Source organism: Actinopolymorpha alba DSM 45243 (assembly GCF_000373925.1).
In the GTDB taxonomy this organism is placed as follows: Bacteria; Actinomycetota; Actinomycetes; order Propionibacteriales; family Actinopolymorphaceae; genus Actinopolymorpha; species Actinopolymorpha alba.
Genome location: NZ_KB892771.1, coordinates 1 through 55,895, shown reverse-complemented (window position 1 = coordinate 55,895; position 55,895 = coordinate 1). Strand labels below are relative to the sequence as shown.

Annotated in this window: 56 protein-coding genes (1 of these 56 running past the window's edge); 34 read left to right on the top strand and 22 right to left on the bottom strand. The window is 69.0% G+C overall.

The genetic code is table 11. The features are described from left to right. From B141_RS0124625 to B141_RS0124610, 4 genes are all read left to right on the top strand, one after another. On the top strand, positions 1-778 hold the 3' portion of the coding sequence (locus B141_RS0124625) for a 3-hydroxyacyl-CoA dehydrogenase NAD-binding domain-containing protein (protein WP_020577856.1). It extends 1,346 nt beyond the left edge of the window; the window shows 778 of its 2,124 coding nt (coding positions 1,347-2,124); its start codon lies off the left edge, out of view; it ends in the stop codon at positions 776-778. A 69-nt stretch (positions 779-847) separates the two neighbouring features. Further along, positions 848-1,465 carry a SatD family protein gene (locus B141_RS0124620; RefSeq protein WP_020577855.1) on the top strand — a complete coding sequence of 206 codons (618 nt, stop codon included), beginning with the start codon at positions 848-850 and terminating at the stop codon, positions 1,463-1,465. 115 nt (positions 1,466-1,580) lie between these two features. Next, positions 1,581-2,198 (top strand): hypothetical protein, encoded by a 618-nt coding sequence (locus B141_RS46850; RefSeq protein ID WP_020577854.1) that lies wholly within the window; start codon positions 1,581-1,583, stop codon positions 2,196-2,198. A 104-nt stretch (positions 2,199-2,302) separates the two neighbouring features. After that, a complete protein-coding gene (locus B141_RS0124610; RefSeq protein ID WP_020577853.1) occupies positions 2,303-3,451 on the top strand; it encodes an acyl-CoA dehydrogenase family protein in 1,149 nt (382 codons plus the stop codon). A gap of 24 nt (positions 3,452-3,475) precedes the next feature. Here B141_RS0124610 and B141_RS0124605 read toward each other — a convergent pair whose 3' ends face one another. Then, positions 3,476-4,642, bottom strand: coding sequence for a hypothetical protein (locus tag B141_RS0124605; RefSeq protein ID WP_157181248.1), 1,167 nt, complete (start codon positions 4,640-4,642; stop codon positions 3,476-3,478). A gap of 136 nt (positions 4,643-4,778) precedes the next feature. Between B141_RS0124605 and B141_RS0124600 the strand changes: the two genes are divergently transcribed. The 4 genes from B141_RS0124600 to B141_RS0124585 all read left to right on the top strand — a co-directional run bounded on the left by B141_RS0124600 (position 4,779) and on the right by B141_RS0124585 (position 10,143). Further along, positions 4,779-5,981 carry a CaiB/BaiF CoA transferase family protein gene (locus B141_RS0124600; protein WP_020577851.1) on the top strand — a complete coding sequence of 401 codons (1,203 nt, stop codon included), beginning with the start codon at positions 4,779-4,781 and terminating at the stop codon, positions 5,979-5,981. Between the two features lie 519 nt (positions 5,982-6,500). Continuing rightward, positions 6,501-7,730: a pyruvate dehydrogenase (acetyl-transferring) E1 component subunit alpha gene (gene pdhA / locus B141_RS0124595; RefSeq protein ID WP_020577850.1), complete on the top strand. Its 1,230-nt coding sequence runs from the start codon at positions 6,501-6,503 to the stop codon at positions 7,728-7,730. Further along, a complete protein-coding gene (locus B141_RS0124590; protein ID WP_020577849.1) occupies positions 7,727-8,707 on the top strand; it encodes an alpha-ketoacid dehydrogenase subunit beta in 981 nt (326 codons plus the stop codon). Before pdhA ends, B141_RS0124590 begins: the two co-directional genes overlap by 4 nt. Positions 8,708-8,718: 11 nt before the next feature. Beyond that, positions 8,719-10,143, top strand: coding sequence for a dihydrolipoamide acetyltransferase family protein (locus B141_RS0124585; protein ID WP_020577848.1), 1,425 nt, complete (start codon positions 8,719-8,721; stop codon positions 10,141-10,143). A gap of 81 nt (positions 10,144-10,224) precedes the next feature. Here B141_RS0124585 and B141_RS0124580 read toward each other — a convergent pair whose 3' ends face one another. After that, the gene (locus B141_RS0124580; RefSeq protein ID WP_020577847.1) at positions 10,225-11,826 is read right to left on the bottom strand and encodes an alkaline phosphatase D family protein; all 1,602 of its coding nucleotides are present in this window, start codon (positions 11,824-11,826) and stop codon (positions 10,225-10,227) included. A 262-nt stretch (positions 11,827-12,088) separates the two neighbouring features. Here B141_RS0124580 and B141_RS0124575 point away from each other — a divergent pair, with 262 nt between their 5' ends. Further along, entirely contained in the window at positions 12,089-12,685 is a 597-nt protein-coding gene (locus tag B141_RS0124575) for a hypothetical protein (protein ID WP_157181247.1), read from the top strand. 58 nt (positions 12,686-12,743) lie between these two features. On the opposite strand, the gene B141_RS0124570 is transcribed toward B141_RS0124575, so the two are convergent. From B141_RS0124570 to B141_RS0124560, 3 genes are all read right to left on the bottom strand, one after another. Then, entirely contained in the window at positions 12,744-13,286 is a 543-nt protein-coding gene (locus tag B141_RS0124570) for a hypothetical protein (protein WP_157181246.1), read from the bottom strand. Positions 13,287-13,301: 15 nt separating this feature from the next. Then, positions 13,302-13,952, bottom strand: a complete 651-nt coding sequence (locus B141_RS0124565) for an RNA polymerase sigma factor (RefSeq protein WP_020577844.1) — start codon at positions 13,950-13,952, stop codon at positions 13,302-13,304. A gap of 302 nt (positions 13,953-14,254) precedes the next feature. Further along, the gene (locus B141_RS0124560) at positions 14,255-15,808 is read right to left on the bottom strand and encodes a 3-hydroxyacyl-CoA dehydrogenase (protein WP_040422182.1); all 1,554 of its coding nucleotides are present in this window, start codon (positions 15,806-15,808) and stop codon (positions 14,255-14,257) included. A 171-nt stretch (positions 15,809-15,979) separates the two neighbouring features. Here B141_RS0124560 and B141_RS46040 point away from each other — a divergent pair, with 171 nt between their 5' ends. The 6 genes from B141_RS46040 (at position 15,980) to B141_RS0124530 (ending at position 18,921) form a co-directional block, all read left to right on the top strand. Beyond that, complete coding sequence (locus tag B141_RS46040; RefSeq protein WP_020577842.1) at positions 15,980-16,378, top strand: hypothetical protein; 399 nt, start codon at positions 15,980-15,982, stop codon at positions 16,376-16,378. 151 nt (positions 16,379-16,529) lie between these two features. Further along, a complete protein-coding gene (locus B141_RS0124550; RefSeq protein WP_020577841.1) occupies positions 16,530-16,958 on the top strand; it encodes a YbaB/EbfC family nucleoid-associated protein in 429 nt (142 codons plus the stop codon). Between the two features lie 6 nt (positions 16,959-16,964). Next, positions 16,965-17,279 (top strand): hypothetical protein, encoded by a 315-nt coding sequence (locus B141_RS0124545; RefSeq protein ID WP_020577840.1) that lies wholly within the window; start codon positions 16,965-16,967, stop codon positions 17,277-17,279. Positions 17,280-17,283: 4 nt separating this feature from the next. Further along, on the top strand, positions 17,284-17,781 hold the full coding sequence (locus B141_RS0124540; RefSeq protein WP_020577839.1) for a WXG100-like domain-containing protein: 498 nt from the start codon (positions 17,284-17,286) through the stop codon (positions 17,779-17,781). A gap of 73 nt (positions 17,782-17,854) precedes the next feature. Then, a complete protein-coding gene (locus tag B141_RS0124535; protein WP_040422169.1) occupies positions 17,855-18,199 on the top strand; it encodes a hypothetical protein in 345 nt (114 codons plus the stop codon). Further along, positions 18,196-18,921 carry a DUF7674 family protein gene (locus B141_RS0124530; protein WP_237742795.1) on the top strand — a complete coding sequence of 242 codons (726 nt, stop codon included), beginning with the start codon at positions 18,196-18,198 and terminating at the stop codon, positions 18,919-18,921. The genes B141_RS0124535 and B141_RS0124530 overlap by 4 nt, the downstream gene beginning before the upstream one ends. 60 nt (positions 18,922-18,981) lie before the next feature. On the opposite strand, the gene B141_RS0124525 is transcribed toward B141_RS0124530, so the two are convergent. Next, the gene (locus B141_RS0124525; RefSeq protein WP_020577836.1) at positions 18,982-21,000 is read right to left on the bottom strand and encodes a heavy metal translocating P-type ATPase; all 2,019 of its coding nucleotides are present in this window, start codon (positions 20,998-21,000) and stop codon (positions 18,982-18,984) included. 81 nt (positions 21,001-21,081) lie between these two features. Here B141_RS0124525 and B141_RS0124520 point away from each other — a divergent pair, with 81 nt between their 5' ends. Together B141_RS0124520 and paaN are read left to right on the top strand one after the other, a co-directional pair. Further along, the gene (locus B141_RS0124520; protein WP_020577835.1) at positions 21,082-21,456 is read left to right on the top strand and encodes an ArsR/SmtB family transcription factor; all 375 of its coding nucleotides are present in this window, start codon (positions 21,082-21,084) and stop codon (positions 21,454-21,456) included. A gap of 60 nt (positions 21,457-21,516) precedes the next feature. Next, positions 21,517-23,166, top strand: a complete 1,650-nt coding sequence (gene paaN, locus B141_RS0124515; protein WP_020577834.1) for a phenylacetic acid degradation protein PaaN — start codon at positions 21,517-21,519, stop codon at positions 23,164-23,166. Between the two features lie 67 nt (positions 23,167-23,233). On the opposite strand, the gene B141_RS0124510 is transcribed toward paaN, so the two are convergent. Continuing rightward, positions 23,234-24,298, bottom strand: coding sequence for an amidohydrolase family protein (locus B141_RS0124510; RefSeq protein WP_020577833.1), 1,065 nt, complete (start codon positions 24,296-24,298; stop codon positions 23,234-23,236). 217 nt (positions 24,299-24,515) lie between these two features. Here B141_RS0124510 and B141_RS0124505 point away from each other — a divergent pair, with 217 nt between their 5' ends. Beyond that, positions 24,516-25,385, top strand: coding sequence for an aldo/keto reductase (locus B141_RS0124505; RefSeq protein ID WP_026257548.1), 870 nt, complete (start codon positions 24,516-24,518; stop codon positions 25,383-25,385). Positions 25,386-25,445: 60 nt separating this feature from the next. On the opposite strand, the gene B141_RS0124500 is transcribed toward B141_RS0124505, so the two are convergent. Then, on the bottom strand, positions 25,446-26,123 hold the full coding sequence (locus B141_RS0124500; protein WP_020577831.1) for a hypothetical protein: 678 nt from the start codon (positions 26,121-26,123) through the stop codon (positions 25,446-25,448). A 269-nt stretch (positions 26,124-26,392) separates the two neighbouring features. Between B141_RS0124500 and B141_RS0124495 the strand changes: the two genes are divergently transcribed. The 3 genes from B141_RS0124495 to B141_RS0124485 are packed head-to-tail and all read left to right on the top strand — an operon-like array spanning position 26,393 to position 29,336. Next, complete coding sequence (locus B141_RS0124495; RefSeq protein ID WP_157181245.1) at positions 26,393-27,073, top strand: DNA/RNA non-specific endonuclease; 681 nt, start codon at positions 26,393-26,395, stop codon at positions 27,071-27,073. 9 nt (positions 27,074-27,082) lie between these two features. Next, positions 27,083-27,493 (top strand): immunity protein YezG family protein, encoded by a 411-nt coding sequence (locus B141_RS46035; RefSeq protein WP_020577829.1) that lies wholly within the window; start codon positions 27,083-27,085, stop codon positions 27,491-27,493. A 46-nt stretch (positions 27,494-27,539) separates the two neighbouring features. Further along, positions 27,540-29,336 (top strand): NHL domain-containing thioredoxin family protein, encoded by a 1,797-nt coding sequence (locus B141_RS0124485; protein WP_020577828.1) that lies wholly within the window; start codon positions 27,540-27,542, stop codon positions 29,334-29,336. Positions 29,337-29,424: 88 nt separating this feature from the next. Here the strand turns inward: B141_RS0124485 and B141_RS0124480 are convergent, their stop codons facing one another. Continuing rightward, entirely contained in the window at positions 29,425-29,652 is a 228-nt protein-coding gene (locus B141_RS0124480) for a TetR-like C-terminal domain-containing protein (RefSeq protein ID WP_020577827.1), read from the bottom strand. 17 nt (positions 29,653-29,669) lie between these two features. On the opposite strand from B141_RS0124480, the gene B141_RS42490 reads away from it, so the two are divergent. The 4 genes from B141_RS42490 (at position 29,670) to B141_RS0124460 (ending at position 33,837) form a co-directional block, all read left to right on the top strand. Continuing rightward, positions 29,670-30,851, top strand: coding sequence for an MMPL family transporter (locus tag B141_RS42490; protein ID WP_020577826.1), 1,182 nt, complete (start codon positions 29,670-29,672; stop codon positions 30,849-30,851). Between the two features lie 114 nt (positions 30,852-30,965). Next, positions 30,966-31,619, top strand: a complete 654-nt coding sequence (locus B141_RS42485) for a TetR/AcrR family transcriptional regulator (protein WP_020577825.1) — start codon at positions 30,966-30,968, stop codon at positions 31,617-31,619. Continuing rightward, positions 31,616-32,323, top strand: coding sequence for an ABC transporter ATP-binding protein (locus B141_RS42480; RefSeq protein ID WP_020577824.1), 708 nt, complete (start codon positions 31,616-31,618; stop codon positions 32,321-32,323). The genes B141_RS42485 and B141_RS42480 overlap by 4 nt, the downstream gene beginning before the upstream one ends. After that, entirely contained in the window at positions 32,320-33,837 is a 1,518-nt protein-coding gene (locus B141_RS0124460; protein ID WP_020577823.1) for a DUF6297 family protein, read from the top strand. Before B141_RS42480 ends, B141_RS0124460 begins: the two co-directional genes overlap by 4 nt. A gap of 551 nt (positions 33,838-34,388) precedes the next feature. Here B141_RS0124460 and B141_RS49570 read toward each other — a convergent pair. The 4 genes from B141_RS49570 to B141_RS51630 form a co-directional block, all read right to left on the bottom strand. After that, positions 34,389-34,613 (bottom strand): hypothetical protein, encoded by a 225-nt coding sequence (locus B141_RS49570; protein ID WP_157181244.1) that lies wholly within the window; start codon positions 34,611-34,613, stop codon positions 34,389-34,391. 228 nt (positions 34,614-34,841) lie between these two features. Continuing rightward, positions 34,842-35,297 (bottom strand): methylglyoxal synthase, encoded by a 456-nt coding sequence (locus B141_RS42475; RefSeq protein WP_237742794.1) that lies wholly within the window; start codon positions 35,295-35,297, stop codon positions 34,842-34,844. 106 nt (positions 35,298-35,403) lie between these two features. Next, positions 35,404-36,780 carry an NADP-dependent succinic semialdehyde dehydrogenase gene (locus B141_RS0124450; protein ID WP_020577821.1) on the bottom strand — a complete coding sequence of 459 codons (1,377 nt, stop codon included), beginning with the start codon at positions 36,778-36,780 and terminating at the stop codon, positions 35,404-35,406. 436 nt (positions 36,781-37,216) lie between these two features. Continuing rightward, positions 37,217-37,690: a GNAT family protein gene (locus B141_RS51630; protein WP_157181243.1), complete on the bottom strand. Its 474-nt coding sequence runs from the start codon at positions 37,688-37,690 to the stop codon at positions 37,217-37,219. Positions 37,691-38,100: 410 nt separating this feature from the next. On the opposite strand from B141_RS51630, the gene B141_RS0124435 reads away from it, so the two are divergent. After that, entirely contained in the window at positions 38,101-40,443 is a 2,343-nt protein-coding gene (locus B141_RS0124435; RefSeq protein ID WP_020577817.1) for a glycoside hydrolase family 43 protein, read from the top strand. A gap of 226 nt (positions 40,444-40,669) precedes the next feature. After that, positions 40,670-41,629 carry an LLM class F420-dependent oxidoreductase gene (locus B141_RS0124430; RefSeq protein ID WP_020577816.1) on the top strand — a complete coding sequence of 320 codons (960 nt, stop codon included), beginning with the start codon at positions 40,670-40,672 and terminating at the stop codon, positions 41,627-41,629. A 41-nt stretch (positions 41,630-41,670) separates the two neighbouring features. Here the strand turns inward: B141_RS0124430 and B141_RS0124425 are convergent, their stop codons facing one another. Further along, a complete protein-coding gene (locus B141_RS0124425) occupies positions 41,671-43,551 on the bottom strand; it encodes an acyl-CoA dehydrogenase (RefSeq protein ID WP_020577815.1) in 1,881 nt (626 codons plus the stop codon). A 163-nt stretch (positions 43,552-43,714) separates the two neighbouring features. Beyond that, positions 43,715-44,338 carry a TetR/AcrR family transcriptional regulator gene (locus B141_RS0124420; RefSeq protein ID WP_020577814.1) on the bottom strand — a complete coding sequence of 208 codons (624 nt, stop codon included), beginning with the start codon at positions 44,336-44,338 and terminating at the stop codon, positions 43,715-43,717. Between the two features lie 229 nt (positions 44,339-44,567). Between B141_RS0124420 and B141_RS0124415 the strand changes: the two genes are divergently transcribed. Then, positions 44,568-45,509 (top strand): ABC transporter permease family protein, encoded by a 942-nt coding sequence (locus B141_RS0124415; protein ID WP_020577813.1) that lies wholly within the window; start codon positions 44,568-44,570, stop codon positions 45,507-45,509. Between the two features lie 318 nt (positions 45,510-45,827). On the opposite strand, the gene B141_RS0124410 is transcribed toward B141_RS0124415, so the two are convergent. Next, complete coding sequence (locus tag B141_RS0124410) at positions 45,828-46,235, bottom strand: RidA family protein (RefSeq protein ID WP_020577812.1); 408 nt, start codon at positions 46,233-46,235, stop codon at positions 45,828-45,830. A gap of 3 nt (positions 46,236-46,238) precedes the next feature. Next, positions 46,239-46,844: a TetR/AcrR family transcriptional regulator gene (locus B141_RS0124405; RefSeq protein ID WP_020577811.1), complete on the bottom strand. Its 606-nt coding sequence runs from the start codon at positions 46,842-46,844 to the stop codon at positions 46,239-46,241. Between the two features lie 128 nt (positions 46,845-46,972). On the opposite strand from B141_RS0124405, the gene B141_RS0124400 reads away from it, so the two are divergent. From B141_RS0124400 to B141_RS0124385, 4 genes are all read left to right on the top strand, one after another. Beyond that, positions 46,973-47,536 (top strand): GNAT family N-acetyltransferase, encoded by a 564-nt coding sequence (locus B141_RS0124400; RefSeq protein WP_020577810.1) that lies wholly within the window; start codon positions 46,973-46,975, stop codon positions 47,534-47,536. Positions 47,537-47,593: 57 nt separating this feature from the next. Beyond that, complete coding sequence (locus tag B141_RS46030) at positions 47,594-48,184, top strand: pyridoxamine 5'-phosphate oxidase family protein (RefSeq protein WP_084678491.1); 591 nt, start codon at positions 47,594-47,596, stop codon at positions 48,182-48,184. An 88-nt stretch (positions 48,185-48,272) separates the two neighbouring features. Further along, positions 48,273-49,229 (top strand): ribose-phosphate diphosphokinase, encoded by a 957-nt coding sequence (locus B141_RS0124390; protein ID WP_026257546.1) that lies wholly within the window; start codon positions 48,273-48,275, stop codon positions 49,227-49,229. A 5-nt stretch (positions 49,230-49,234) separates the two neighbouring features. Further along, complete coding sequence (locus B141_RS0124385; protein WP_020577807.1) at positions 49,235-49,918, top strand: Type 1 glutamine amidotransferase-like domain-containing protein; 684 nt, start codon at positions 49,235-49,237, stop codon at positions 49,916-49,918. 53 nt (positions 49,919-49,971) lie between these two features. Here the strand turns inward: B141_RS0124385 and B141_RS0124380 are convergent, their stop codons facing one another. The 3 genes from B141_RS0124380 to B141_RS0124370 form a co-directional block, all read right to left on the bottom strand. Continuing rightward, positions 49,972-50,514, bottom strand: coding sequence for a DUF2231 domain-containing protein (locus B141_RS0124380; protein ID WP_020577806.1), 543 nt, complete (start codon positions 50,512-50,514; stop codon positions 49,972-49,974). Between the two features lie 132 nt (positions 50,515-50,646). After that, positions 50,647-51,945 carry a sensor histidine kinase gene (locus B141_RS42465; RefSeq protein WP_020577805.1) on the bottom strand — a complete coding sequence of 433 codons (1,299 nt, stop codon included), beginning with the start codon at positions 51,943-51,945 and terminating at the stop codon, positions 50,647-50,649. A gap of 39 nt (positions 51,946-51,984) precedes the next feature. Continuing rightward, positions 51,985-52,836, bottom strand: a complete 852-nt coding sequence (locus B141_RS0124370; RefSeq protein ID WP_237742793.1) for a response regulator transcription factor — start codon at positions 52,834-52,836, stop codon at positions 51,985-51,987. 277 nt (positions 52,837-53,113) lie between these two features. On the opposite strand from B141_RS0124370, the gene B141_RS0124360 reads away from it, so the two are divergent. Continuing rightward, the gene (locus B141_RS0124360) at positions 53,114-53,611 is read left to right on the top strand and encodes a GNAT family N-acetyltransferase (protein WP_020577802.1); all 498 of its coding nucleotides are present in this window, start codon (positions 53,114-53,116) and stop codon (positions 53,609-53,611) included. On the opposite strand, the gene B141_RS49560 is transcribed toward B141_RS0124360, so the two are convergent. Then, positions 53,541-54,113, bottom strand: coding sequence for a GNAT family N-acetyltransferase (locus B141_RS49560; RefSeq protein ID WP_157181242.1), 573 nt, complete (start codon positions 54,111-54,113; stop codon positions 53,541-53,543). The genes B141_RS0124360 and B141_RS49560 overlap by 71 nt on opposite strands. Before the next feature lie 39 nt (positions 54,114-54,152). Here B141_RS49560 and B141_RS49555 point away from each other — a divergent pair, with 39 nt between their 5' ends. Continuing rightward, positions 54,153-54,971, top strand: coding sequence for a carbon-nitrogen hydrolase family protein (locus B141_RS49555; protein ID WP_157181241.1), 819 nt, complete (start codon positions 54,153-54,155; stop codon positions 54,969-54,971). A 58-nt stretch (positions 54,972-55,029) separates the two neighbouring features. Here B141_RS49555 and B141_RS0124350 read toward each other — a convergent pair whose 3' ends face one another. Continuing rightward, complete coding sequence (locus tag B141_RS0124350) at positions 55,030-55,725, bottom strand: formylglycine-generating enzyme family protein (RefSeq protein WP_020577800.1); 696 nt, start codon at positions 55,723-55,725, stop codon at positions 55,030-55,032. Positions 55,726-55,895 lie beyond the last annotated feature (170 nt).

Below are 55,895 nucleotides of genomic sequence, written 5' to 3'. Positions count from 1 at the left end.
CGTCGGCCTGCACTTCTTCTCGCCGGTGCACAAGATGCCGCTCGTCGAGATCATCCGGGGGCGCCTCACCTCTGACGTGACGCTGGCGCGGGCGTTCGACTACGTACGCCAGATCGGCAAGGTGCCCATCGTCGTCAACGACAGTCGCGGCTTCTTCACCTCGCGCGTCTTCGGGACGTACCTCACCGAGGGCATCGCCATGGTGGTGGAGGGCGTCCCGCCGGCCCTGGTGGAGAACGTCGCCCGCAAGGCGGGCCTGCCGGTGGGGCCGCTCGCGGTCGCCGACGAGGTGAGCCTGACCCTGGTGGCGCGGATCCGGGCGCAGGAGGTCGCCGACCTCGCCGCCGAGGGGCGGGCGCCGCTCGACCATCCCGCGTACGCGGTGATCGACCGGATGGCGACCGAGCTTGGACGCCCGGGCAGGTCCGCCGGCGCCGGCTTCTACGACTATCCGCCGGGCGGCGGAGCCAAGCGACTGTGGCCCGAACTCGCCGAGCACTTCGCGGTCGGGTCCGGCGACGTGCCCGAGGAGGACGTCCGGGACCGCCTGCTCTTCATCCAGTCGATCGAGACCCTGCGCTGCCTGAACGAGGGGGTGGTCCGGTCGGCGCGCGATGCGAACGTCGGCAGCATCCTCGGTATCGGCTTCCCGGCCTGGACGGGTGGGGCGGTGCAGTTCGTGGAGGCGTACGGCGGGCCGGCGGCGTTCGCGGCCCGGGCCAAGGAGCTGGCCGCGCGGTACGGCGAGCGGTTCCAGCCGCCTCCGATCAAGTCATAATCCTTGATTTGACCCGTTCAATGCTGTTGCCTTGACTCCCATGGCTAACCGGGTGGGGAGGAGGCGCGCATGCTGGTCCTGACGATCGACCAGCAGGCGAGCCGGAACGCCGAGGACCGGATCGAGGAGCTGCTCGACCAGCTTCGCGCCGAACCGTGGGCTGACCGCCTGGTCCGTGGGTTCGAGCGCACCGCCGGCGATGAGGTGCAAGGTCTGCTTGACCAGCCTTCGGATGCGGTGGACGCCAGCCTCGCACTGGTCCGCGACGGCCGGTGGTACGTCGGAGTGGGTGTCGGACCGGTCCGCGAACCCCTCCCCGACAGTGTGCGGGCGGCGGCGGGTCCGGCGTTCGTGCACGCGCGGGAGGCGGTCGACCGGGCCAAGGCGAGCCCGGCCAGGTTGGCCGTGGTCGGACCCGACCCCGAGTCGGCACGTGACGCCGAAGCATTACTGGCACTCTTGGCCGCGGTGGTGCAACGCCGGAGCCGGCAGGGCTGGGAGGTGGTCGATCTGATGGCGCGGGGGCTCGCCCAGAAGGACGTCGCAGAGCGCCTTGGCATCAGTCCGCAGGCGGTGAGCCAGCGGCTGCGTTCGGCCCTCTGGAACGAAGAACGCCGGGTCCGCCCGCTCGCGGTTCGGCTGCTCGCGCAGGCCGACGCGCCCGGAGCGAAGCGAGGACGCGCATGAGCGAGCGCAGCGAGCGAATCATTCAGTACAGCGCCATGAGCGAGCGCGGCGAGCGAATCATTCAGTACAGAGCCATTAGTGCCTCATGCGCGCCCGGAGCGAAGCGAGGACGCGCATGAGGGCGGCGACGCTCGTCGTCCTGGCCGTCCTCCTGCTGGGAACCCTCGCCTGCTGGGATCCGCGGGTGAAGGCCCGGCTGGACGCCGTTCCCTGGTGGATGGTGGCGCTCGGTCCCTCCGCGGCGCTTGCCGTGGCGGGGCTGTTCGCCTCCGGCGCGCCGGCCGGTCAGACAGGGTGGACGGCGAACGCCGCGGCGGTGCTGGCGGTGGCGGTCGCGGTCACCGGCGGCGGCCCCGTTACCGCAGCGCTCCTCCGCGGAGCCGAGCCGGCCGTCCCCGAGATCACCCACCCCACCGAACCCGCTGAGCCGGCCGAGTCACGGCACGCTTCCGTCGGCGTTGCTGACCCCATCGAGTCGCGGCCGACCTCTCACGAACCCGTTCGGCCGGTGCTGCGCGGCGGCGCATGGATCGGCGCCCTGGAACGCGCGGCGATCGCGGCCAGCCTGCTCGCGGGGCTCGGCGAGGGGGTCGCGGTGGTCCTCGCGATCAAGGGCCTGGGCCGGTATCCCGAGCTGCGGGCGTCGGGTGCGGCGGAACGCTTCATCATCGGTACGTTCGCCAGCCTGCTCTGGGCAGGCGGCGCGGTCGGAGTCGCCCTCCTCCTCCGCTAGCGGGACCGAGGCCTCGCGGGTCGTGCCCAGAGACCGAAGGCCCATCGCAGACCTGGTGATGCTGGCAGCAGCCGACTCGGCCCGGATGCTGGCAGGATCGGACCATGCGGGTTGGCTACTTCGACACCGATCATGATGCTTTCCGCCAGTCGTTCCGGGCGTTCTGCGAACGCGAGATCGTCCCGCGCCAGCCTGCCTGGCAGCAGGCCGGTCAGGTCGACCACGAGATCTGGCGCACCGCCGGGAAGCAGGGCTTTCTGATCCCGGCGGCGGACGCGGCGTACGGCGGGCTCGGCATCACCGACCTGCGGTACGAGCAGGTGATGATGGAGGAGCTCGCCGCGGTCCACGAGTCCGGCTTCGGCCTGCCGCTGCACAACGCGATCGTGGCGCCGTACCTCATCCACGCGGGCACCCGGCACCAGAAGCGCCGCTTCCTCACCAGGGCGGTGACTGGCGAGGCCATCCTCGCGATCGCGATCACCGAGCCCGACGCCGGATCCGATGCGGCCGCGATGCGCACCCACGCGGTCGAGGCGGACGATCACTGGGTCCTCGACGGCGCCAAGACTTTCATCTCCAACGGCATCAGCGCCGACGTGGTGATCGTCGCCGCACGGACCCAACCCGACCGGCGGCACGGCATCGGGTTGTTCCTCGTGGAGAGTGGTACGCCGGGATTCAGCCGTGGCCGCAAGCTCGACAAGCTCGGTCTGCGTACCCAGGACACCGCGGAGCTGTTCTTCGACAACGTGCGGGTTCCCAAGGATCACGTGCTCGGCAACCCCACCGAAGGGTTCGCGCAGATCACCCGGCTGTTCGCGCAGGAACGCCTGGTGGTCGCGATGAGTGCGGTGGCGACCGCGGCGGTGGCGCTCCGGGACACGATCGCCTACGTACATCAGCGGCACGCGTTCGGCCGGCCGATCGCGGCCTTCCAGGACACGAGGTTCCGGCTCGCGGCGCTGCGGACCGAGGTCGACGTCGCGCAGGCGTTCGTCGACCGGTGCGTGCTCGCCGCGAACGCCGGGAACCTGGATGCGCCCTCCGCCGCCGAGGCGAAGCTGTTCGCCACCGAGATGCTCGGGCGGGTGGTGGACGACTGCGTCCAGATGCACGGCGGGTACGGCTACATGTGGGAGTACCCCATCTGCCAGGCGTACGCCGACGCCCGCGTCCAGCGGATCTACGCGGGCACCTCAGAGATCATGAAGGACATCATCGCCCGGTCGATGCTGGACTCGTCCAGCTGATCGCCGGGCGACAGACGGGCAGCGTCACGCGGAAAGGCTGCGGGCGATGGCCGTGGCCGCGTCCCGCACGGCCTGTTCGAGTTCGGTGTCCAGAGCCGGCGTGGTGCCCTTGTCGGTGAGGTCGACGCCGGTGTAGCTGACCACGACTCGGGCGTCGTCGAGAGCGAATCCGATCCGTGCCGTGCGCGCCTTCTTCGGGTACGGCTCGAGGACCAGGCTCGCGTGCTCGCCGGTGCCCGCGGAGAAGGGCTTCGCGGCGTACCCCATCGCCCACTGGCGGGCTCCCACCCGGGCGCGGGCAGCTCCGTCGTGGCCCGCCTGAGGTGCGTACACCCTGATCGTGACCGCCAGATCACGGATGACCGCCTTGCGGTCCGGTCGAGGCGCGGGAATCCCCGCCAGCTCGCGCATCTTCCACTCGCACCTGGATTCGGAGTAACTGCGGGGGCGGGATTCGTTCGTCGGCCCGTCCTGGCTGTCGATGGTCCCGGTGAGCCGGCGCGCCACCGCTGACGGCAGCTGTCCGCAGGCGTCGGGGATGGTGACCGGGCGTTCCGCACGGGGCCCCCGCTCAGACGCGCGGGCGGCCGGTGCCGCCATCAGGCGGCGCGAGACCTCCCGGCCCATCGTGACGACGGTGCGTTGGGCCTCCGCCTTGCCGAGTGGTTGGGGCTTCGGACTGTCGGGACGGCTCTCCCAGGCATGCAAGCCGACGGTGATCCGGGCGCGATCCTGGCAGAAGTTCACGGAGGTGGTGGTCGGGTCGAACGGGTCTGACTGGAAGACGACGGCCTCTCGTCCCAGGTCGTCGAGGCGTACCCCGCGACCGTCCCTGGTGAAAAGGCGCATGGACTCGCACGCCCGGTCGGGATCCTCATAGAGCGAGACTTCGACCGCGGCCCGCCGCTTGGAGGTGGTGCGACTGGAGAACGTGAGGGCGTCGTCCGTGGCGAACTCCCAGGTGCACGAGGCCATCGGAAGGACCTTGGAGGTCGCGCTGTCCAGGAGGCCGGGTGCGCCGAGGCTGGGGCCGACCACCCGCTCAACCGTCTGGGACGTCAGCAGGGCGCAGGGATCGGGGAGGGTCGTGCGCTTTCCCTTCTCCGGCGCTGGTCCGGACCCACATCCGGCCGCGCCCAGGGCCGCGATGGCCAGGAGTGCCAACGCTCTCCGCGCATGCCGTCGTCTCATCGCGGCGTTCTCCTCTTCCCCGTTCGAGTTCCCCGTCGAGTTCCGCCGTGCCTTATCCGTCCGCCGGCAGCGACTGGCTCCGCCGCGCCTGCCACGACCGCCGGGCCGGCGACTTTATCGGAGGACCCGGACAGACATGATCGTGACCTTTGACCTTTCGCCCGCGGGCTCGGCGCGGGTCGGTCCGGTCCCCGATGATGGGACGGTGAGCGGTCCTCTGAGTGGCATCCGGGTGGTCGAGATCGCGAGCCTGGCGCCGGGCCCGTTCGCGGCGACCATGTTGTCCGACCTTGGGGCGGAGGTTCTGCGGCTGGACCGGACCGATGCGCCGTCCGGGGCGCCGCCACCCGATCCCCTCGGGCGCGGCCGGCGGTCGGTGGCGATCGACCTCAAGCATCCCGAGGGCGTCAAGGCCGCCTTGCGGTTGATCGATGCGGCAGACGTCCTCGTCGAGGGCTTCCGGCCCGGCGTCTGCGAACGTCTCGGTATCGGGCCGCAGACCTGCCACGCCCGCAACCCGCGCCTGGTCTACGCCCGGATCACAGGATGGGGGCAGGACGGTCCGCTGGCCCACACCGCCGGCCACGACATCGACTACCTTGCGGTGTCGGGTGCCCTGGAGCCGATCGGCCCGGCGGACGGCCCGCCCGTACACCCCCTCAACTACGTGGCCGACTTCGCTGGTGGCGGGTTGCTCGCCGTGGTCGGGATACTCGCGGCCCTCCACGAACGCACGAGATCCGGACGCGGCCAGGTCGTCGACACGGCGATGGCCGAGGGTGCGGCGCTGCTCTTGGCGCATCTGCACGGCCTGCGCGCCGCCGGGATGTGGTCGGCGCCCCGTGGGCGCAACCTGCTCGACGGCGGTGCGCCGTTCTATCGCACCTACCCGTGCGCCGACGGGAGGTACGTCGCGGTCGGTGCTCTGGAGCCCAAGTTCTACGCCGCGCTACTTGCCGGGCTCGGCCTCGCCGGCGAGGAACTCCCCGAGCAGTACGACCAGGCCGGGTGGCCGAGGCTGCACGAGCGGTTCGCGGCGGCGTTCCGCGCCCGGACCCGGGACGAGTGGGCCGCGACCTTCGCGGACACCGACGCCTGCGTCGCACCCGTCCTCGATCCGGACGAGGCGCCGCTCCATCCGCAGTTGGCCGCCCGGGGGACCTTCGTCGACGTCGCGGGGATGCGACAGCCCGGCCCGGCACCCCGCCTGTCGAGAACGCCGGGTCGGGTCGCCGGACCCGCGCCGGCCACCGGTCAGCACACCCGCGAGGCCCTGTCCGACTGGGGATTCGAGGCGGCCGAGATCGAGCACCTGCTCCGGGTGGGTGCCGCTCGCTGAATGATCACGTATACGTGGTCATTACCAGCTTCACGTGGTGCCGACACCATGTGAGGCATGCAATGACCACGTATACGTGATCATTCAGGCCCCACCCGAGGTCTCGCTCGGCCTCGCGTTGCTGGGCCAGAAGTGTGGTCGCGCAACCCGCACGATTCCAGACATAGCCCCCGCTGGCCGAGCCAACGAGCGTACGCCCATTCCGGTAGCTCAGAGGCGTCGAGCGGACACGCGGCGCCGCAAGATCCAGATAGTCGGGTGTCCGACCAGAAGATCGGGCGTTCGACTAACTGTGGAAGCCGTACGACAAACCTGTCCGGCGAACCGTGGGTTCCGACATGGTGTGGCTCCGCGGGCGGGGCTGATCCTGGATTTGGTTCCACACAAGTTCGTGGAACGACCGGGCGCACGCGGCTGGATCGGGTGCGCTGACGGGGCGCTGTAGGTACGTTGGTGGCACGACTGTGGGCTCGATACCCACGGTCGTGCGCGTCGTACCCCTCGCGCCCACCGGTGGCGATGAGTCCCGACGCGCCGAGCTCCGGCCCGGTGGCGGCGATCCCGCCCACCGATGGACTGAAGGAGTGCACGGTGACGACGGAAGGCACGTTCGGGCCCGCCCAGGGTTCGGCGCAGGAGGGTGGTCCCGAGCTCGTCCAGCTGCTGACCCCCGAGGGGGAACGCCGCGAGCATCCGGACTACACGTTCGACCTCGACGACGAGGCGATCAGAGGTTTCTACCGCGACATGGTGCTGACCAGGCGGATCGACTCCGAGGCCACCGCGTTGCAACGCCAGGGTGAGCTGGGAATCTGGGCGTCACTGCTTGGCCAGGAGGCCGCGCAGATCGGCTCCGCCCGCGCGACCCGGGCGCAGGACTTCATCTTTCCTTCCTATCGCGAGCATGGCGTCGCGTGGTGTCGCGACATTGACCCACTCGCGTTGACCAGCATGTTCCGCGGCGTCGACCACGGTGCGTGGGATCCCGGGGCGGTCAATTTCCATCTGTACACGATCGTCATCGGCGCCCAGACCCTGCACGCGACGGGGTATGCGATGGGCATCCAGAAGGATGGCTGCGTCGGCACCGGTGATCCCGATCGGGACACCGCGGTCATGGTCTATTTCGGTGACGGTGCCAGCGCGCAGGGCGACGTGAACGAAGCGTTCATCTGGTCCTCGGTCTTCAACGCGCCCGTCGTGTTCTTCCTGCAGAACAACCAGTGGGCCATCTCCGCGCCGAGTGAGAAGCAGTCCCGGATCCCGCTCTACCGCCGGTCCAGCGGGTTCGGATTTCCCGGTGTACGCGTGGACGGCAACGACGTCCTCGCCTGCTATGCCGTGACGAAGGCCGCGCTCCAGCAGGCGCGGGAAGGCGGCGGCCCCAGCCTGGTCGAGGCGTTCACGTACCGCATGGGTGCCCACACCACCACCGACGACCCGACCCGTTATCGCCTGCAGGCCGAACTCGAACACTGGAAGCACAAGGACCCGCTCGCCCGGGTCAAGGCGTACCTCACCCGTAACGGCCTGGTGGACGCCGACTTCTTCGCCGAACTCGAGCGCGAGGCGGACGAACTCGCCGAGCGGGTCCGCTCCGGCACCCGCGCGATGCCCGAGCCCAACCTGGCTGAGCTTTTCGACCTGGTGTACGCCGAAGGCACACCGGAGCTTCAGGAACAGCAGCGGTGGTACACCGAATACCACGCGTCGTTCCACGATGCCGCATCCGCGGAGGTGGCCCGATGACCCAGCTCACCCTCGCCAAGGCTCTGAACGCCGGCATGCGTCGCGCCATGGAAGGCAATCCAAAAGTCATCGTCATGGGCGAGGACGTCGGCAAACTCGGCGGCGTTTTCCGGGTCACTGACGGATTGCAGAAGGACTTCGGCGAAGCACGCGTCATTGACACGCCGCTCGCGGAGTCCGGAATTATTGGTACGGCCGTCGGCCTTGCCATGCGCGGATATCGGCCGGTCTGCGAGATACAGTTCGACGGCTTCGTCTATCCGGCGTACGACCAGATCGTCAGCCAGGTAGCCAAAATGCGCGTCCGGTCGCGGGGCAAGGTCACCTTGCCGGTGGTGATCCGGATCCCGTACGGCGGCGGGATCGGTGCGGTCGAACACCACTCCGAATCCCCGGAAGCCTATTTCGCGCATACCGCGGGGCTGAAGGTCGTGACGTGCGGCAATCCCAGTGACGCGTACTGGATGATCCAGCAGGCCATCGCCAGCGACGACCCGGTGATCTTCTTCGAACCCAAGCGTCGTTATCATGACAAGGCCGAGGTCAATACCGAGCTTTCGGCCCCACCCGTTCCCTTGCACGCTTCACAAATCGTCCGGGACGGGACCGACGCGACGCTGCTGTGTTATGGCCCGATGGTCAAGACCTGCCTTGCTGCCGCGGAGGCCGCCGAGCAGGACGGCCAGCACCTGGCCGTCGTGGATCTGCGCACCCTTTCGCCGTTCGACCTTGGTCCGGTGTATGAGTTGGTACGCCGCACCGGCCGCGTCATCGTGGTGCACGAGGCGCCGATCACCGGTGGGCTCGGCGCCGAACTCGCGGCCAGGATCACGCAGGAATGTTTCTTCTCGCTGGAGGCGCCGGTGCTCCGGGTGGGCGGATTCGACCTGCCATATCCACCGGCCCGGGCCGAGGAGGAATACCTCCCGGACCTTGACCGGGTCCTCGATGCCGTCGACCGCGTGCTCGCGTACTAAAGGAGAAAGCCATGGCGGAACTCCGCGAGTTCAAGCTGCCGGACGTCGGTGAGGGACTTGTCGAGGCCGAGATCGTGTCGTGGCGGGTGAAGCCCGGCGACGCGGTGAAGGTCAACGACATCGTGGTCGAGATCGAGACCGTCAAGTCGCTGGTCGAGCTGCCCTGCCCGTACGACGGGACGGTTGCCGAACTCCTGGTCCCCGAAGGTCAGGTAGTCCCGGTCGGTACGCCGATCATCCGGATCGGTGTGGGTAAGGCCGCGGGCGTCGCCCCGACCCCGGCCGGTGCGGGCGCACCGGCGGCGGCCTCGGCCACCGACAACGGCGCGGCCGGTGGCCCCGCCGGGGACGGCGCGACCAGCACCCTGGTTGGTTATGGCCCGAAGCCGACGGCGGCCGGCCGGCGCCCCCGAAGCCGGCCAGGCTCGCCCCCGCCCGCTGTCCCTGCATCCGCTGCGGCCCCGGCGCCCACAACCGCCCCGCCCGCTGCCCCAGCACCGTCGGTCGTCCCGACCCCGACCCCGACCCCGGCACCCGCGCCCGAACCCACCCCGGTGCGGGCGAAGCCGCCGGTCCGCAAGCTGGCCAAGGACCTCGGCGTCGACCTGCACACCGTCCTGCCGACCGGCCCCGACGGCACTGTCAGCCGGGCCGATGTGGAGGCGTTCGCGGCGGCCACCGCGGTCGCACCAGCCGAGGTAGGACCCGGCGTTCCGGAGCGCGCCGCACCGGGCATGCGCGAGACGAGGGTGCCCGTCCGTGGCGTACGCCGGGCCACCGCGCAGGCGGTGACGCAGAGCGCCTTCACCGCGCCGCACGTCACCGAGTGGGTCAGCGTCGACGCGACGGCGACGATGGACCTGCTGGCGAAGCTCAAGGAGCGCCGCGACCTCGCCGACGTCAAGCTCACCCCACTCGTCGTGGTCGCCAAGGCGTGCCTGCTGGCCCTCCGGCGTACGCCCGAACTCAACGCCACCTGGGATGACGCGGCCGGCGAGATCATCCTCAAGCACTACGTCAACCTCGGTATCGCCGCAGCCACGCCGCGCGGACTCGTCGTGCCGAACATCAAGGACGCCGACCAACTGTCGCTGCCCGACCTCGCGCGGGCGTTGAACCACCTCGCAAAGACCGCAAGGGAAGGCCGGACGCCGCCGGCGGACATGCAGCACACGTCGTTCACGATCACCAACGTCGGGGTCTTCGGCATCGACGGGGGCACTCCGATCCTGAATCCCGGAGAGTCCGGCATCCTCGCCGTCGGCGCGATCCGCAAGCAGCCGTGGGTCGTCGACGACGAGGTGGTTCCGCGCTGGGTGGTCACCTTGTCGGTGTCGTTCGACCACCGGATCGTCGACGGCGAGCAGGGTTCGCGGTTCCTCGCCGATGTGGCGAGTGTCCTCGAGGATCCCGCGAACGCCCTGCTGCTCGCCTGACCCGACAGTTCCGCCCGACTCAACCTGTTCCGCTCGACCGGCCGGGACCTCACCGCGAGGTCCGGGCCGGTCGAGGCGTGGTCAGCGGGCCGCCGGAGCGAGCGACTTGGTGAAGAGCACCTTCGCGTCCTGGTCCCGCAGGCGTACCGTCAGCTCGGCCGTCTCACCGGAGATCTCGACCTCACCGAAGTGCTGGAACCCCTCCAAGGGCGAGGTGTTGTCCCGCGGCGGCGCGCTGACGAAGACCTCCTCCGGCCCGAACGTCGGGTCGAGCGGCGTGGTCCTGAACGCCCCCGCGTGGATCGGCCCACCGACGAACTCCCAGAACGGCTCGAAGTCCTGGAAGCTCGCCCGGTCCGGTGAGTAGTGGTGCGCCGCCGCGTGGTGGACGTCGGCGGTCAACCAGACGACGTTGCGGATGTCTTTCTGGCGCAGCGTCGACAGCAGCGAGGCGATCTCGATCTCCCGGCCCTTCGGCGCACCGGGATCGCCCTGCCCGATCGCCTCCACCGCGGTCGCGCCATCGGGCACGACCAGGCTGAGCGGAAGGTCGTTCGCGATGATCTTCCAGGTCGCGCGGGACTTCAGTAGCCCGTCGGTCAGCCACCGCAGCTGGCGCCACCCCAACACGCCGCCGTCGGGGACGGTCTCGAGCCCGTCAGTGTTGGGGTCCTTGTAGGTGCGCATGTCGAGAACGAAGACGTCGAGCAGCGGGCCGTATGAGATCTTCCGGTAGATCCGGCCGTCGGGATCGCTTCGCTGCGTGCGGATCGGCATCCACTCGAAGAACGCCTGCCGTCCCCGAGCGGCCAGCACGTCGATCCGCTTCTCGGTGTAGCGGGTGTCGTCGATGATCTGACCGGGGTACCAGTTGTTGCGGACCTCGTGGTCGTCCCATTGGTTGATCTGCGGAACGTCGGCGGCGAACGCGCGGACGTGCTCGTCGAGCAGGTTGTACGCGTACTGGCCGCGGTACTCGTCGAGCGTCTCGGCCACCTTGCTCTTGGCCTCGGTCGTGACGTTGCGCCAGACCCGGCCGTCCGGAAGCGTGACGGTCGCGGGGATCACACCATCGGCGTACACCGAGTCGCCGGAGTTGAGGTAGAAGTCCGGCTGGAGGGCACGCATCCGCTCGAAGATCCGGATGCCACCGAGGTCGGGGTTGATGCCCCAGCCCTGGCCGGCCATATCGGCGGACCAGAGGAACCTCACATCCGAACGCCGGGCCGGCGCGGTGACCAGGCGACCGGACAGGGGTTCGCCGCGAACCCCATGCCGGTCAGGGTCTTCCAGGACGACCCGGTAGAAGAGTTCGCTGCCGGCGGGCAGACCCCGCAGGTCGACCTTGCCGGTGAGGTCGGTCTGTGCGGTGAGGACGGGCCCGCGCACGGTCGTGAACCTGCTGAAGTCCGGCGTCCGGCTCACCTCGACGAGCAGGCGCGCGGTCCGGTCGGCGCGGGCCCAGATGACGGAGCTGCCGGCGGTGGGATCGCCGCTGGCGATGCCATTGGTGAGCCGCGGCCGACCGGAGCGCAGGACAGCTGGGGCGTTCGACCTGTTGGCGGCGTAGGCCGGCGTACCCGAGACGGCGGCCAGGCCCGCGGCGGCGAGCCCGGCGTGGAGGAGGGTACGGCGGGGGAGCGCTAGGGGTGCTGGACGTGTTGGGAAACGGCGTTCAGGCATGCGTTTCTGTCTACGGGCACGCGGTGAGCGCGGGTACAACGTGGATCAGCCACGGGGTGACCAACGACCGACCGCATGATCAGCAAATCTGCTCAGACGTATCCGGTCGGGATGGTGAATAACGCACGACTGGGCACTCGCACTGACCGAAACCGGGCGTGTACATACGGTGATTTCGGGCAAACGTTACGACAGTGATTTCGGGCCCATGTCATCATCATTGGCAGACGTGCGTAGTCCGACCGTCCAGGAGGTGGTATCCGTGCGTCGACGTCGAAGTATGTGGTTGGCCGTGCTGACCGCGATCGTGGTCGCGGGATGGCAGGCTCAGATCGCTCAGGCCGCTCCGCTCGTCGGGACCGCCCGGCACTGCGTCGCCGGCTTGGCCGCGGTCCCCGTTGATGGTGTGGCGGGTACGTCGAAGGTCACTGACTTCACTTGTTACGACACCTTCGCCGAGTCGATCAGGCACGCGACAGGTGGCCGCGTCACGGTCGCATCCGGCGCCGAAAGCGTGACCACCAAGCAGCTACTCACCGCCGGCGCGATCTCCACCGGCACGGCCGCGGCCGCCCAGCCGCTGCTCGGTATTGAGTACCAAAACGGCAGCTTCGGGGGCGAATCCCTGGTGTTGTACGGCTCGAGCGGCACGGGCTGCTACGCCGGCACCTGGTACGGCTTCCCGCGGATGTCAGACCTGGGATTCGACAACCGGATCTCATCAGCGAGGGCGTACTCCAACTGCATCGGCAAGCACCACGACGGCACCAGCTACACCGGTGACTACGTCTACTGCGAGTCCAGCTGTTCCTCGCTCGGCGCCATGAACGACCGCACCTCGTCCATCAAGTTCTTCTGAGAGGCCCCCTGGCCGCGCTGCCGCCCGGGGGCAGCGCGGCCATCCCTGCTCGGGCTGGTCAGCTCGTGGTCTGCGGGAGACCGAGGCGTTGACAGGTGGAGGGGTTACCTGGGAACACCCCGGCTACACCCTCCTCGAGGGTGCACGCCACGAGCTTGGGGACCTGGTGTCGGCCGCCTCGCGCCGGCTTCGCCTGGCTGGCGTCTCCGGAGGTGAGCAGGCCGTCTTGCCAGGCTTGTGTGCACGTCGCGACCGGATCGTCGATCGCGGTGGTTCCGCTCTCGGATGCCGGACTCCCGGCTGGCATGTTGCGCGCCACCGCGACCCTGGCGCCCTGGACGTGGTCAGAGCCCAGGTCGGGCGCGGAGTAACAGAGGACGCTCGCCTTGTCCTCGGCGGGCTTGAAGGCGACGTAGGCGGTCGCGGCGCCGCCGGCGAACACCAGCGCCAGGGCGCCGCCACCCACCGCCACGCCTTGCCACGAACGACGCCACCACGGTCGGCGGCTCCTCCGGACCTCCTCCATGAGGGCATCCCGAAGGGCGCCTCGTCGCTCGCGCGCCATTGCGCGATGCGGCGGTATCTCGTCGATCTCGGTCATCTCACTAGTCCCCGTTCACCACATTGGCTTGACCGATGCGTTGACATTGCCGCCCGCCGGGCTTGGGGTGGGCGCGGGACCCCCCGTCCGTCCCGCGCCCACCTCAAGTCCGGCGAGCCTGCGCAGGTGTTCGCGCGCGCGGGAGAGCCGGGAGCGCACCGTGCCGACGGGTATGCCAAGGGCGACCGCCGCGTCGGTGTAGCTGAGTCCGGCCCAGACGCACAGAGCGAGCACGTCCTGCTCGTCAGGCAAGAGACGGGTGAACACCTGGAGCACCCGTCGCATCGCACGCTCGTCGTCCACCCGCGACACCGCCTCGTCGGCCGGGTCGGGAGTGACCACGGCAGGAGGGAGTTTCGCGAGGAGGCGACGATGTCGCCGCAGGCTACGGTCGCGGTTACGAACAACGTTGTTGGCCACCGCGAGCAGCCAGGGCAGGATCGACTCTCCGCTGAGCGACACGTCACGGCGACGGCGCCACGCTTCCAGGAACACCACCGAGGCAAGGTCCTCGGCCGCCTCCCAGGAGCCCGTACGACGGAAGCAGTGGTTGTAAACCGCCTCGATGTGCCGCTCGAAGAGCGCTCCGAACGCCGAAGGATCGCCGTTGGCGGCCTTACGCCAGAGCTCACCGTCGGTGACGTCAGCGCTCCCGAGTTGATCCACACCCGGTCTATGTCCGGCTCGTGGTAGGGGTTCCGAACTTTCTTGTCCCGATTTTCTGGACACGTCGTGAGCCCCCCTCCGGCCGGCTGTGGTGATCAGCCCCAGGACAGACGTGGTCGCCTCGTCCTGTGGCGTTGACTGAGACGACGTCCCTGCGGCCGCGAAAGGTTGCCCCGGTCGCTCGCCGGGGTTGGGGCATACCCGCTGCCTCTGGGAGCCCGGACGAAGAGGGCGTCGGGTGGTTCTGGGTCGGGGGCACCCTTGGCCAATAGAGCCGTACGCGGGTGCCCCCGACCCAACAGTCAGAGGCCGCGGAGCGGGCGTCCGGTGTGGGCCGCGCGGATCAGCTGCGGGCTTGGGCGGTAGCGGCCACTGGGATAGGTGCGGGCGAGGGTGCTGAGGATCTCCGCGACGATCGCCGACCCGATCCGGTCGCCCCACTCGAGTGGCCCCCGGGGATAGCCGGTCCCGAGCCGCATCGCGGTGTCGACGTCGGCGGCGGCCGCCTCGCCCCGGGCCACCAGGTCGACCGCCTCGTTGACGAGCATGCAGATGGTGCGGGCGACGATGAGGCCGGGAACGTCGTCGATCACGCTGACCGCGAGCCCGGCCGCCTGGAACATCCCGATCGCGTCGTCGAGGGTCGCGGGTTCGCAGGCGTCCCCGGGTGCGAGGCAGACCCGGCTCGCCGTGGCCGGGTCCCCGACCCAGTCCAGCGCCACGGCGTCGCCGTCGACGGTCGCGGGTTCGCCGACCGTCTCGAGGACCAGCCCACCTCCGGGGAGTTCGATGCCGTACGCCGACTCGCCCGGCTCGAACTCACCCGCACCCGACCGGGTGCCGGCCGGCCCGGTTTCGTACCGCTCGACGCTCACACCGGCCGCCGCGATCCGGTCCAGCAGGCCGTAGCAGGCGGCGAATCCGCCGTGGTAGGTGACGCGTTCGGGTGCCGGTCGAGGCTCGGCGGTGTGCGGAGCGGGCCGGTCGCCTCCGTCGTAGGCGTACCACCCGCGGCCGGCCTTTCGGCCCAGCCAGCCCGCGTCAACCACCTGCTGCTGCGCCACGAACGGCGCGTAGCGCGGGTCACCGAATGTCTGCTCCCAGACGGAGCGACCGACCGCGAGGTTGACGTCGTTACCGACGAGATCGGCGAGTTCGAACGGCCCCATCGGGAACCCACCGGCCTCCCGGAGGACGGCATCGATGGTGGCGCAGTCCGTGCCGCGCTCCTCCAGCACCTGCATCGCCTCGCCGTAGAACGGCCGGGCGATCCGGTTGGCGACGAAACCCGGGGTTGACGCACACCGCACGGGTGTCTTGCCCCAGGCCGCGGCGGTGGCGGCGACGATCTCGGCGACCGTGGGGTCGGTGGTGGCACCCGCCGGCACCTCGACCAGCGCCATGAGGGGGGCCGGGTTGAAGAAGTGCATGCCGGTCACCCGCTCGGGCCGGCGCAGGCCTGCCGCGATCGCCGTGACCGAGATCGTGGAGGTGTTGGTGGCGAGGATGGTGTCGTCGGCGCAGACCTTCTCCAGCGCGGCGAAGAGCTCCCGCTTGGCCGGGAGTTGCTCGACGACGGCCTCGATGACGAGCCCGCAGTCGGACAGGGCGTCGAGGGACCCGACGGCGGTGAGGCGTTCCTTGGCCGCGCGTGCCTGGGCGTCGGACAGCGTTCCCTTGGCCACGAGCCGGTCGAGCCGGGCGTGGATCTGCTCGACGCCCCGCGCCGCCGCGCCGTCCAGCACGTCGTACAACCGCACCTGGTGGCCGGCGACCAGGGCAACCTGGGCGATACCGGAGCCCATGGTCCCGGCGCCGACGACTCCGACCGGCGCGCTGAGAGGAAGTTCCGCCATGGTCACCATCCTGGCGGACGGCCGTCCTGGTTGTGCGCAGGACCGTCCGCGCGCCGGTTGGTGAGTGGCGGGCGGGCCCGTCCGGAACGTCGCGCGCGAAACCGGCTCGCGCTGGGCATGGTTGACGCAGGGGCGGCTGCCGGCGTACGACGAACGCAGGAGGAGGACGTCATGGCTCAGTCATCCGCGGCTTCGAAACCGCCGGCCACCTGGCCCTGGCCGCGTTCCATGGACGGCAGCATCGCCGCACCGGAGGCCCACCACGTGGTGTTCGAGAACGACCTGGTGAGGGTCGTCGAGGTCAAGATCGATGCCGGGGAGCGGCTGCCGGAGCACACCCACCGGCTGCCGAGCGTGGTGATCGTCGACGCCCCGGCCCGGCTCCGCGTCCGCGCGGGCGACTCCGCCGAGGGTGACGAGGGGGAGCCGGAGCCGGCGGAAGCCCCAGAAGCTCCCGGAGCCCCGGAAGGCCCGCGGCCGTCCTGGGCCGAGCCGGTGGGACCGCACTCGGTCGAGAACATCGACGACCATCGCTACCACGCCCTGCGCATCGAGTTGAAGGTCCACTGATCCTTTGATCAGTTGATCCGGGACGGCGGCGTTCTGAGGTCGCTGGCCGCGTCTGCCGGATGCGGTCAGCGAGTGCTCTATCCACAGCCGGAAGGTGCATGTCGAGCAGAGCCGCTGTGATCCGTGCCAAGATCGACGAGGGAGGTGGCCAATGGGGGAGCACCTTAATCTCTCGACCGGAGACGTAGAGGGCCTGCTTGCGGACACGCGCCGGGCCCTGGAGCGCATGCGGAGACCGTCGGCCGAAGTGACGCCGGAGCCCACCGAGCTGATACGAGGTGAGGGCGAGGGCGGTCAGGGCAAGGTCCATGCGGTCGCCAAGGTGCCCGGGCGCATCGAAATTCTCCAGATGGACCCTCGCCTGATGCGCGATGGTTCTGAAGCCGTCTGTGAGGCGATCGTCGACGCGATCAACGCGGCGCTCGAAGACCTTCAGAACAAGGTGGTTGGTGGCACCACTATCGACGCGGTTGAGTTGTCTGGCGAGCTCGAACGCCTTCAGGAGCAGTCGCTCGACAGTGCTCGATCCATGATGGCCGCGCTACAGGATGCGATGGACCGTATCGAACGAAGGATGTGAGGCTCGGTGAGCAAGCAGTTCGATCCGGAGAAGATCCGTGCGGCAGCGAAGGAGCTGCTGAAGACCTCCGATCGTCTCGACCAGCAGATCGACGATTTTCTCAACGAGACCAGGGGGATCGGTGAGCCGTGCGGCGACGCCGAGCCGATCGGCATGCTGTTGGGAATCAGCTACGAGGCGGCCGAAGAGGTTGTGATCGAGGGGCTGGAATCCGTGGTCACAGGTTTCGAGATGTACGCCGGCAAGCTCGAGGCCATGGCAGTCAGGGACGAGCTGGCAGAGCAGAGCAACCAGGAGCGCATCAGCACGGTCGGAGTGTGAGCTCATGGCGCGTGGATTGACTCTTCCCGGGCCACTGGTCACTCTCCTCAGCGACCTGGGCTACCTGTGGCCGGACGCCGACGAAGTACGCCTGATGCAACTCGGGCAGGCCTGGGTCAGCCTCCAGTCGAAGCTCGACGGCTTCGCCGAGGAGGCCCAGCGCGCTGCCGAGAGGGTGTGGACAGAAAACCAAGGCACCGACGTCGACGCGTTCAAAGAGGCGTGGGGTAGGCCAGAAGACGCCCTCGACACGCTCCGCAAGGACTCCACCGGCGTCACGGTCGTGGGGGCCCTCATCCTCGTCTGCGCTCTCGTGGTCCTGATGCTGAAGATCTGGGTCATCATCCAGCTTGTCCTGCTCGCCATCGCGATTGCGCAGGCCATCGCCACCGCCGCCGTCTCCTTCGGGGCGTCCCTGCTCGAGATTCCGGTCTTCAAGGAGATCTTCGGAAGGATCATCAACCTTCTGATCAGTCGGGCCCTGGAGGTGCTCCTTGGGTAAGGCAAGACCTCTCAAGGGCGTGGCGCGCAGCGCGAAGGGCGCGATCGCTAAGTGCGCCAGGAACGCCGTACCCATGGCCAAGAACGTTCGGCGGATCAGGAACCTCGACATCCCGAAGAGACCCCCGCCACCGAAGCCCAACGCCACCAATCCAAGGCTCAAAAACATCATTGATAACCTGTGGAAGCACGCGGGCAAGCCGGGCACCGCGGGCGACGGAACAACCTTCGACGCGCTCCGCAACGAGCTCCTGACAGGCCGTCCCTCAAACGGGATATTCCATATGCAGAAGGCAATCGAGAGCATGCGGGGCCTGCAAAAGATCATCGACAACCCGAGCACCTCAGCTGCGGACAGGCAGATCGCACAGGATCTGCTCAGGAGGTTCGGGGACGCGTTTGGTAGAGGATGGGGATGATGTCGCAGCGGTCCAAGCAGGGCCTCGTCGAGGGGTTGGTGGAGGCCATACCTCCCCTACGCACGATCCTGGACGAGCATCGGCGAGAGTTCGGTGACCAGGCTCCGGAGGCGTTCCTGCGCACTCTCGCGTTCGTGGCCGTCAGCCACTATCTCTCCGGTGCACCCTCGACGGGGGATCAGCTTCGAGAGGTGCTGCACTTCCTCGAACCCCGGTTCGGCACCGACGAGCAGACAGACGAGCTGATCGCCGCCTCCTTCCTGGCGCATCTCCCGCTCCCTGACGACCCACGCGCCCGAGCGCTCGAACTCCTCGGGCCGAAGCTCCGCAGCCAACTTGAGCTCCTGCGCCAGGGCAAGGGAATTCCCGTCTCGTCGCCGACGGCCGACACGGTTCAACGGCTCGTGCGAGCGGTGCCAGCACTCGAACCCGACCTGCGGGAGCATGTGGAGTTCTACGACGAGTTGCTCCCCCACCTGTTCCTCGGGGAGGTTTCTTCCAAGCTGGTCGAGTGGTTTCAGTCCGGTGACCCTGACGAGCTCGCTCAGGTTCGAGCCAGTGTGGTCGCGCTGGAAGCCGCGTACGGCAGCAACTACGAGGTCGACGAGCTGATCGGCGCGTCGTTCGTGGAAAACATGCCGGGGCCGGGTGAGCCCGGCGACGGCATTGTCCAGCATTTCGGTCCGAAGCTTCGGGCCGTACTCAAACGTCAACGCGGCTAGTGTCCCGCGTCCGACAATGTCGGCGGTGTGGCCGTAAGTGCCGGCCACACCGCCGCTGCATTACCGCCAGGCTTTGGCGCGGAGCAGGCGCAGGCCGTTGAGCCCGACGAGCACGGTCGACCCCTCGTGGCCGGCGACGCCCAGGGGAAGCGGCAGGTCGCCGAAGAGGTCCCAGGCGACCAGGATGACGATGAACGTGCCGGCGATGACGAGGTTCTGAGTGACGACCCGGCGGGCGCGCTGGGACAGCCGGATCGCGGCCGGAACCGTCGCGAGTTCGTCGCGTACGACGATCGCGTCGGCGGTCTGCAGCGTCAGGTCGGATCCGGCGCGGCCCATCGCGACACCGAGGTGGGCCGCGGCGAGCGCGGGCGCGTCGTTCACGCCGTCACCGACCACGAGCACGTGGTCGCCGGCCTTCTGCAGGCGTTCGACCTCGGTCACCTTGTCCTGCGGGAGCAGGCCCGCGCGGACCTCCGTGACGCCGACGGCCTCGGCCAGGTGAGCGGCCGCGCGCGGGTTGTCGCCGGTGAGGAGCACCGGCGGGCGACCGGTGAGTTCCGCGAGCGCGGCGACCGTGCTGGCCGCGGCCGGGCGCGGCTGGTCGGCGAGGGCGAGGACGCCCGCGGGCTTGCCGTCCAGGCGTACGACGATCGCGGTGTGTCCGGCGTCCTCGCAGGTACGCAGGGTCGTCGCGGCCCACCGGTCCAGCTCGCCCGCCGCGTCACCGGCGGTGTCACTGGCGCCGTCGCCCGCGGCCCTGCCCGCACGGGCTGGACCACCCTCCTCGTCGAGGTCGCCGAGCAGGGCCGGACTTCCGACCTCGACCTGCTGGTCGCCCACCCGGGCATGGACACCCCGGCCGGGTACGGCGCGGAAGTCCTCCGCCTGCTCCAGCGAGAGCCCACGCTCCTGCGCCGCGGCCACCACGGCTCGGCCGACCACGTGCTCGCTCGGCCGCTCCGCGGAGGCGGCGATCGTGAGGAGCTCGTCGGGGGTGATGCCGGGAGCGGTGTGGAGCTCGACGAGGCGCGGCGTGCCTTCGGTCAGGGTGCCCGTCTTGTCGAACGCGACCCGCGTGGTGGTGCCCAGCTTCTCCATCACGACGGCCGACTTGACCAGCACACCGTGCCGGCCGGCGTTCGCGATCGCCGACAGGAGGGGCGGCATGGTGGCGAGGACGACGGCGCACGGCGAGGCGACGATCATGAACGTCATGGCCCGCAGCAGCGTCTCGGTGAGGTCGGCGCCGAACGCCAGCGGCCCGAAGAACAACGCGAGCGTCGCGACCACGACGCCGACGGAGTAGCGCTGCTCGACCTTCTCGATGAACAGCTGGGTACGCGCCTTCGTTGCGGATGCTTCCTCGACGAGGCTGACGATCCGGGCGATCACCCAGTCGGCGGCCGGCCGGCCGACCCTGATGCGGAGGGCGCCCGCGCCGTTGAGAGTGCCGGCGTACACCTCGTCCTCGTGGGTCTTGTGGACCGGCATGGGTTCGCCGGTGATGCTCGCCTGGTCGACCTCGGAGGAGCCGTCGATCACCATGCCGTCGGCCGAGATCCGCTCGCCGGGGCGGACCAGGATGAGGTCGCCGACCTCGAGGCTGGCCGCCTCGACCACTTCCTCGGTGCCGTCGGGACGAAGCCGGGTGGCGCGTTCGGGAGCCAGCGTGAGGAGGGCCCGGACGCTGTCTTCTGTGCGCTTGGTCGCGACCGCCTCGAGTGCGCCGGATGTCGCGAAGATCACGATGAGGAGGCCACCGTCGAAGACCTGACCGATCGCGGCGGCGCCGAGGGCCGCGACGATCATGAGCAGGTCGACGTCGAGCGTCTTCTCCCGCAGCGCCTGGAGGCCGGCGAGCGCGGGTTCCCAACCGCCTGCCAGGTAGCAGCCGGCGTACAACGTCCAGCTCACCCATGCCGGGGCGTCGAGGAGACCGGCGCCGGCGCCGAGCAGGAAGAGGATGAGGGAGGCTCCCGCCCAGCGGACCTCCGGGAGGGTGAGGAGGTTCGTCTTCAGGCGTACCTCGGGGGCGGGACCCGCGGCCCGGTCTGCGGCGACCATGGTGGACGGCATGACAACTCCTGTCGGGATGGGCGACCCGGACAGGATGACATGAAGAGGTGTTCATGCAAACACCGGTCCTATGATGCGGACATGGGCCACCAGATCACAGGTGCCGGCGAAGTCGTGGACGTCGCGCCGCCCGCACGGATCGATTCGCGTACGGCGAAGGGTGTCGCCGCCACCCTGCAGGCGCTCTCGACGCCCAGCCGACTGCTCATCCTTGGCCGGCTGCGCGAGGCCCCCGCGACCGTGACCGAGCTTGCCGAGTCGGTCGAGATGGAGCAGTCGGCGGTCTCCCACCAGCTCCGCCTCCTGCGCACCCTCGGCCTCGTCACCTCCGAGCGCTCCGGCCGCACGATCGTCTACAGCCTGTACGACAACCACGTGGCGCGGCTCCTCGACGAGGCGGTCTACCACGCCGAACACCTCCGCCTCGGCCTCACCGACGAGGGCGCCAACCCGTGATCATGATCCAGGCCGCGCTTTTGGCCTCGACGAGGAAGCGGAACGGCCTACTCTGACGGAGTGAACCGCGCGATCCTCGACCAGGCCCTCGACGCGATCCGGACCCGCGCCTACTTCTCAGCGTTCCCCGAGTCTCCAAGCCCCCGTGTCTACGGCGAGGACGCCGCCCCCGCCGGCAAGGCGGCGTTCGAGGCATGGCAGAACTCCGACTTCCCGGTCAGGACTCCGGCCGCGCGCGACCAGGTCACGACAGAACGCTCTCCGTACGGGATCCCACTCGACGTGCGCTACCCCCGGGTCACCGCGGGCTCTCTCGAGGAGTTGCTCGCCGCCGCCCGGGCCGGGATGCCGCAGTGGCGCGACGCCGGACCCGACGCCCGGGTCGACGTCGTTCTCACCATCCTCGACCGCCTCCACAAGCGGATCTTCGAGCTCGCGAACGCCGTCATGGCGACCACCGGCCAGGCGTTCGTGATGGCCTTCCAGGCCGGCGGTGCCCATGCGCTCGACCGCGCGCTCGAGGCGGTCGCCTACGCGTACGCCGAGATGACCCGCCACCCCGCCACCGCCGTCTGGGAACGCCCGGCGAAGGGCGAGCCGGTGCGGATGGAGAAGACCCTCACCGCCGTCCCGCGGGGGGTATCGGTGGTCATCGGATGTACGACGTTCCCGACGTGGAACTCCTATCCCGGCCTCTTCTCCTCCCTCGTCACCGGCAACGCCGTCGTCGTGAAGCCGCATCCGAGAGCGGTACTCCCGCTGGCCATCACCGTGCAGGCCTGTCAAGACGTGCTTGCCGAGCATGGGTTCGACCCGCACCTGGTGACGCTCGCGGCGGAGGAGGACGGTGACGGGCTGGCGAAGGACCTCGCGGTGCGACCAGAGGTGCGGATCGTCGACTTCACCGGCTCGGCGGAGTTCGGGAACTGGCTGGAGACCAATGCCACGCAGGCGCAGGTGTTCACGGAGAAGTCCGGCGTCAACCCGGTGGTCCTCGACTCGACCGACTCGTTCCGTGGCCTGACCGCCAACCTCGCCTTCACCCTCGCGTTGTACTCCGGCCAGATGTGTACGACGTCGCAGGCCATCTTCGTTCCGGCGGACGGCATCGACACCGACGAGGGGCACAAGAGCTTCGACGAGGTGGCGGCGGGCCTCGCGACCGCGATCGACAAGCTCCTCGCCGACGAGACCCGCGCCGTCGAACTCCTCGGCGCCATCGTCAACGAGGCGGTCCGGGGCCGCCTCGAGGGCGCGCACGAGTACGGCCAGCTCGTCCTGGAGCCGCGCGCCCTGAAGCATCCGGCGTACCCCCACGCGGTCGTCCGGACGCCCGCACTCGTCGCGCTCGACGCATCCGACATCGAGGTGTACGGCCGGGAGTGCTTCGGGCCGGTGACGTTCCTCGTGCGTACGTCCGGGACGTCGGAGTCGCTGGAGCTCTTCAGGCGGCTCGTGACCGAACGCGGCGCGATGACCGCGGCGGTCTACTCGACGTCGGAGCGGGTGCTCGCCGCCGCACGGGAAGCCGCGCTCGACGTGGGCGTGGCGCTGTCGGAGAACCTCACCGGCGGTGTGTACGTCAACCAGTCCGCGGCGTTCAGCGACTTCCACGGCACCGGCGCCAACCCGGCGGCGAACGCGGCGTACGTCGACGCGGCCTATGTGGCGGGCAGGTTCCGGTTCGTCCAGAGCCGGCGACATCTCTGAGTGCCGATCAACCTGGGCCCGGATCGTGTGATGCCGGGCCCAGGTCGACACAGGCGTTACTGGGTCGTCACTGGAGCCGCTTCGCCAGACGGGGGAACACCCGAAGGGCATTTCGCCGGTTGATCGCGTGCCGGGTCTGCCGGTCCAGCGCCTGGTCGCGATCCAGGTCGACGGTGATGGCGCCCACCTCATCCGCCGGTCTGGCGGCGAAGTCGGTGCCGTAGAAGATCTGACTGGGGCCGACCGCCTTCAGCAGCGTAGGCATCGCGTACGGCGACGCGGGCAGAGCGGTGTCGTAGTAGAACCGCCGCAGCGCCCTGCCGAAGACCTCGGGGTCGACGAACTCGCCTCGCCGGCCCTGAGATTCGGCTCGCCCGGCCAGGTAGGGGAGGAAGCCACCGGCATGCGACAAGATGATCGACAGATCTGGGTTGCGTTCCAGGGTGCCGGAGGCGATCAGGTTCAACGCCGCCCGCGTCGTGTCGAGGAGAAAGTCAGCAAGTGACGGGGACACCCCGGGCAACTCAAGGGTGCTGTCGGGAAGCCCGTCGGGGTGGACGAAGACGACCGCGCGACGCTCGTTCAGCGCCGCGAACAACCGGTCGAAGGCCGGGTCGCCGAGATAGCGACCGCCCGCACTGGCCATCAGGATGATGCCATCGGCGCCGAGTTCGTCCAGCGCGTATGCCGCCTGATCGATCGCCAGGTCGACGTGCAGGGGTGCGACATTGGCGAAGAACCCGAAGCGGCCGGGATGATCGGCGACGAGTTGGGCGTACGACTCGTTGCACACGCGGACACCCTCCTCGGCGAGGTCCCTGTCCGCGAACGCCACCGACGGCACCGGAGCCGAGACGACCGCGGCCGCGATGTCGTTGTCCCTCATGAGCTGCAGCGCGTCCTCCTCGGTCCAGTACACCCACGACGGCCCGCCCTCCTCCGGTATCAGGCCCCGGGCGATCGCCCACTGCCGCATGTCGTCGGGTACGGCGTGGTGATGGGTGTCGATCCGTCCAGTCGCCTTCCGTCCGCTGGGGCTGGCCGATGCCGCCGGGCCCGGCGCCAGTCCGATGCCGGCGGCTACCGCGGCGACACCGGCCGTCTGAAGGGCGCGCCGTCGGGTAATCGACATGTCCACTGTGGTCCTCCTGTGCGTTGGGTCGCTGGAGGTCCTCACAGTGCTGGCTGTCGGACTGCCGTCGCATCGGGGCTGCGCCCTACATCGTGATCAGGGTTTCTCCCCACCGCCCCGGGGGATTGGCCTGGCGTGGCCACCCGATCAGGTGCGCCGGCGGCCTAAGCTGAACGCCGTACGTCAGCAGATCAAGGACTTGCGAGCGGAGCTCATCATGGAAAAGCGTCGGCTCGGGCGGCTCGGACACGAGAGCAGCGTCCTCATCTACGGTGCGGCTGCCCTGAGCGAGGTGTCCCAGGACGTTGCCGACCTGTCCATCCAGGAGGCGCTGGACGCCGGTATCAACCACTTCGACACGGCCGCGAGTTATGGCGACGCCGAGCTGCGGCTCGGACCGTGGATGCCACGCATCCGCGACCAGATCTTCCTCGCGACCAAGACGGGCGAGCGTGAGCGGGACGCGGCCTGGGCCCAGATCAACGCCTCGCTCGAACGCCTCCAGACCGACCGGCTCGACCTGATCCAGCTCCACGCCGTGGGTGACCTCGAGGAGCTCAACAAGGCGACCGGCCTCAACGGCGCGCTCGAGGCGGCGATCCGGGCGCGCGACGAGGGCATGGTCAGCGCGATCGGGATCACCGGCCATGGCCACGAGGCACCCGCGACCCATCTGGAGGCGCTGCGGAGGTTCCCCTTCGACACGGTCATCACGCCCCTCAACTACGCACTGGGTCGTGATGAGGCCTACCTCGGGGCCTGGCAGGAGCTCGCCACCGAAACCCAGCGGGTCGACGCGGGCCTGATGATCATCAAGACGGTCTCCCGGCGCAACTGGTCAGAAGACGACCACCGCTACACGACGTGGTACGAGCCGCTCGACGAGCAGGAGCAGATCACCGCCGCGGTGGCCTGGGTGCTCAGCCATCCCGAGGTGACCGGGATCGCGACTCCGGGTGAGGTACGCCTGCTGTCGAAGCTGATCAAGGCCGAGCGCGAACGCGTCGGCGTCACCGGCGCGCAGGTCGCCGATGTGCTGGATGGCGTTGCGGCGTACTCCTCGCCGTTCGTGGCGATGCCGATCTAGGGCCGCTGAGAGGTCGCGCGGATAGGGAAGCCTTATCCGCGCGACCTCCCGCGCGACCTCTCAGTCGCCGCACTCGCCGGGCTTCAGCAGGGACGTACCCGCGGCGGCCTCCGCGAGAACGTCCTTGGTCGCCTCGATGGTGGTGTCGCTCGCGGACCCGGCCGGCGCGTAGGAGATCGTGACGAGCTGGCTGCGCTCCTCGGGGAACGCCTTGGCCAGGCGCCATTCGTTCCCGCGGCGGACCGGGCGTTCGGCGTACACCATGCCGTCCTTGGTCACCTGCGGCCCGACGGTGTCGCTGTCCTTGCCGCGTACGAGCGCCTCGAGGTCGGCCTGGGACTTGTGCGCGTCGGCTCCGGTGTAAGGCGTGCCCGCGACCTTGACCACGCCGCCGCCGGCGTCCTCGGGCAACGTGTAGGACCAGGTCTGGTCGGCGGACTGGCTGGACTCCCAGGACTTCGGGAGGTCGATGTCGACGGTGACGCAGTCGACGAGCAGACCCTCCGCGGGTGGGGTCGTGGTGGTCGGCTCAGGCTCCGGCGCGGGCGCGGCATCGCCGGCCGGCGCGGACCGTGTCGGCGGGTCCTTGGGCGGCACAGCTTTCAGAGTCGCGGGGTGGAGCGTCTCCCGGCCGCATCCGGTGACGAGCACGAGCAGGACGACGGTGAGAGCCGCGGACCAGCCTCGACCGCGGCGCGGTGGCGGCACGGCCCGAGCCGTCCGACTGGCCTGCGTCATGGCACGCACCTTCCCCTTGAACGACAGCGCTTCAACTGCCCGGCACTGTAGCCGGCTTGGGCAGGTGTCCGGCGTCTCGTAGCGGTCCGCCTGTGGACGGAGCGCGGCCTGTGGATAGAGCGCGGGGCTGTGGACGCAGTGATGCGTGGATACTGACCTCCAGCGATCATGTGAGGTGGCTGCGCACCGGCTGTGGAACGCAGGGCGAAGCCCGACGAGGACCGCGTACGACGCGCACCCCGGAGGGTTGCGTACGAGGAAGGATGGCGATGGCACGGCGGGGTGCGGCGGGAGAGTCGAGTACGCGGGTCGCGCGGGCGATCGTGAAGCGGCTGGAGAAGATGACCGGCAGGCGGGCTCGTCACGTCGACCCGTCCGATCCCCGCGTCAACCGGAACCTGCCCAACTCGACCCCAGGCCACCGGGGCGATGCCTCGGAGGCACCGAACACCACCCGTGGCTGGGAGCCGGACCAGATCTACCGCGTGCACGACAGGAGCACCGGACTCAGCGCGGTCTACACGACCGACCGGCATGGCCGAGTGTCGCGGATCGAGGGTCGGCTGGTACGCACACCAAACGTCCGCGACCGCAACCAGCAGGTCTGGTCCGGTGGCTCGGATCGGCGGCAGCGCGGAAACCCGCAAGGTTACGACTCCGATGCGGGCGGCCACATGATCGCGCGCGAGCTCGGCGGCTCGGGCGCGGGCATCAACACCCTCCCGCAGAGCTGGCGCGAGAACAGCTACGGCCAGTGGCGCAACATGGAGAAGGAGTTGAAGCGTCTGGTCGACGGGGACAACGACGTCGACCTGAAGATCGTGCCGAAGTACACCGGTAGCGGCGAACGCCCCGACTGGTTCAAGGTGGAATACACGGTGACTCCGCGCGACGGGAGCCCTCCGTATACGGTCACGGAGGTAATCTCCAACCGCAGCAAGCCAAAGTAGGGACCGAGGATGTCGGATCTGGACAGGCAGCAGGATCTTCTGCAGGGCATCGGGCAGGCGCTCTTCGACGAACTACCTGACGACTTCACCTCCGCGCGGGTCGTCTGCTCCATGATCGGCTTCCAGGCCCGCTTCGTCTGCTCCTACACCCGCGCGTCCGGTGCCGAGTCCACGATCGGGATGCCCGACGACCTGTACGAGCTGTTCCTCGACCTGCGGGATGCGACGTACGAGCCCGGCAAGGGTGCCTGGTACACCGCCGAGTTCGTCGTCGATGGCGACGGGCGGTTCAGCATCGACTTCGACTACGACAACCGTCCGGCCGTGGTGAGCGCGACTGAGGACGACTACTTCGACGACCTGGAGAAGTACCCCCGCGCCCCGGAGCTGATCCCGGACTGGTATCCACGACCCGCCTGACACCGGCCGGACCGTCGCTGATCAACCGCGCGGTTAGTTTGGGGGCATGCGGATACGAGCACCCGAGCTGACGGGCAGGCAGTGGTTCAACACGGGCGGGAAGCCTCTCCGGCTCAGTGACTTCCGGGGACGCTTCCTGGTGTTGGACTTCTGGACCTTCTGCTGCATCAACTGCCTGCACGTCCTGGAAGAGCTCCGTCCGCTGGAGGAAAAGTACTCCGACGTGCTCGTCGTGGTCGGCGTCCACTCCCCGAAGTTCGCCCACGAGGCGGAGCCGGCGGCGGTCAGGTCCGCGATCGAGCGGTACGCCGTCCGCCACCCGGTACTCGACGACCCTGACCTCACCACCTGGCAGGCGTACACCGCGCGTGCCTGGCCGACGCTCACGCTGGTCGATCCTGAGGGGTACGTCGTCGCGCAGTTCTCCGGTGAGGGTCACGCGCATGCGCTCGACGCCCTGCTCGCCGAACTCGTACCCGCCCACGACGCGCGGTCCACCCTGCGCCGGGCCTCGTCACCGTACGTTCCGCCACCGCCGCCCGAGACCACGCTGCGCTTTCCCAGCAAGGCGGTCCGGCTCGCCGACGGGCGGTTCCTGGTCGCCGACGCGGGCGGGCACGGACTGCTGGAGCTCGAGCCCGACCTCGAGACGGTCGTACGCCGGATCGGCACCGGTGACCGCGGATTCCTCGACGGCGGTCCGCGCGAGGCTGCGTTCCGCGAACCGAACGGACTGTGCCTGCTGTCGCCCGACGTGGCCGCCGAGGTGGGGTACGACGTCGTGGTCGCCGATACCGTCAACCATGCCTTGCGCGGCGTCCGCCTGGCCAACGGGCAGGTACGCACGCTGGCCGGCACGGGTACGCAGTGGATGCAGGGTGACCGCGACGGCGCGCTCTCGAGCCCTTGGGACGTGGTCTGGTACCACGACCGGGTGTGGGTGGCGATGGCGGGCATCCACCAGCTATGGACGTTCGACCCGCGTTCGCGGGACGTCGCTCCGGTGGCGGGCACCACGAACGAAGGGCTCGCCGACGGCCCTCTGACTGAGGCGTGGTTCGCTCAACCGTCTGGGCTCGCGGCGTCGGCGGACGGTAGCCGGTTGTGGCTCGTGGACGCCGAAACCTCGGCCCTGCGGTACGTCGAGGGCGATGAGGTCCACACGGCGGTAGGCACCGGCCTGTTCGACTTCGGGCTGCGCGACGGCGTGGGTCAGCAGGCGATGCTCCAGCATCCGCTGGGCGTGACCGTCCTTCCAGACGATTCAGTCGCGGTGCTCGACACCTACAACGGTGCCGTACGCCGCTTCGACCCGGCGACCGGCGCGCTGACGACGTTGCTGACCGGCCTCGACGAGCCGAGCGGGGCTGTGGTCGACGGGGAGACCCTGATCGTCGTCGAGTCCGCCGCCCATCGGCTGGCGCGGTTCCCGTTGGGCGGGGCGGTGCGGCCTGTCGAGGGGTTCGCGCAGCGGACCCAGCGTCCGGTGACGCCCCTGGCGGGTGGCGAGGTTGAGCTTTGCGTGGTCTTCGAGCCGCCGCCCGGGCAGAAGCTCGACGACAGCGAGGGGCCGTCGACCCGGTTGTTCGTGTCGTCGACGCCGCCCGCGCTGCTTCGGGAGGGAGAGGGGCGGGGGAGCGGGCTGACCCGCCGGCTGGTCCTCGACCCCGCCGCGGGAGACGGGGTCCTCCACGTGGCGGCGATGGCGGCGACCTGTGACGTGGACGCCGAACATCCGGTCTGCCACGTTCACCAGCAGGACTGGGGAGTGCCGGTGAAGATCGAGGACGGTGCCGACGCGAGGTTCGTGCTCGTGCTGGGCGGCCCGGTCGAGCCTGTATGAGCCCTTGAATGATCACGTATACGTGGTCATTACCCGCCCCGCACGGCATCGGCGCCACGTGAAGCATGCAATGACCACGTATACGTGATCATTCAGGTACGCCGACCAACCGCGCGAGGTCGTTCAGCATCACCTCGAACATCGGCTCGGGGTCGTCGAGGATGTGCCACAGATGCCCGAAGGTCTCCATCGAGATCAGGCCATAGATCCGGATCCAGTGCTGGAGCAGGACGGCCATCGCGGCAGGGGGCAGCTTCTCGATGACGAGTCCGGAGGACGCGGCGCGGGCGAGCACCTGGTCGCGGTACTTCAGCAACCCGCGCTCGAGTGACGGTGGCAGCTCAACGTCCGCGGGTCAAGGTCGACGAGGAGAACCGCGGCTGGGGCCGCATCGGCCGGGCGGTGATGCGCCGTCCCGGGCTGGTCGCCGTCGTCGTCGTCGGCGGGTTGCTGGTGGCGGGTACGCCGTTCCTGCGTGCGGAGTTCGCCGACGTCGACGCGTCTGTCCTGCCCAAGGGCAACAGCGTCCGGGTCGCGACGGACCTCGTGGACAAGGAGCTTCCGGTCGCCTCGTCGGACGCCGCGCAGGTCGTCCTGGTCGGTGCCGACGGCCGACCACCGTCCGCCGCGACCGTGGGGGCGTTCATCGCGGACGCGGAACGGATCGACGGCATCGGCACGGTGGCCCCGACGGCCAGCAGGGACGGCACGATCGTCCTCGCGGCGCAGGTCGAGGGGGACGCCCAGGCGAAGCCGGCCCAGGATGCCGTCCGCGCGTTGCGGGACCTGCCCGCACCGACCGGCGTCGACGAGGTCCTCGTCGGAGGTCCGACCGCCTACCTCGTCGACGGGCTCACCGCGATCGGGGACCGGTTGCCGTGGATGCTGGCGATCCTGGCGGGTGCGGTGTTGCTTCTGCTGCTCCTGGCGTTCGGTTCGCTCGTCGTACCCGTCAAGGCGGTCTTGCTCTCGGCGCTGTCGCTCACCGCGTCGTTCGGTGCGATCGTGTGGATCTTCCAGGAGGGTCACTTCGTCTCCTGGCTCGGCGCCGAAGCCGGCCCGCTCGACGCCTCCCTGCCCGTGCTCATGTTGGCGGTGCTGTTCGGCCTCTCGACGGACTACGAACTCTTCCTGCTGTCCCGGATCGCGGAGGGATACCGCTCCGGGCGTACGCCGAAGGATGCCGTGGTCTACGGCCTCAGCCGTACCGGCGGGCTGATCAGCGCGGCGGCGCTGTTGCTGGCGATCGTGGTGGGGGCGTTCGCGTTGAGCGGCCTGAAGTTCATGAAGCTGCTCGGCGTCGGCATGCTGATCGCGATCGCCGTCGACGCGACGATCGTGCGTGGGCTGTTGGTTCCGGCCATCCTCGCGCTGCTTGGACGGGCCGCGTGGTGGGCGCCGGGTCCGCTGGCGCGACTGGCGCGCCGGGTGTCGCTGGAGGGAGAGGAGCCGGACGCCGACTCTGGCCGGGAGCCGGCGCCGGAGTTCGCCGGGCGCGCTGAGGCGAGATCGTGAGGCTCAGGGGCCGGCGTTCGTTCTTCGGCGAGGTCTGCTGACTGGCGGAGAGCGTTCACCATGTACGCTCTGACCAATTTGGTTGATCGGGTCAGAACGTACAGGAGTATCAGCATGGCAGTCGCGGTCCGGACCGAGCGGATCTTCGACGCCGCCGCCGAACTCTTCGTCAGGTACGGCGTCGCGAAGACCACCGTCGACGAGATCGCCCGGGCCGCCGGGATCTCCAAGGGCGCGGTCTACCTCGAGTTCCGGAGCAAGGACGCGCTGATCGAGGCGCTGGTACGCCAGGAGATGCGGGTGTACGTCGCGGCCGTCCTGGCCCGGGTGGAAGCGGATCCCGACGGTGGCCGGCTCTCGCGGATCTACCAGCACTCCGCGCGGGAACTCCTGGCGCGGCCCTTCCTCCGGGCGCTCTACACCCGCGACGCTGACGTGCTCGGCGCGTACGTACGCCGAGGCGTGCCCCGGCAGGAAGCGACCCGTAGCTTGTTGAACAACGCGTTCGTGCAACGCCTGCGCGAAGCCAACCTGATCCGACCCGACATCGACGCGGAGGTGCTCAGCCAGGTGATGGGTGTGGTGTCCCTCGGGTTGGTGACCGCCGGACCAAGTCTGGGCGGCACCGCGTTGGCCGGCGTACTCGACCTAGTGGCCCGCATGCTCGCCACCACAGTGGAGCCACCGGCCGGACAGGGCGATGTGGAAGCTGGCCGGAAGGCGTTCGCGGAGCTGTGCGCCGGGATCGATGCGGAGCTGGCCCGATGACCCGGGTCCGTCCGCCCCGGCGGCGGCAACCCGGGAGCGACGACGTGGCAGCCGCGTTGTCTCCTCAGGTGGAGCGGCCGTTGCTCAGCGTCGACGGGCTCCGTCATTCCTACGGCGTGCACGTGGTGTTCGATGACGTGTCGTTCGAGGTGGCTGCCGGGGCGTCCCTGGCGATCGTCGGGCGCAACGGCACCGGCAAGAGCACCTTGCTGCGCTGCCTGACCGGCGCCGAGAAGCCCAGCGGCGGCACCGTCACCTTCGACGGGGAGGCGTACGACGAGACGTCACCGCGGGTACGCCGCGAGGTCGCCACGGTCTTCGACGACATCGACTTCTTCCCCGATCTCACAGTGGCCGAGCACCTGGATCTGCTGGCCCGCGCGCATGGCGTACCCGACGTGGAGGAGACCGTCGACCGGGTCCTCGACGATCTTGGGATCGCGGGCGCGAGCGGTCAGTTCCCGAGCACGTTGTCGTCTGGGCAGCGGCACCGGCTCGCCCTCGCGACGGCGTTCGTCCGGCCACGGCGGCTGTTGCTGCTCGACGAACCCGAACAACGCCTGGACGAGGACGGCCGGGCGTGGCTCGCCGGGAAGCTCCGCGCCGACCTGGTCGCGGGCGTCGCGGTGGTGTTCGCGAGCCACTCGGCTGACCTGGTCGCCGCGGTCGCGACCGACGTACTCCGGATCGATGGCACCGCATGACCGCACCCGTCCGTGCGGCTCAGCCGGTCGCCGCGGTCCCGAGTGCTCGCGCGCTGCGCAAGGAACTCCGAGCCCGGCGGCGCGCGCACTCTGACCGGACGCTGCGCGATGCGCTCGAAGACCTGTACCTCTGGGTGTTCGGCGTACTCATGCTCGGCTCGATGACTGGTGCTGTCGCGGTGCGGCTGTGGGCCGAGATCTCCCGCTGCGACACCGCGAGCTGTGTCAACGCCCGCGACGTGGTGCCCCTCCCGCTCGGTGTTGGGGTGCTCGCTCTCCTGCTCCGGGCGCTCATGGCGCTCGGCCCGGTGTGGACGAGCCGCGCGGGGAGTACGTTCCTTCTGGGTACGCCGGTGGACCGGCGGGGCCTGCTGGCCCGGCACGTGCGGGCGCTGCTGGTGGGCGGGCTGCTCGGGGGCGCCCTCCTGGTTGCCACGCTGGTCCTCCTCGCCTCGACCCGACCCGATGTGGTGGGACTTGGTGCGGCGGCAGGGGCCGCGTTGGGTCTCACGGTGGTCGCCGGTGCGGTGGTGGCGCAGCGTGCGCCGGGCGCCCGAAGGGTGCTGTCGATCCTCAGCGACGCGTTGGTCCTGCTGGCCCTGACCGCGGTGCCGGTGTTCCTGCTCGGAGTCGACGTACCCGCGGCGGCCTGGGCCCGGCCGGTCCCGTTGGCGGTCGCCGCGGTGGCCGGGTCGGTGGTCGCTGGCGGCCTGGTGGTCGCGGTGTTCAGGGGACTCGGGCGGGTACAGCGGCGCGACGTGGTGGCCGGCGGCGAACTCCTGGCCGGTCTCTCGGGTGCCGCGGCCTCGATGGACACCTCGATGCTCGCCGATGTGCTGGTCGCGCGGAGGTTCCGCCTGCTGGGTGCGGCCCGCTCCCGCCGTGGACGGTGGACCGGCCTGGTCGCGGTCGCCTACCGGGAAGCACTGCGGTCGCTGCGTTCTCCGCACCGGTTGGTGCTCGCGGTGGGTCTGCTGGTCCTGCCGTACGCCGTCGACCGGCTCGGCGTCCCCTCGGTTACGCCGTTGGTGGCGGGTGCGCTCGGCTACCTCGCGGTCCGGCCGTTCTCCGGTGGGCTGCACACGGTGGCCAGGTCAGCTGGGCTGCGGCGCGGCTTCCCGGTCGCTGACTTTGCGCTGCGGATGGCGTTCACCGTGCCGCTTCTTGCCGCGGCCGGGGTCTGGAGTGTGGTGGCCGCGCCGACCGTCGCGGGACCCTCGCAGCTGGCGTTGTTCGGGCTGGCGACGAACGTGCCCCTCGGTGTCGGATGGGCCGCGCTCGCGGCGACGATCGCGGCCGCGGCGATCCGGTCGGCGACCCGCAAGCCGGTGAGCTACGAGGGCCCACTGATCTCGACCCCCGCGGGCGCGCTGCCGGCCGGTTTTGTGGGGCAGGTGTTCCGGGGACCGGACTTCCTCCTGGTCGGTATCGCGCCGCTGACGTTCGGGCTGCCGTGGCCGCTGACTCTCGGCGTACCCCTGCTCCTGCTCCTCGTCAGCCTCCGCCGCGGCTAGAGATGGGGCTCATTCAAAACCCCGTCGCGTCGCCTTCAGGTTCGACCGCGATGTGTGAGACAAAAGGGGCAGGGTTTCTCAGAAGCTTATTCAAAACCCCTGGCGCTGGACAGGTCGCGGCATCGTGAAGGTAGCGGGAGCCGACTTGGCGGAGATGTCTCGGCTTCTCTGCCGACACTCCTCCGCCCGTCTCGAATGGCGTACACCTCACCCATCCGGCAGCTGAGGCGTCCCGGTCGAAGATCGTGAAGGATTTTAGTCAAATAGCGACGAAAATCCTTTACGATCATGGCCGCCCCGCTTGGCAAAGTTGATCAACGGTCCACGGATCGGGAACTCCCGCGTGGGTGCCGGAATTCGGGACCGTTGATCAACTTCGGCAGCACGGTGGTTTTGAATAAGCCTCTCACTATCCGATGCAACCGGGGTGTATGCCATTCGAGACGGTCGCCACCTCACGCGGCGTCTCCCCACGAAACGCGCTGAATTCGCCTTGCCTGGTGACGCCTCCGGTGCACGAGGACCCGAACTGGCCTCACGTCCGCAGTACCTCAGCAAGACCGTGAAAACTTACTGACGGCCGTGGTGACCTGGTCGCCTGTCAGATTGTTACCCATCGCCGAAACCGTCTCTACATCTGTCCCGCCGGCGGGTTCCGGCTTGACGGCGGCATTGCTCTCGCCCGGCACTAACACAAGAACAACAGCCACCATCGCCAACCCTGCCAACAGCGCGGACAGACGCTTTCGCCCTGCGCCAAGGAATCCGCTCGACACGCTTCGTCTCCTCTTCACTCAGCCAGCGAGTCTGTGCGCATGAGCTCGGTCAACGCGCGGGCGCCACTCAAACAGCCGCCGCTCCCACGCCGCTCCCACGCCGCTCCCACGCCGCTCTCACCGAGCTGACATCCGGCACGTTCGGATATCGGGTGCGGACGTCGGCGTGTTCTGCAGCGCGTTGATGTGCCGGCCAAGGACGCTGAACGCGGCCGCCTTTTCCAGGCGTCAGACCACAGCGGTTGGGAGCGCCTGGCCCGCCTCGCCCGACGTGGCCGGAACCGCCATCAGCGGTGAGGAGATCACGAAGTCGGCGGTCGCGCGGTTGCACGCCACCGGGATGTTCGCGAGGACCGCGAGCCGCAGCAGCGCGCGGATATCCGGCTCGTGGGGCTGCGGGCACAGCGGATCCCAGAAGAAGACCAGGAGGTCGATCTCGCCCTCGGCGATCCGGGAGCCGATCTGCTGGTCGCCGCCGAGCGGCCCGCTACGGAACCTGGTGACCGGCAGGCCAAGCCGCTCGACCAGCAGTCGGCCGGTGGTACCGGTCGCATAGAGGCGGTGGTTTGCGAGAAGCGTGCGGTTGAACGCCGCCCATTCGCAGATGTCGGGCTTCATGGTGTCGTGCGCTACCAGCGCGATACCCCGGCCGGTTGGGCGGACAGGGGGTGTTTCAGCGCTCACTGACGGGTCCCCGTTCGTGCGGATCGGTTCATGCGATCCCAGGCTTCCCCGCCCCGGTTTCACCGCCGTTACCGCGACGTGCCGGCGGGCGAACGTCTCCCGGTGTTCATGCCGCCCACACGGTCTTGGTGTTGCAGAACTCCCGGATGCCGTACGCGGCCAACTCGCGGCCGTACCCCGACCGCTTCACTCCACCGAAGGGCAGTTGGGGGTACGACACGACCATGCCGTTGACGAAGACCTGACCGGACTCGATGCTTCGCGCGAATTCCGCCTGCTCGGCGGGATCGTGGGTCCAGACGCTCGAGCCGAGGCCGTACGGCGTGGCGTTCGCCAGCGCGATCGCGTCCTCGACCGACCCGACGCGGTGTATTTGGGCGACCGGGCCGAACACCTCCTCGTCGTACATCCGCATCGCCGGCGTGACGTCCGTGATGACGGTCGGTGGGTACCACCAGCCGGGCCGGTCGGGAGTCTCACCACCGCAGAGCACCTTCGCGCCCTTGCCGACCGCGTCCGCGACGACCTGCTCGACGCCGTCCCGGCCGACCTCGGTGGCAAGCGGGCCGAGGTCGGTGTCGTCGGCCATCGGGTCACCGATCCGCAGGTCGGCCATCCGCTCGACGAACCGGTCGGTGAACTCGTCAAAGCAGTCCTCGTGAACGAGGAACCGCTTGGCAGCGATACAACTCTGCCCGTTGTTCTGGCAGCGTGCGGTGACCCCCACGCGTACCGCCTGATCGACATCCGCGGACGGCATCACGACGAACGGGTCGGAGCCGCCGAGTTCGAGCACGGTCTTCTTCACCTGGCTCCCGGCGATCAGACCGACCGAGGAGCCGGCCGCGTCGCTGCCGGTGAGGGTGGCGGCCCGGATGCGTGGGTCGAGGAGCACCTGCTCCACGTCCGTGGATCCGATGAGAAGGGCGGCGAACGCACCCTCCGGGAAGCCGGCCCGGGTGAAGAGCCGGTCGAGGTACAACGCGGTGCGCGGAACGTTCGACGCGTGCTTGAGTACGCCGGTGTTGCCGGCCATCAGTGCGGGCGCGGCGAACCTGATCACCTGCCAGACCGGGAAGTTCCAGGGCATGACGGCGAGGATGGGCCCAAGTGGCTGATAGCTGACGTACGCCCGGGACGCTCCGACGCTGTCCGGGTTGTCCAGCGGCTCGTCGGCGAGGAACCGCTGGGCATGCGTGGCGAAGAACCGCATACCCATGGCGCACTTGGCGATCTCGGCGCGGGCGCTCTGGAGCGTCTTGCCCATCTCGGTCGTGACGGTGCGGGCCAGGTCGTTGATGTCGGCGTCCAGCAGGTCTGCGGCGGCCCGCATCCACTCCGCACGGGTGTCGAAGGAGGTACGCCCGAGCGCGCGGAACGCCTCGTCGGCCAGCCCGAGCCGGCGGTCGATCTCCTCGGGGGAGAAGGGTTCGAACTCCTCCAGCGTCTCGCCGGTGGCGGGATTGATCGTGGCGATAGCCATTGGTGCGCCCCCTTCCGGGGTGGCGGATGGGTTCGCCTTCCATCGTCGCGCGGCGCGGCGCGGCACGGCACGGCGTCGAGTCGGCCGCACCTGAGAGCGGTTCCGAAGACAGAACTCGGACCGACCGTTACGGTGCCATTTGTGAGGGTTCACTACAGCCGGGAGCCGCTGGTGCCGGAGCCGACGCTCCAGGAACGAGGGCGTGAGGCGTTGTTCGGCATCAAGATCCCCTGACGCCGGCCTTGCCGCCAATGTGGAACCGATGCGTCGCGTCTGCCAGGCATGTCATGACCCGTGGTAGGTCTCTTGCTTGGGTTGTATGGTTGCTCTTGACGCCGCCCCATCGCGGTGGGGTTGGAAGCGAGCCTCGGGAGATCCTGCCGGACGACAGGGCCTGAGGCTTCGCGCTCTTTATGGGCTTGGTTCGTCTCGATCCTCAGATGGAATGCACCTCCACCTTGGTTCGGATTGACTGCCAGAAGGCATCGTCGCGTCCGGTGTAAGACGCCCCGAAGGCGCCGCAGATCACGTCAGGTATCCACAGGGCAGCATCAGCCGGTCCAGGAACATGGTCGATGCGCAGTCGGTGACCGACGATCTTTCGGGCCCGCAGCGCATCGAGCATGCCCCGGTCTGCCTTGTTCTGCCCTCTCGCCCGCGCCTCGAGATAGACATGCCAAACCTCGAGTCGGTTCAGCTCATACAACATCCGCTCCAAGCAAAGTCGCCGACGCCGCTCAGATGGTTCGTCCGGCTTGCCGACGCGGACGACAAGGATGTGCTCGAGGCAGCTATATCCGGCGACGGCTTCAACGATCTTTTGGCGGCGGTCGGGGCTCTCGTCACGCCAATGGAGTTTCCGCTGGCCTCGAAGTAAGAAGAGCTTCATACCTTCGCGAACCGGCTCCACGTCTTCCGGTGAACACAGCACGCCGGCCAGAACGTACGCGGGCGAGGCGCAGGGCGACCCGGGCTCCGATTCGTCGAGCCATGCATGCCACATGGAGGCAGTTCTTTCGGGGAGACGGTAGGGCTTCGGCCGTCGGCACGGGGCATGAGGGTTTCGGAACGAGGCGACCTCGTGGGGGACACTCGTACGGCCGATGGGCGCCACACATTGTGCCGGGAAAGCGTAGCGGCCCGGACTCAGGGGCTGGGTGATACAGCGAGCTGGTGACTCTGTCGAGTCGCCTGGCCTAGCGCATCAGCTGCCCGCGATGAAGCCGGCCGGACGCGGCCAGTGCCAAGTCTTTACAACGTTGATCATCACGGATAGACACTGCGGCGAGGCTGCGTACGCATTCCCGTGAGGAGATCGCTATGCAAAGACGCCGGCGAATTCGTACCGTCGCGGGGTTCGGTGCCCTTGGGGCCGGACTCGCCGCGGCGGCGCTCGCCGCCCCACCGACCTCGGCTGCTCCACCAGGCTCGGCCGCACCCGCGCGCCCGACGTACACCAACGAGGTGACCCGCGGCTACTCCATCGATTTTCCCGACCCCGCCGTAATTCGCGGCAAGGACGGCAACTGGTACGCCTACGCGACCGGCGGACCGTACGACGAGCAGGGGAAGGCCGGATCGTCGTACAAGATCGCGAAGTCGGCGGATCTCGTGCACTGGGAGAACGCCGGCGACATCTTCCCCGCCGGCCGGCGCCCGAGTTGGGCGACCGCGACCACAGGGTTCTGGGCGCCCGACATCCGCTACGTCAACGGGACGTACCTTCTCTACTTCACTGTCCCCGACACGACCACCAGCACTCAGGGCTTCGACCCGGCGATCGGTGTCGCGACCGCACCTACTCCGGCCGGCCCCTGGACGCCGTCTGACGCGCCGCTCATTCCGGCCCGGCCGGTCGGCACTGGGTACGACACGGTGATCGACCCGGCGCTGTTCACCGACACCGACGGCACGCTCTACCTCTACTACGGCGGGTACGGCTCGGGGATCTGGGTCGTGAAGCTGTCGCCTGACGGGCGTCGGGCGGTGACGGAACCCCGGCATGTGGCGTCCTCGCGCTATGAGGGCCCGTACCTCATGCACAAGGACGGGTGGTACTACCTCTTCGCCTCGTCGGCGAACTGTTGCGCCGGGCCCACCACGGGCTACACCGTCTTTGCCGGGCGTTCGAGAAGTCCGCTCGGGCCGTTCGTCGACCGCCTCGGCGTACCCCTGCTCGCCAGCCGGGCGGGTGGCACGCCGGTCATCGCGCCGAACGGCAACAAGTGGATCGGCACCGGTCACCACTCGGCGGCGCTGGACGTGAGTGGCCAGACGTACATGGCCTACCACGCGATCGACCGCGACGACCCATGGCTGGACGTCTCGCCCGGCTTCACGATGCGGCCGATGAACCTCGACCGGCTGGACTGGATCGACGGCTGGCCGATCGTCCGCGCGGGACTCGGTGCGTCGGACGACCCGCAACCCGCGCCGATCGTGCGCGGGGAGGTGGACGACCGGTTCGAGAACGCGGACGCGACGGCGGCGAACTTCAGCACCCTGACGGGTGACTTCGCGGTCGCGGGGCCGGATGACGCCTCGGACTCGGGTGGCTTCGCCCGGCTCTCCGGTAACGATGCCCTGGCGGTGACGAAGAAGGTGCTGTCGGACGCCGATGTCCGCGTCGAGGCCGACGTACGAACGACTGCGAGCGGCAGCGTCGGGGTGGGCGCGAGGTACGTCGACCAGCGGACCGGCGTACGCGCGATCCTCGATGCGGGCAAGCGCGAGCTGCGGCTCGAGGCGTCCCTGGGCTCCAACGTGCGCACGCGGAGTGTGCCGCTGCCGGCTGGGTACGACGTGTCGGCCCGGCACGTGCTTGCCCTCGAAGCGCGCGGCACCAAGGTGACCGCGAACCTCACCGACGCGCGGCTCGGCGACCCGTGGGCGGAGGTCTCGCTGGAGGTGCCCAACGGGCTCGATCGCCCGGGTCGGGCTGGTCTCCTCGCGGAGGGTTCTGGCGAGGCGGACAACTTCTCGGTGAACCCGCTCTTCACGCCCGTGACGAAGGCGGTGCCGGCTCCGAAGCCGGGCAAGGTCGACCCGGCGTACTCCGACGAGTTCACCGGCGGGCTTGGTGCCGGCTGGTCCTGGCTGCGGGAGGACGCCAACGCGCAGGTGAAGGACGGCCAGCTGGTCTGGCCGACCCAGACCGCCGACCTGGTGGGCGACGGCAAACCGGGACTCCTGCTGCGCGGGGCGATGCCCGAGGGCGACTACACGGTGGAGACCAAGCTCAGCATCGACCTGGGCGTCGACGCGGTACGCAACTACCAGCAGGGCGGTCTGATCGTCTACAACAACGACGACGATTTCCTGCGGTACGACGTGGTGGCCGTGGGGCCGACGAGGATCGCGGAGTTCGGCAAGGAGACGGTGTTCCAGGGCAGGCGTTCCTGGGGCGGCGGACTCGTCGGCGCGCCGGCGGAGACGACCTGGTTGCGGCTGGTGCACACCCGGGATCCGAAGACGGGCGAGCATCGGTTCCGGGCCGCGTCGAGTACGGACGGTGAGAACTGGACCTGGGGTCTGACCTGGACCCTGCCGGCCAACTCCACACCGAAGGTCGGACTCGTCTCGCATGGATCGCAGCCGGCGACGACGGAGAAGTTCGGCCCGGCACTCTCGGAGTTCGAGTACTTCCGGGTCTCCCGGCCGTAGCGGTTCGGTTGGAGCCACCCTTCTCTACTCGAGGAGGGCCGGCTTTTGGGTCGGGGGCACCCTTGTGCGAAAGAGTCGTACAAGGGTGCCCCCGACGCAACGCTCTCGCAGGCGTTTCTCCTGGGCTCACCGGCGGTATGGGCAAGCTGGCCGGCTTCTTCGCCAGATCGTTAGCCGGCACGTAATGTCGAAGGGGTCCTGCTTCAGGTGAGAGGAGAGCACGCTCGTGCCCGTCACGCGTTTCGGTTTGCAGATCCCGCTCTTCACCTATCCCGGTGTGCCTGACAACCAGCTGTTCGAGCGGGTCGCCGCGATCGCCAAGACCGGCGAGGAATCTGGCTTCGATTCCATCTGGGTGATGGACCACTTCTACCAGTTGCCCATGCTGGGTTCGGCTGACGAGCCGATGCTTGAGTCGTACACCCTGCTCGGTGCCCTGGCCGCGCGCACCTCCACTGCCAGGCTCGGCACGATGGTCACCGGTGTCACCTACCGCAACCCCGCCTTGCTCGCCAAGATTGTGACGACTCTCGACGTGATCTCGGCTGGTCGGGCGATCCTCGGGATTGGTGCCGCCTGGAATGACGTTGAGCACAAGGGGTACGGCTTTGACTTCCCGTCGACCCGCGAGCGGATGGATCGGCTGGAGGAGGCCCTGCGGATCTGCCGGGCGATGTTTACCGAGGAGAGCCCGAGTTTCTCGGGAAGTCACTACAGGATTGTCGACGCCTTAAACGTCCCGCGGCCGGTCACGCCGGGTGGTCCGCCGATCCTCATCGGCGGCAGCGGGGAGAAACGCACCCTGCGGCTGGTCGCGGAGTACGGCGACGCGTCCAACCTCTTCGGCGACGTACCGACGATCAGGCACAAACTCGCTGTCCTGGCAAGGCATTGCGAGGATGTGGGCCGCGACCCGGCCGAGATCACGAACACCAAACTCGCCACCCTCGTCATCGCGCCGACCGCGAAGGAGGCCGAACGCAAGGCCGCGTTCGTTCTCGACCATTTCGGAAGGGACGAAGAGGCGTTTCGGGCGACGGCGATCGCGGGTGAACCCGACCGGGTGGTCGAGCAGGTGCAAGAGTACCTTGACGCTGGCCTGGACGGCTTGCTTTTCAACCTGCCTGACGCTCAGGATCTCGACATCGTCCGCCTCGCTGGCGAAACCCTTTCCAGGCTTGCCTGACGTCTAGGTAGGTCGCCCCGACCGGGCCAGCGCCGTCAGGGTCAGAACGCTTCTTCGGGAAGGGCCATCAGGTCGTTCGTCGTCGACTCGGCGATGGTTCGCTCGGCGGAAAGCTTGGGCAGGACCTGCGTGCAGAACCACCGCGCGGCGGCCACCTTCCCTTCATAGAAGGCAACGTCGTCGGCGGCGACCGGGCCGTTGGTGGGGGAGAGCCGGGCCAGGGCCACTTCCGCCTTACGCAGCAGGAGCCACGCGCACACCACGTCGCCCAGTGCGAGGAGCATCCGGGTGGTGTTCTGGCCGACCTTGTAGAGGTTCGCCGGGTCGCCGTTCGCGCCGGGTTGTGCGCTCATCAGGAAGCCCGCCATCGCAGCGACAATCGCCTGCACGTCCTCAAGGGCCTTGCCCAGAAGGCCGCGCTCGACCCTGAGCTCGTCGTTGCCCGCGTCGGACTTCACGAACGCCTGGATCTCCGACGCCAGCTTGCCGAGCGCCTGACCCTGGTCGCGCACGATCTTGCGGAAGAACAGGTCCAGACCCTGGATCGCCGTCGTACCTTCGTACAACGTGTCGATCTTGGCGTCGCGGACGTACTGCTCGATCGGGTAGTCCTGAAGAAATCCCGAACCCCCCAACGTTTGCAGGGATTCCGAGCCGAGCAGCACCCACGCGCGCTCCGAACCGTAGCCCTTGACGATCGGCAGCAGCAGGTCGTTGAGCCCGGCGGCGGACTCGTCGGGGGTGCCGGACCTCTCGCCGAGCTCGACCGCGTCCTGAACGGACGCGGCGTACAACACCAACGCCCGCATGCCTTCGGCGTACGCCTTCTGGGTAAGGAGAGAACGCCGCACATCCGGATGATGGGTGATCGGCACCCGCGGCGCGGACTTGTCGGTCATCCGGGTCAGGTCGGCGCCCTGGACCCGCGACCGCGCGTACTCCAGGGCGGTGAGGTAACCGCTGGACAGCGTGGCGATCGCCTTGGTGCCCACCAGCATCCGGGCGTACTCGATGATCTGGAACATCTGCCGGATGCCGTCGTGAACGTCGCCCAGCAGATAGCCGACAGCCGGTTGGCCGTTTCCGACCTGCGGGTCTCCAAACGTCAGCTCGCACGTCGTGGAGACCTTCAGGCCCATCTTGTGCTCGACATTCGTGGCAAAGACGCCGTTGCGGTCGCCGAGCTCGCCGGTGTCGAGGTCGACGTGGTACTTGGGTACGACAAACAGCGAGAGGCCCTTCGTACCCGCCCCGCCCGCACCCTCGACACCCACCGGTCGGGCGAGGACGAAGTGGATGATGTTCTCCGACAGGTCGTGCTCGCCGCCGGTGATGAACCGCTTGACGCCCTCGACGTGCCACGACCCGTCGGGCTGCGGGTGGGCCTTGGCCCGCCCGGCCCCGACGTCTGACCCGGCGTCCGGCTCGGTGAGGACCATGGTGGCGGTCCAGCGGCGGTCGATCATGAGCTGGGCCAGGCGCTTCTGGTCGGGCGTGCCGTTGCGCCAGAGCGCGGTGGCGAAGCGGGGCCCGCTGGCGTACATGAACAACGCGGGGTTGGCGCCCAGCGACAGCTCCGAGGCCGCCCAGCGCAACGACGGCGGGCAGGGCTGGCCGCCGATCGCGGGATCGATCTCCAGGCGCCACCACTCGGCGTCGATCCAGGCCTGGTAGCTCGCCCTGAAGGCGTCGCCGACATGGACGCTGTGGGTGGACGGATCGTACGCCGGTGGGTGGCGGTCAGCTTCCTCGAAGGATGCCGCCACTTCCTCGCGGGCGAGCCGGTCGAGCTCGCCGAGGATGCTCCGCGCGGTGTCGGGGTCGATGTCGGCGTACGGGCCGGAGCCCAGGATGGCGTCGCGTTCGAGGACGTCGAAGAGCGTGAACTCGATGTCGCGAAGGTTGCTCTTGTAGTGGCTCATGGCGCTCCCTTGAGACGCGGGCCGGGTCGTACCGAGACCGACCATGACCGGACCACGAATGCTACCTGCGAGTAACTTCGGCCTCCCCATGGTGCGCTTCTCAGGCCGGACCGCACAAGTCGGACGCCAATGTGAGCCGCGTCACGGAGCCTTTCTGGCTACTTCAGGCGGGTTCGTCGTCGGCCTCGGTGCTCAGGTGGCCCCCGACGAGACCGCGGATGGCCTGCCCGACCATGCGGGCGTCGACGTCGCCGAAGAGAACCTTCTGGAGCATGAAGCCGGGGAACATCCCGACGAGGATGGGGGCGACGTCCTCGGCCGGAACGCTCGGACTGATCTCCCCGCGTTCCTGGTAGGCGCGGACGAGGCGCACCGCGAGCCCGCGGATGGTGAGGACGAGCTCGCGGAGGCGTTCGGTGAGTTCGGGCGAACGGATGGCCTCGCTCCAGAGCTGGATCGCCATCCTCGCGATGCCGTACTCGTCGTCCATCCGCTGGATGGTGCTGGTCACCTGCGTGAACGCCTCGTCGAGCGGCGGCGGGGGGTCAGCCTCGAGGACGGGTTCGAACGCCGCGCGGATCTGGCCGATGGCGTCGGCCGCGATGGCTCCTATCAGGTCTTCCTTACTCGGGAAGTACCGATAGACGGCGCCCGCCGACAGTTGCGCCTCCCGCAGGATGTCCTGCATCGACGTCGCGTGGAAGCCGTTGCGGGTGAAGCAGCGGCGGGCGGCGTCGAGGATCTGCTGGCGGCGACTGTCGAGGTACTGCTGGGAGACGCGGGGCATAACCGCAACCTAAAACGAACGTTCCTTCTTGACAATCATGTGGTGTCGCGAGCACGCTGGGCGACAACTAAAAGAACAATCATTCGCTTTGGGAAGGGATCCCATGGCATCGAACCCGGACGCCACCGCAGGCCCCGCCGAGCACGCTGGGGGACCCACCGCCGCCCGTCCAATGGAGCCGCATGTTGCGGGACACTCCGCCGCGCGCCAGGGGCGGAGGCTGCTCGGCGTGACGTTGCTCGTCCCCGTCCTCGCCGCGGTCGCACTGCTGATGTTCGTCTGGCCGGCCGCCCGGATGGCGCCGCACGACCTGCCCATCGGCGTGGCCGGGCCCGCACAGGCGACGGGCGTACTCACCGAGCGACTGTCGGCAGTAGGGTCCGGCGCGTTCGAGATTCATCAGTACGCCGACGAGGCCGCGGCGCGGTCTGCCATCCAGGACCGTGAGGTCTACGGCGCCCTGGTGGCCGGGCCGAGCGGCATGACCGTCCTCACGGCGTCAGCGGCCAGCCCGCTGGTTGCCCAACTGCTCACCCAGGCGGTGACGGCTGAGGCCGGGGGTGCGGGGGACGCCGGGGCAATGCCGCGGATCGTCGACGTCGTACCCACCACTCCCGACGACCCGCGGGGCGGCGTGCTCAACGCGTCCCTGCTGCCGCTGGTGCTTGGTGGCCTGCTGGGCGGCGTTCTCCTGGCCACCGTCACCCGGCCGGGTCTCGGGCAGTCCGTCGCGCTGGTTCTGGTCGCCGCGCTGGTCGGGCTCGCGGCGACGGGGATCGCGCAAGGCTGGCTTGACGCATTCCGGGGCGACTGGTGGGTCAACGCGGGCGTCCTCGGGCTGACCGTCCTCGCGATCGGGTCGGCTGTGGCCGGGCTCGCGGCGCTCTTCGGGCGGGTCGGCATGGGGCTTGGGGCGGCACTCATGATGCTCGTCGGCAATCCGTTCTCAGGTGTCACCTCCGCGCCCGAACTCCTGCCACGGTGGGCGGGCATCACCGGGCAGTTGCTGCCGCCGGGAGCGGGCGGGACGTTGCTGCGGAGCACGGCGTTCTTTGACGGCGCGACCGCTCTTCGGCCCCTGACGGTCCTTTGTGCGTGGACGGTGTTCGGGCTCGCCGCCGTCTTCCTCGGCGCTCTGTGGCGAGGCCGCCCGGCGGCCGGGGGCTCGTGACGCGCTGGTGATCATGAAGCCAAATGGGGCTATGTATGCCTCCCGAAAACCTTCATGATCATGATCACAGGCGCCGGAGCCGGACCAGTGTGACCGGGCAGCTCTGGGGCTAGGGCGTGCCCCGTAGTTCTTCGTTGAGGCCTTACTTTGAGGTCAATCCAGGGGGTTGTCTCACATTGCGTACACCTGGCGGGCACCTCACATGGCTAGCACCTGCCTTGCATGGCGTCCATGCCATGTGAAGCCCGTAATGACCACGTACACGTGATCATTACGGGGGACAGGCCTCCACCGAAAGCCTGACCTACAGGACACGCCCTAGTCGGGGAGCGCCACGATGGCGTCCACCTCCATGAGGAACCCCGGCCGGAACAACCCCGCCACCTGGATCAGCGTGCTCGCCGGGCGCGGCTGGTCGTCCCGGAGTGCGAGGACCTCGTCGCGAACGTCGCGGATCACCTGGACCTGCGCGGCGTCCAACACGTACCACGTGAAGCGCACGACGTAAGACCAGTCGGCGCCGAGCGCGTCAAGGACGCGTTGCAGGTTGTGCAGTGCCTGCCGGGTCTGAGTGGCGAGGTCGCCGGGCCCGACCAGGTTGCCGTCGACGTCGGTCGCGACCTGACCCGACACGAAGGCGAGCCGCCCCGACACCGTGACGGCGTGGGCGTACCTGAGGCCGGGCACCACGCCAGGCACGTCAGTCAGGTGGTCGTGGATGGGCATGCGTCAATCTCCGATCGCGGGATGAGTGGGGAGCCCGGCGAGGAACTGCTCGAGCAGCGAGGTCTGCCGGGCCGGGGGAAACCTGTCGGGGTCGAAGAGGGCCTGGACCACCAGCCCATGAGTGAACGCCGCGGTAATCGTGACGATGTCGTCCGGGTCGGCCTTGGCCGGCAGCTCACCCAGACGCTGGGCGGCTTCGACGTGCGGCCGGAGCTTGGCCCGCCAGCGGGCGTAGCGTGCGGCCTCGCTGGCGCCCAACTCCGGATCCGCGAGTGCCGCGTCCCAGAAGCTGACCCACACGCGGTTCATCGCGGTGGCCCTAGGTGTGAGAGGGAGTACGTCGAGGAGGGCGGAGCGGAGGGCGGCGAGCCCGTCGGCCACTCCGGCCCGCCGATTCCGGATCACGGTGCGCTCCTGGGTGATCTCGAGCGCATGCCGGACCAGGGCCCGCTTGGTCGGGAAGTAGTGGGTCAGCAGGCCGGTGGACGCACCCATCTCGGCCGCGACCGCGCGCAGGGTGAGGCCGCCGAACCCGTCCCTGGCAAGGACCCGCCAGACCGCTTCGGACACCTCCCGTCGCCGAGCGTCGTGGTCGCCGCGTGCGGGCATGGGCGTCCTTCCCTCCCTGTGGTGGATCCGTCGCGGGGGGTGGGCCCCAACGCAGTTGAGGGTCGGAACCAGCACTGGTGCACTATGGTACGTACCAAACGTTTGTTATGTACGTCAGGAGGGCCCGAATGCTCACCCAGCCGCTCGGTGATGGCGCGGAACTTCGTGCACTGGAGCCCTGGCGGGCCGCTGAGTTCGCGGCGTACCTCGACCGCGTGCGCGCCCACCTCGCTCCGTGGCTGCCCTGGGCGACGACGATCACCGACGAGCCGTCGGCTCGGCAGTGGCTGCAGCGGTACGCCGACGGTCAGGCTCAGGACGGCATCCGGATCTACGGGATCTGGCTCGACGGCGAGCTGGTGGGCGGTGTGCTGTTCCGGATCTTCGACCTACACACCCAGACCTGCGAGATCGGCGTGTGGCTCGCACCCGAGGTCCAGGGGCGCGGACTGATCCTGCGGGCCGCGAGCCACCTGATCGACTGGGCCGTCGGCACCCGCGGCATGGCCCGGGTCGAGTGGCGGGCGGTGTCGAGCAACGTCCGGAGCATCGCCGCCGCCAAGCGGCTCGGGATGTCGCTGGACGGCGTGCTCCGCGAGGCGTCCCCACACCACGGGACCCGGCACGACGTCGAGGTCTGGTCGCTGCTTGCCGGGGAATGGTCGGGGATGCCGTCCGGACAACCGTCCTGACGGAGCGGCGCGACTAGCTCGACGATCTCGTGCCCGCAGCGGTTCACGCTGTGTCTCATGATCGACACTGAGGGGTTCCCGGGCGTGTCACAACACGGGATACTCGGGGCCGTGACGACACCGCGCTGGTCCCGGCCCTCAACTGCGTTGGGCTCCACCCCCACCGCTCTCGCCGCACCGCCGAGGATGTTCGGTTCTGTCGTTCCCTCCGATCTTCTCCCGTGGGGCTGGGCCGAGGAACGCCTCACCGCAGCGCGGAGCTACTGGGTGGCCAGCGTCACCAGCGTCGGGCGTCCCCACGTCAGGCCGGTCTGGGGGGTGTGGTTGCGGGACGCCTTCGTGTTCTCGACGGGATCGCCGGTGGCCGCCGGCAATCTCGCGGACAACACCGAGGTCAGCGTCCACCTCGAAAGCAGCCAGGACGCCGTCATCGTCGAAGGAACCGGCGAACGCCTGACCGGTCCCGACGACCTGCGGGAGTACGTCCACGCCACCAACGAGAAGTACGACCACAACTCCTACGTGGTCGGGGACGGGGTGGCCGCGCCGGGCATCCCGCCGGGTCCGGCGTTCCGGATCAACCCGCGGGCGGTCTTCGGTTGGGATGCCGACCTTCGCAACCCGACCCGGTGGACCTGGCCGAGGTAGGCCGCACCGGGTCGCATCCCACCAGCTAGTCTGGCCCCGGCCGAGCGGCGTTCGACAGGGCAGGAACGGCGAATTCACCATGTGGCGGATGCGGGAGATTGGCGTCTTCACTGGCAGTGCACACCCGGAACTTGCCGAGGAGATCTGCCTGAACCTTGGCGTGGATCTGTCGCCGGCGCATATCCAGCGGTTCAGCAACGACTGCCTGCTGGTCCAGCTCGGGGCGAACTGCCGGCAGCGCGACATCTACCTCGTCCAGCCGATCGTGCCGCCGGTTCAGGAGCACCTGATGGAGCTCCTGCTCATGCTCGACGCGGCCCGGGGTGCGTCGGCGGCGCACATCACCGCCGTGATCCCGCACTACGCGTACGCGCGTTCAGACAAGAAGGACGCGCCGAGGATCTCGATCGGCGGGCGGCTGGTGGCTGACCTGCTGGCGACCGCGGGTGCCAGCCGCGTCCTCACCATGGCGCTCCACGCCCCGCAGGTGCACGGCTTCTTCAGTATCCCGGTGGACCACCTCACCGCCATCGGCGAACTCGCGCAGCATTTCGTGGGACGCGACCTGAGCAACACGGTCGTCGTCTCACCGGACCTCGGAAACGCCAAGCCGGCCACGCAGTTCGCCCGGCTCCTCAACCTGCCGGTGGCGGCCGGAAGCAAGCAGCGGTTGGCAGATGACCGGGTGGTCATCGACGCGATCGTGGGGGACGTGGACGGCAAGAACGTCATCGTGCTCGACGACGAGATCGCCACCGCAGGGACGCTCATCGAACTCCTCGACCGCCTGCGCGAACGCCGCGTCCGAAAGATCTCCCTCGCCTGCACCCACGGGTTGTTCACCGGCAAGGCGATCCAGCGGCTGGCCGCCCAGGACGACATCGAAGAGATCGTCACCACCAACACCGTCCCGCTGGCTCCTGAGAAACTTCTGCCGACCATGGACGTACGCTCGGTCGCGCCGCTCTTCGCCGAGGCGATCCGGCGTATTCACCTGGGCGAATCGGTCAGCAGTCTCTTTGTCAGCCCGGCCACGGAAGGATGAGGGCGGTGACTGGGAAGGTGTTTCTCGCCGGCGGCGGGGGCGCTGCGGACTCGCGCCCGCTGGATGAGCGTTTCGCGGCGACCATCGGCTCCGGCCCGTTGTCGTACTGGCCGGTGGCGCTCGATCCGCACACCCACGACTACGCCGCCTGCCTGTCGTGGCTGCGCGGTGTCTATCGACCTCTCGGCGTTCGCCACATCACGATGTGGACCGGCAACGGAAGGATCTCGCCCGGAGACTTCCGCGGCATCTACATCGGCGGCGGCAACACCTACAGCCTGCTGTCGATCGTCCACCGCTTCGGGCTCCTTGACGCGCTGCGAGAGTACGTCGCGGCCGGCGGTGCGGTCTTCGGCGGCAGCGCCGGCGCCGCGTTGCTGGGCGCCGACATCACCACCATCGCCCATCTCGACCGCAATGACGTGGGCCTTGAGGACACTCGCGGCACCGACCTCGCCGCCGGCTGCGGAGTCTTCGTCCACCACCGCGACTCCGACCTTCCCCGGGAGAGCGTCTGGGTGGCGAGCCAGCGCCGCCCGGTGATCGCGCTCACGGAACGGTCGAACGCCATCATCACCGGCAGTGCCATCACGGCGGTCGGCATCGACCCGGTTGTGCTCGTGAACAGCAGTGGACACAAGACGCTCGCGCCCGGTGCGACGTCGTACGACGGTCTCGCTGTGCAGTAGCGCTCGAGCGGCGCGCCGCCGGGCCGCCGGCTCGGTAGCCAGGCGAGGCCCGGTCAGCCGCCGTGCGGTGCGGGTTTGACGTACTCCTCATCGCCCCACACCGCCCGGGCGCCCGCGTCGCCGATACGTACGACCTGGATCGTCGTACCCACTGACAGCAGCACCGCGGTGGCGGCGAGGAGAACGGTGAGTGGGCGTACCCATCCCGCGACCCGCGGCCGTGCTCGGCTTGCGGTCATCGCGCCCGGCCCCTCGGCCCGCGACCGCCGGTGCTGGTAGAGGTCGAGGGCGTTGAGGACCGCCACCGCCACCAGCAATGGTGCGACGAAGATCAGCAGTTCACCTCCGAGGTCGGCGTGCCGGGCGATCGCCTCGCTGGGCTCGAGGCGGTCACGCAGACCCTCGCCGGTCTCGGTGGCCAGCGGGACCGAGCCCACGGCGACGGCCGTCACTGCCACGACGAGCCAGCCGTAGCGGCGGCGGGCCGCCGGCCACAGGGAGATGACGACCGAGCCGAGGGCGGCGAGGGGCACGAGGACGACGACGGCGTGAACGATCAACGCGTGGAGAGGCAGACCGCTGATGAACGTGGGCATTTCCGACGAGCCTTCCGGACGTCACGGTTCCTTGCGTGGCGCGGCTTCCTTACGAGCGGGTCTTGAGGGCCGGGACTACTGACGATTGCCGCCAAGATTGGGAGATTTCTTGGAACCGTCCGTGGGCTCGGGCTACGGCCGGGCGTCGGCCTCGGGCTCGGGTAGGGGCGCCGGCGTGGGTGCCGCCACCGCCGGCAGCGTGATCCTGAACGTCGTGCTGGAGCCCGGATCCCCATCCGCGGCGATCTGCCCGTGATGCTGCGCGACGATCTCGCCGACCAGCGCCAGGCCGATCCCGTAGCGCCGCCGGCGCCCGTCCGGTGAGGCGCCGCCGCTGGAGGCGAAGCGTTCGAAGAGCCGGGGCGCGAGTACCGGGTCGATGCCTGGCCCGTCATCGCTGACCTCAAGCACGGCATCGCGATCGTTGGTTGTCACCGTGACGGTGACCGCGTGCTGCGCGTGCCGGATCGCGTTGTCGACGAGTGCGGTCACCGCGCGGCGGAGCGCGACCGGTGTGCCCTCGACGTACACCGCTCCGCCGTCGACCATGGTGAGGCTGACCGATCTGGCGTGCGCGGCCGCCGTACTCGCGGTCACGACGCCGCTGGCCAGCAGGCTCAGGTCGATCGGCTCCGCGCCCTGGGTGGACCGCGGGTCCGCGGCCAGGAGCAGGTCCTCGAGGATCGCCGTGAGATGGTCGCTGTCGGTCACGAGATTCTCGACGTCGGCGAGCGCCTTGTCAGGGTCCCTGCCACGTTGCAGATGCCGCCGGAGGAGCTGCGCCCGCGTGGTGAGGAGCGTGAGGGGAGTACGGAGTTCGTGGCTCGCGTCGGAGACGAAGCGACGCTGCAGGCTGAGCGCGGTCGCGAGCGGCTGGACCGCCCGTACCCCGAGGAGCGCGCCGGCGCCCGCGGCGAGCACGAGCCCGATCACCCCGACAAGGCCGAGAGCCATCACGAGTTGCTGGCGTTCGGCGTTTGCCGAACGCAGGTCGAGGATCCCCTCGATCGTGGTCGCACCCCGGCGTACGGTCTGGATGCGGTAGTCCCGGCCGGCTACCTGGAGCTCGTGCGCCTCGGCGACGCCGGTCCGTGCCGTCCGGGCGAGCGTCGTACCGTCGAAGACGCCGGCGGGCAGACCTTTCGTGATCTCACGTCCGTCGGCGTTCTGCAGGACGAGCCACATCCCGGCCGGCGGATCGTCCGCGTCCTCTGCGCGCTGCACCGCGTTGACGAGGAGGGCGTCGGCGGCCTGGTGCTGGCTGCGCAGCACGACGACCAGGGCCACGCCGACGAGCACCGCGACGACCGCGGCGACGATCAGCGCGGCCTGCAGTCCGAGCCGGATGGCGGTACGGCGCAGCAGGGCGGACTCAGGCGTCGGGGCCGGCGCTGTCGGCCGGGCAGGCCAGCGCCAGAACGAACGCTTCACGGGCTTCCTCATCGGCGGGTCACGTGGCGGCACCGGCCGTCAGGTTGGCGGGCAGTCCAGCCGGTAGCCCCGCCCCCGGATCGTGCACACGATCGAACGGCCGAGCTTACGGCGCAGATAGTGGACGTACGTGTCGACGATGACCTCGCTTTCGGCCTCGGGGAAGACCCGGGCCAGGAGTTCGGCGCGGCTGAAGATCCGCGCGGGATGCGCTGCCAGCATCGCCAGCAGGTCGCATTCGCGCTGCGAGAGCCGCACCGGGGGTGCGGGTGGCGTAGGGGCGGCTGCCGGGACGCGGACCTCGCGGCTGTCAAGGTCGAGTTGGCGGTCGCCCAGCGGCAGGATACGTGCGGTGTCGAGGTGCCGGCGGCGAAGGGCGCGTAAACGGGCCAGCAGCTCGGCGACGTCGAACGGCTTGGCCAGGTAGTCCTCGGCGCCAGCGTCCAGGCCCTCAACCCGGTCGGCCGGGTCGCCGAGCGCCGACAGGATGAGTGTGGGTGTCGTGACCCCGCTGCGGCGGAGCCGACCCAGCAGGTCCAGCCCGTCGATGGCCGGAAGGCACCGATCAACGACGATGATGTCGTACGAATGGGACAAAGCACGGTGAAGCCCCGCCTGCCCGTCACGGGCCGTGTCGACCGCGTACCCCTCCTCGCCGAGCAGACCGGCCAGCATCTCGACGAGCGAGGGATCATCCTCGACCAGCAGGAGAGGCACGGGTGGAGTTCCGGGTGTTCCAGACGGGCCGGGGGTAGCGGGCGTTCCGGGCATTGCGGAGGGGTTGGGCGTTCCGGAGGGGCCGGGGATGCCGGCGGTGCTGAATCCGTGCTCCACGTACCTCTCCTCGTCGTCGCACCGAGTCTTACCCGAGAGCTGTGGAGGCTTGTCCATGCCCTGACCCGGAAAGTCTCCACTGCTTTTGCGACAGCCGAGTCCAGCGAACGCCGCACGGGAGCGCGGGGACGACCGAGATGGTCGCAGATAGTGTCGAGATCGTGACTGATGTGGACCTGGTCCTGGGGAGCCCACGCGGCCGGCGGTTCTGCGTGGAGGTCGCGGCTACTGGTGGCGGGCGGCCGATATTGCGTGGCGCGGGTGGCCGTTCGTTTGTAGCTTTCTGGATTGCGTTCCTCGGGTCGGCGGCTCTCCTCGAAAGCAGGCGCACGCGGTGATCTCCATCCGTCCGTACCAACCATCCGATCGGCCCCACCTCCGGACCCTGCACGATCGGGTGTGGCCAGCGTGGCACAAGGGACCCGAGCCTCCCTATTGGTTCACCGATCTGGAACGCGTCGAAGAGTGCTATGAGGCATTCTGGGTCGCCGTGGATCAGCGCGGCGACGCGGACGTGCTGGTAGGAATGGTCGGCGCGGATCTTCCTGGTCCGGATGTGCCGGCGAGCCTGACCAGCGGCAGGACGAAGGTCGTCCATCTCAGCCGGATGCGGATCGCGCCCGAATGCCAGCGACAAGGTGTTGGGCTCCGACTCTGCAGAATGCTGATCGAATGGGCCCACGACAGCGGCCAGGAAGCGGTGATCACCAACACGCCGTCCAACAATCCGTCGGCACGTGCGTTGTACCGCAAGGTCGGCTTTACAGAGGTGGGTACGTCGGTGGTGGGCCCGGCGGAACTGATGTGGTTTGATCAGCCGATGGTTCGGTAGGTCCTACGCGTGGACGTTGCGGTCGACCGAGGCTGTTCCGGAACGAAATCTGGTGTCCGTTGTCACGAATTCCGCCGTCTCGGCGCCAGCCCATCGCCTCATAGAAACGCTGGCCACGGTCGTACCCACTGAGCGTCCAGAGAATTCCCTCGGTGAAGCCGGCCTCCACAATTCCTTCCAGTGCGGTACGCATGAGCGCTGTGCCGACACCCGAACGCCAGTAGGCCGGGTCGACCGCAATGGTGTCGAGTTCTCCGAGCGTGGGATCGATCGGGTCGCGACTGGGGCCGATGCCGACGAAGCCAGCCAGGAATTCATCGAGTTCCGCGACCCACCAGCGGGTCCTTCCTCCGGAGAGTTCGTTCCTCCAGCGTTCGACGCGTGCGCTGTCGACGGTGATGACGGGCATGAGGGAACCGAATCCAGCGTTCCAGGAGTCAACGTATATCCGCACGATTCGCGGCGCGTCGTCCGCATGCGCTGGCCGAACTATGAGGTCCATGCCCACCAGTGTGCCGCAGGCTTCACTACCCTCACTTCGATGAGGGTTGCCGCGTACCAAGCACCGTATCTTCCGTTCGGGTCCATGGAGGCCATCGAACTCATTCGACGCCAGCTCGCGGAGTGCGAGGCACGCGATGTCGACATCCTCTGCTGTCCAGAGGCGGTCATCGGTGGCTTGGCGCACGAATCCGATGGGCAGTCGCCGTACGACGTGGCCATCCAGGCAGACAACGGTGAGCTGGCCGAGGTGGTCGCGCCCCTTCTGGATACGGCTGTCAGCGTCGTTGTCGGTTTTACGGAACGCGATGCTTCCGGGCGCCACTTCAGCTCTGCTGCTCTCCTTGACGGAGGTCGGGTGGCGGGGGTCTACCGAAAGGTCTATCCGGGTTACCGCACGGTGATTCAGGCTGGCGAAAGCTTGCCGGTCTTCCGGAGGGGATCGACGGCGTTCGGAATCATTGTGTGTAACGACATCTGGTACGTCGAACCCGCGCGGATCATCGCGGAGGCGGGCGCGGCGCTTCTCTTCGTTCCCACGAACAGCGGACATCTGAAGAGCCCCTCCACGTCGCTGCGGGCACGAGCACGTAACCTGCCGATCGCGCGTGCGGTGGAGAACTCCATCACCGTTGTGGCCGCGGACATCGCCGGCCGTCAGGGAGATCGGCTCGCCTGTGGCTCATCGGCGATTGTCGATCCCGATGGGATCGTGCTCGCGCAGGCGGGGTCGTCCGGTGATCAGCTGGTGATCGCGGACGTCGAGCCGCAGCGGCGTCGTGCACGCGATCCACGAGGGTGGGACGGCGCTAACAATCCTGCCGTGACGGATGCGTTCCTTCGCCTTTGGCGCCGGTAAAGCGACGGCTGAGCAGGGACCCGGTTCGACCTTGGGCGGCGCTCGCGGGGACTCGGGTTCAGGCCGCGCCAGAGCGGGCGATGCGGAACCCCACATCGTCGGTGCGGAACGTCGGGTGGCTCCGGCGCCGCACGGAGGCTCGGCAACTCCAGTGTTCGTCGAACCATCCGCCGCCGCGAAGGACCCGGTAGGTGCCGTAAACCTCGGTGTCGTAGAAGTCCCAGCACCAGTCCCAAACGTTGCCGAGCATGTCGTGGAATCCCCAGGCGTTGGGCCGCTTGCCGCCCACCTCGTGGATTCGTTCGTCCGAGTTGCCGCGGTACCACGCGATCTCGTCGAGCGGGCCGTAACGCGGACCCGTCGTGCCGGCGCGGCAGGCGTACTCCCACTCGGCCTCGGTGGGCAGGCGGTACCCATCGGTGGATTCGTCCCACTCGACATTCTCGCCGACGGGATCGAGATGGTACGCCGGTGCCAGCCCCGCGCGTTCGGACAATGCGTTGCAGAACCGGACCGCGTCCCACCAGGAGACGCCCTCGACGGGCAACTGATCTCCGTGAGCTGAGCTCGGCCGCTGGCCGGTGACCTGTGCGTACTGGGCCTGGGTGACGGGGAACGCGGCGAGATGGTACGGCGCAAGCTCGACCAACCAGCTGCGCTGCGTCCGACGGTCGGACAGCGTCACCTTGCCGGACGGGACGGCGATCATGGCGCCGGCGTTCGTGTCCAGGGGCAGCCGATCCAGGGGAGGCACGCATGGACCGTATCAATGGGAGGATCGCCGAACACTCACCATCCTGGGCCCCTGACCTCGGCCTAGGTCCGGATGGGGCGTTGGTTGATGTCGATCCAGGGTGGGGGTATGTATTCGGGTCTGCCGTTTGGTCCCATGCGGACTTGCCAGTCGCTGTTGTGGATGAGGTT

What these genes read in the sequence shown, in the direction of transcription:
- B141_RS0124400 (WP_020577810.1), top strand. Translation starts at nt 46,973, where the DNA reads ATGCTCACCCAGCCGCTCGGTGATGGCGCGGAACTTCGTGCACTGGAG.
- B141_RS0124570 (WP_157181246.1), bottom strand. Translation starts at nt 13,286, where the DNA reads ATGACCGAGATCGACGAGATACCGCCGCATCGCGCAATGGCGCGCGAG.
- B141_RS0124405 (WP_020577811.1), bottom strand. Translation starts at nt 46,844, where the DNA reads ATGCCCGCACGCGGCGACCACGACGCTCGGCGACGGGAGGTGTCCGAA.
- B141_RS0124580 (WP_020577847.1), bottom strand. Translation starts at nt 11,826, where the DNA reads ATGCCTGAACGCCGTTTCCCAACACGTCCAGCACCCCTAGCGCTCCCC.
- B141_RS0124530 (WP_237742795.1), top strand. Translation starts at nt 18,196, where the DNA reads ATGATGTCGCAGCGGTCCAAGCAGGGCCTCGTCGAGGGGTTGGTGGAG.
- B141_RS49555 (WP_157181241.1), top strand. Translation starts at nt 54,153, where the DNA reads ATGAGGGTTGCCGCGTACCAAGCACCGTATCTTCCGTTCGGGTCCATG.
- B141_RS0124560 (WP_040422182.1), bottom strand. Translation starts at nt 15,808, where the DNA reads ATGGCGGAACTTCCTCTCAGCGCGCCGGTCGGAGTCGTCGGCGCCGGG.
- B141_RS0124535 (WP_040422169.1), top strand. Translation starts at nt 17,855, where the DNA reads ATGGCCAAGAACGTTCGGCGGATCAGGAACCTCGACATCCCGAAGAGA.
- B141_RS46030 (WP_084678491.1), top strand. Translation starts at nt 47,594, where the DNA reads ATGATCGACACTGAGGGGTTCCCGGGCGTGTCACAACACGGGATACTC.
- B141_RS0124425 (WP_020577815.1), bottom strand. Translation starts at nt 43,551, where the DNA reads ATGAGCCACTACAAGAGCAACCTTCGCGACATCGAGTTCACGCTCTTC.
- B141_RS49560 (WP_157181242.1), bottom strand. Translation starts at nt 54,113, where the DNA reads ATGGACCTCATAGTTCGGCCAGCGCATGCGGACGACGCGCCGCGAATC.
- B141_RS0124450 (WP_020577821.1), bottom strand. Translation starts at nt 36,780, where the DNA reads ATGGCTATCGCCACGATCAATCCCGCCACCGGCGAGACGCTGGAGGAG.
- B141_RS0124460 (WP_020577823.1), top strand. Translation starts at nt 32,320, where the DNA reads ATGACCGCACCCGTCCGTGCGGCTCAGCCGGTCGCCGCGGTCCCGAGT.
- B141_RS0124410 (WP_020577812.1), bottom strand. Translation starts at nt 46,235, where the DNA reads ATGCCCATCCACGACCACCTGACTGACGTGCCTGGCGTGGTGCCCGGC.
- B141_RS0124525 (WP_020577836.1), bottom strand. Translation starts at nt 21,000, where the DNA reads ATGCCGTCCACCATGGTCGCCGCAGACCGGGCCGCGGGTCCCGCCCCC.
- B141_RS0124550 (WP_020577841.1), top strand. Translation starts at nt 16,530, where the DNA reads ATGGGGGAGCACCTTAATCTCTCGACCGGAGACGTAGAGGGCCTGCTT.
- pdhA (WP_020577850.1), top strand. Translation starts at nt 6,501, where the DNA reads ATGAGTCCCGACGCGCCGAGCTCCGGCCCGGTGGCGGCGATCCCGCCC.
- B141_RS46040 (WP_020577842.1), top strand. Translation starts at nt 15,980, where the DNA reads ATGGCTCAGTCATCCGCGGCTTCGAAACCGCCGGCCACCTGGCCCTGG.
- B141_RS42480 (WP_020577824.1), top strand. Translation starts at nt 31,616, where the DNA reads ATGACCCGGGTCCGTCCGCCCCGGCGGCGGCAACCCGGGAGCGACGAC.
- B141_RS0124370 (WP_237742793.1), bottom strand. Translation starts at nt 52,836, where the DNA reads ATGGACAAGCCTCCACAGCTCTCGGGTAAGACTCGGTGCGACGACGAG.
- B141_RS0124510 (WP_020577833.1), bottom strand. Translation starts at nt 24,298, where the DNA reads ATGTCGATTACCCGACGGCGCGCCCTTCAGACGGCCGGTGTCGCCGCG.
- B141_RS0124610 (WP_020577853.1), top strand. Translation starts at nt 2,303, where the DNA reads ATGCGGGTTGGCTACTTCGACACCGATCATGATGCTTTCCGCCAGTCG.
- B141_RS0124435 (WP_020577817.1), top strand. Translation starts at nt 38,101, where the DNA reads ATGCAAAGACGCCGGCGAATTCGTACCGTCGCGGGGTTCGGTGCCCTT.
- B141_RS46035 (WP_020577829.1), top strand. Translation starts at nt 27,083, where the DNA reads ATGTCGGATCTGGACAGGCAGCAGGATCTTCTGCAGGGCATCGGGCAG.
- B141_RS0124585 (WP_020577848.1), top strand. Translation starts at nt 8,719, where the DNA reads ATGGCGGAACTCCGCGAGTTCAAGCTGCCGGACGTCGGTGAGGGACTT.
- B141_RS46850 (WP_020577854.1), top strand. Translation starts at nt 1,581, where the DNA reads ATGAGGGCGGCGACGCTCGTCGTCCTGGCCGTCCTCCTGCTGGGAACC.
- B141_RS0124620 (WP_020577855.1), top strand. Translation starts at nt 848, where the DNA reads ATGCTGGTCCTGACGATCGACCAGCAGGCGAGCCGGAACGCCGAGGAC.
- B141_RS0124600 (WP_020577851.1), top strand. Translation starts at nt 4,779, where the DNA reads ATGATCGTGACCTTTGACCTTTCGCCCGCGGGCTCGGCGCGGGTCGGT.
- B141_RS0124390 (WP_026257546.1), top strand. Translation starts at nt 48,273, where the DNA reads ATGCGGGAGATTGGCGTCTTCACTGGCAGTGCACACCCGGAACTTGCC.
- B141_RS0124605 (WP_157181248.1), bottom strand. Translation starts at nt 4,642, where the DNA reads ATGAGACGACGGCATGCGCGGAGAGCGTTGGCACTCCTGGCCATCGCG.
- B141_RS0124485 (WP_020577828.1), top strand. Translation starts at nt 27,540, where the DNA reads ATGCGGATACGAGCACCCGAGCTGACGGGCAGGCAGTGGTTCAACACG.
- B141_RS0124420 (WP_020577814.1), bottom strand. Translation starts at nt 44,338, where the DNA reads ATGCCCCGCGTCTCCCAGCAGTACCTCGACAGTCGCCGCCAGCAGATC.
- B141_RS0124505 (WP_026257548.1), top strand. Translation starts at nt 24,516, where the DNA reads ATGGAAAAGCGTCGGCTCGGGCGGCTCGGACACGAGAGCAGCGTCCTC.
- B141_RS0124500 (WP_020577831.1), bottom strand. Translation starts at nt 26,123, where the DNA reads ATGACGCAGGCCAGTCGGACGGCTCGGGCCGTGCCGCCACCGCGCCGC.
- B141_RS0124520 (WP_020577835.1), top strand. Translation starts at nt 21,082, where the DNA reads ATGGGCCACCAGATCACAGGTGCCGGCGAAGTCGTGGACGTCGCGCCG.
- B141_RS42485 (WP_020577825.1), top strand. Translation starts at nt 30,966, where the DNA reads ATGGCAGTCGCGGTCCGGACCGAGCGGATCTTCGACGCCGCCGCCGAA.
- B141_RS0124495 (WP_157181245.1), top strand. Translation starts at nt 26,393, where the DNA reads ATGGCACGGCGGGGTGCGGCGGGAGAGTCGAGTACGCGGGTCGCGCGG.
- B141_RS0124380 (WP_020577806.1), bottom strand. Translation starts at nt 50,514, where the DNA reads ATGCCCACGTTCATCAGCGGTCTGCCTCTCCACGCGTTGATCGTTCAC.
- B141_RS0124540 (WP_020577839.1), top strand. Translation starts at nt 17,284, where the DNA reads ATGGCGCGTGGATTGACTCTTCCCGGGCCACTGGTCACTCTCCTCAGC.
- B141_RS0124590 (WP_020577849.1), top strand. Translation starts at nt 7,727, where the DNA reads ATGACCCAGCTCACCCTCGCCAAGGCTCTGAACGCCGGCATGCGTCGC.